This is a genomic window from Maribacter sedimenticola, from assembly GCF_900188415.1.
In the GTDB taxonomy this organism is placed as follows: Bacteria; Bacteroidota; Bacteroidia; order Flavobacteriales; family Flavobacteriaceae; genus Maribacter; species Maribacter sedimenticola.
Genome location: NZ_FZNV01000009.1, coordinates 57672 through 115175, shown reverse-complemented (window position 1 = coordinate 115175; position 57504 = coordinate 57672). Strand labels below are relative to the sequence as shown.

Here is a 57504-nt window from a genome sequence, read left to right as displayed (position 1 = left end):
TGCCATCGGGAAGATTCGCGGCCGCAACTGGTACAATGCCCATATTAAGAACCGGGCTCCATTCTCCTTCAGTTGAGGGTGTTTGGGCAAATGTTTTGTAAAAGTGAAAAAAAACAATGAAAACAAATAATAAAAATTTTTTCCCCATGACTTATATGTTATTATACTGATTTATAATTGTTTGAGGGGAGTTCAAATGTATTTCAATACTTCCATAACTGGCTGATTTTATTATAATATATCGACAAAAACCTTTTTTATTCGATAAAATACATGGGTATATTTTCTCAAACTGTAACAAAGTGTAAATTGTTCCATCATTACATAAACCAATCACTTTTTGAGCCAACAAAGAGAACATATTGATGAGCTATTGCTGTCATGCATGGCCGGTAAACAAAGTGCACAGCTAGAAGTGTACAACAAGTATTACAGGGCCATGTACAACACAGCACTAAGAATTGTTAAGGATACTGCCCAAGCAGAGGATATTATGCAAGAATCGTTTTTAAGCGCATTTACTAAACTGCATACTTTTAAAGGGGAGGTTACTTTTGGATCTTGGTTAAAACGTATTGTGATCAACAATAGCATCTATCAGTATAGAAAGCAGCAAAAAAACAAGGAAGTTGCATTGGATGAAGTAATGTACAAGGTCGAAGATCATGACGGAATTGACCCCACTCATGTGTTTACTGAACTAAAGGCTCAAAAAGTGATGGAAACCATGAAAGATTTAAAGGAAAATTACAGAGTGTCTTTGACCTTACATTTAATTGAAGGGTATGATTATGAAGAAATGAGTGAGATCATGAATATAAGTTATGCCAATTGCAGAACCATGGTCTCAAGGGCAAAAGATAGCTTAAGAAAAAAATTAATAGTAGAAAGCCGATGAAAAATGATAACATAGACGATCTGTTCAAGAAGTTGCAAGGCAATTTGGATACTGAAGAACCTAAAGATGGGCACCAGCTGCGCTTTTTGGAAAAATTGAATGCGGTCAATGGTAATAAGACCATAACGACCAAAAAGAATAGTTCTTGGTTAACCTGGGCCTCCATGGCCGCGGCAATAGCCCTTTTAGTGACCGTAGGAATATTCCAAGTTGGAAACTACAACACCAAAGAGGAACAAGTTGCACAAATTTCACCAGAAGTTTCCAAAACGCAATTTTATTTTGCAAATCTTATAGAGGAGCAAGTAAAAGAATTGAATTCAGAGAAATCTCCTGAAACAGAAAAGATTATAAACGATACCATGTTGCAATTGCAAAAATTACAACAAGATTACACCAAAATGGAACAGGACCTCCTTAATGGTGGTAACAGCAAATTGATCCTAAGTGCCATGATCACCAATTTTCAAACAAGAATTGAACTGTTAAAAGAAGTAATGTCCCAAATAGAAAATATTAAATCAATAAAAAATACACATGATGCAAACTATACTATTTAAATATTCATGCTTATTCTTTTTAGCATGCACCACCATATTATCTGCCCACGATACAGATTTTGACGGTAAGCATACCAAGGAAAAGACCATAAAAAAAGAATTTAACGTAAATGCAGATGCACTGCTGAAAGTTAGCAATTCTTATGGTAATCTAAACATAACCTCCTGGAGCGAAAACCGTGTTGTTATTGAAGTCCATATCAAGACCAATGGCAATAACGAGGAAAAGGTTCAAAAAAAACTTGATGACATTTCCGTTGAGTTTGATGCCAGCAAATCAATGGTGTCCGCAAAAACCATTTTCAACAAAAATAATAGCGGATGGGGATGGAGCTGGGGCAATAACAATAATGTCAACATGCAGATCAACTATACCATTAAAGTACCCATTAAGAACAATGTAGATCTTAGTAACGACTACGGTAATATTATCTTGGACAGAATTGATGGCCATGCCAAAATATCCTGTGATTACGGGCGTATGGAATTGGGGGAATTAAGGGGGCGAAATAATTACTTGAATTTTGATTACACCTCTAAATCTACAATAGGTTATATAAATAGTGGCGAAATAAGGGCAGACTATTCTGGTTTTACCATTGATAAAGCAGGAGATCTAAAAGTAAATGCAGATTATACGAACGCAAGCATCGGTATTATGAAAAACCTGGAATATGTAAGTGATTATGGTAATATGGATGTAGAAGAACTCAATTCCATTGATGGCAATGGCGACTATATTACCGTTAAGTTGGGAATAGTGCATGGTAACGTATCCATTGTTTCGGATTACGGCAGCGTAAGAATAGAAGAGCTAGCCAAGGATGCAGGAAACGTAAGAATACAGTCTGATTATACAGGAATTAAAATAGGATATAATAATCAATATCACTTTGATTTTGACATCACTGCCAGTTATGCCGGTGTAAGCGGTAAAGATGATTTAACGGTCAATGTAAGTACAGAAAAATCCTCCAATAAACATTATGAAGGTTTCTATGGTTCCAGAGGCAGTGGAAACACCATCACAATTAACAGTGATTACGGAGGCATAAGCTTTATTAAAAAATAACTAATCGATTAAAAATGAACATTATGAACAAATTTTTTACTTTAATTTTTATGGGGTTTCTTTCTTTATCCTGTGTTGGACAGTGGGGAAAAACCATTAAGGGTAACGGGAACAATGTTACCATTGAAAGAACTACAGGTGATTATGATGGTGTGGCGGTTTCCGGATGGTTTGACGTTGAGCTGGTATCAGGTAATGAAGGAAAACTTATCCTTAAAGGAGAAGAAAACCTATTGGAATATATCATTACCGAAGTTAAGAACGGTAAGCTTGTTATTAAGACTGAAAAGGGAGTCAACCTTAAGACCAGTAATTGGAAATCTGGTATTTATATTACCGTACCTGTGGAATCCATAAATTCAGTAGCTATGTCCGGCTCAGGTGATATCGTAGGTAAAACCACCCTCAGCGCCGATAATTTCAGTACCGCAATGTCCGGATCGGGAGATATAACATTAGACCTAGACACCAACAGCTTAACGGCAACCATGTCCGGGTCTGGCGACATGTCCTTAAGCGGCAAAACAACAGATTTTGAAGCCACCATATCAGGTAGTGGGGATATTGAAGCCTACAGTCTAGACGCGGACCATGTAAATGCAACAGTATCTGGATCGGCGGATATTCAGGTCACGGCAAAAAAATCCATTAAGGCTAGAGTTTCCGGTTCCGGAGATATAACCTATAGAGGAAATCCTGAAAAAATAGATACCAAAACTTCGGGTTCCGGGGATATCTCAAAAGGTTAACAGCATAATCAAAATAGCGGACAATCACGATCAAAAGGCCTCCTTAAAGAGGCCTTTTCACTTCTTTAACCCTAACCAATAAAAACATCCCCACTAAGAAAAAGACGCCCAAAAATATAATAGAGCTTCTCATACTGCCAGTCCTTTGGGCAATTGCTCCATATATAAATGTGCCTATTATAATTCCTATTTTTTCCGCCACATCATAAAAACTAAAGAAAGATGTAGTATCCGTAGTGCTAGGTAAAAATTTGGAATAGGTAGATCTAGATAATGCCTGTATGCCCCCCATGACCAAGCCAACACACCCGGCCGCTATATAAAAATCCGTAGGCGTTATCACAAAATAGGCATAGATACAAATACAGACCCAGAGGGCATTTATAACGATCAGGGTCCTAATATTTCCATATTGTTCCGAAGCTTTTGCCGTAAGTGTTGCTCCCACTATGGCCACTAGCTGTATTACCAAAATACTAATGATCAATCCGGTAGTTCGTTCCGTGTCCGTACCCCAAGCAATTTCTTCTTCCCCAAAATAAGTAGCTATGAGCATAACGGTCTGCACCGCCATACTATAGACAAAAAATGCGCCTAGATATCTCTTTAGCCTAACCTGCTCCCCAAGTTCTTTCCAAACCTGCTTTAGCTCCTTAAAACCATTTAACACCACATTGGTTCTTTCACCTTCCTTCTTATATCCTTGAGGCAGAAAATAAAAACTATATTGAGCGAACAACACCCACCAAATACCTACGGTAACAAAGGAATATTTCATTGCCTTTATTTCCGCAGCTCCGGATTCATCTGTTGTAATACCGAACAAATCCGGGCGCATTACCATGGCCAAATTGAACATTAACAATAGTACGCTACCAATATATCCTAAAGTAAACCCTTTAGCACTTATGGCATCTTGTTGTTTTGGAAAAGCCACATCGGGCAGGTAAGAATTATTAATGGCAAAACTTACCCAAAAGCCCACCAAACCAAAAAAATAACACAACAGGCCAAAATAAATATGTTCCAAAGAAAACCAATAAAGGCCAACGCAAGAGAGGCCGCCCAAATAGCAGAAAAATTTCATGAACACCTTTTTATTTCCTAAATAATCCGCTATACCGGAGACCAAAGGTGTTATAATGGCAATACAAACAAAGGCCAAGGAGGTTGTATAACTTATTAATGGCGCCCTGGCAATCTCTCCGCCAAATACTGTTACTTTTTCAATACCGGCAACTCTAAACAACGCCCCGTAAAATATGGGGAATACCGCCGAGGATATCACCAAACTATATACAGAATTTGCCCAGTCATAAAAGGCCCATGCGTTCAACAATTTTTTACTTCCCTTTAAAACCAGCGTCTTTGTCATATATAAAAATAAAGCCGTTCATTGCTGAACGGCTTCAATATACAATAATCAGTTAAGTTTTTTTTACCTAAATGTAGTCACTCCAAATTTTGCTGCTTCTTCCTTGGCCAATGGTGCCCAAGCGGTAAGGTTATTAATCCTTGTATCGTTAGATGGGTGTGTACTCATAAATTCCGGTGGAGCTTGACCACCGCTATTTGCCTTCATACGCTTCCAAAGTTCTGCAGCTTCATAAGGGTCATAACCTGCAATGGCCATAATCTGTAAGCCGATCCTATCGGCCTCTGTTTCATGACTTCTGCTAAAAGGCAACATTACTCCTACCTGGGAACCAATACCATAGGCCTGATTAAATAAATTTCTTTTTTGCTCATCCTGTATGGCTATATTTCCGGCAACCGCACCTACCTGCTGCAAGGTTCCCGCACTCATGCGTTGTGCACCGTGGTCTGCCAAGGCATGGGCTACTTCATGGCCCATAACCACTGCAACACCCGTCTCTGTCTGGGTTATAGGTAAAATACCGGTATAGAACACAATCTTACCTCCAGGCATACACCACGCATTTACCGTTTCGTCGTTTACCAAATTATATTCCCACTTATAATCCTTTAAATATCCAGGATACCCATTTGCAGTCAACCAACGCTCTGCAGCAGCGGAAATTCTTTGTCCAACCTTGGTTATCATTTGTGCCTCGGTAGTACCTGTTACCACTTTATTCTCAGTAAGAAATTGATCATATTGCGCAAATGCAGATGGGAAAATCTGACTATTGGGGTAAAAATTTAACGTCTTTTGGCCGGTAAACGGATTTACCTTACATGCCGAAACCCCTAGAAATACGGCAAGTATTAATACTATTTTTTTCATTTTCAAAATTTATGGTTAATGTTATCAAAATACAAAGTTATATATTTCCTGTAATGTGCAATAGGGTAAAGTTTTTGTCTATTCGTAAAACATGGTCATTTTCCAATAATAAATTTTCCAGCACTATTTCCTCATTATCTACCATTACAGTTTTTATCTTGAAAGGCAAACCATAAAAATTTAGCCTAATGGTCTGATAGTCCGTTTCAAAATCGCCGTCTTTAAAGAGTTGCACCGTTAAGGAATTTTCTTTTCCCGTTAACTTAAAATTGCTCAACGCATACCTACCCTTTTTGTAATCATAACCGTTGGCGGCATCTTCATAAACTTCTGAAGTTTCCGTTCCTTCTTTATAATAAACATCCAACAACAACTCATCTATCTTCTTTTCCCCTACATATTGTTGAATGGGATATTTTGGTATGATGGCACCTGCCTTTACAAAAACCGGTATTTTATCCAACTCTGCAATTACCCACTTTTCCTTACCGCCCTCTACACGTTCTTGGGTCCAAAAATCATACCAAATTCCTCTTGGTATATACAGTCTTCGGCCCTGTGCATTAGGTTCTTGTATTGGACAGACCAATATTTTTTCGCCAAATATAAATTCATCCGTTCTAAAATGGGTCTGGCTATCCTCTTGATCAAAGAACACCAAAGATTGTATCATTGGTAAATTTTCCTTTGAATATTTATAGAACATGGTATACAAATAAGGTAAAAGCTGGTACCGTATTTCAATAAATTTCCTTACTACATCCGTGATCTCAGTCCCAAAGGACCATGGTTCCTGATCGCCGTGATCTCCACTGGAATGTACCCTGCAAAATGGATGAAAAATTCCCAATTGTATCCATCTAGCAAAAAGTTCACCATCTGGCTGTTCAGCAAAACCACCAATATCCGAACCAACAAAGGAATAACCACTTAAACACATGCGTTGTATTTGCACATTGGCTATCCATAAATGCTCCCAAGTGGCCACATTATCACCGGTCCAAGTAGATGAATAGCGCTGTGTACCGGCAAATGCAGCCCTGGTTATCACAAACGGCCGTAAAGGATACACATATTTTTTGACCCCTTCATATGTGGCCCTTACCATTTGCATTCCATATACGTTGTGGGCCTTTCTATGGGTACATGGATAGCCATCATAATTGTGTCTGGTATCCAAAGGGGCCGTTTTGGACGGTACTTCCATAACGGCGGGTTCGTTCATATCGTTCCAAACGGCATGTACCCCTAGCTCCGTCATGAATTCCTTGTACAGTTCTGCCCACCACTCCCTTACTTCAGGATTGGTGAAATCAGGAAAATTACATTCTCCCGGCCACACCTTACCGTGCATTAACGGTCCATCTCCACGTTTGCAGAAATAATCATTTTCCAAGGCTTCATTATAAACCCAATAATCACGATCTACCTTTATACCGGGATCGATCATGACCACCGTCTTAAATCCATCTTCCTCTAGCTCTGCGATTATTCGTTTTGGGTCCGGAAAATGATTTTTATCCCAGGTAAAACATTTGAACCCTTCCATATAATCAATATCCAGGTAAATGGCGTCACATGGTATTCGCAGTTGCCTGAACTGTTCCGCTATTTCCTTTACATTGCTTTCCGGATAATAGCTCCATTTAGATTGGTGAAACCCTAGGGCCCACAAGGGCGGTAGCTCTGGCGTACCGGTAAGACTAGAGTATGAACTGACCACTTTGGACATTTCAGGACCAAAAATAAAGTAGTAATTCATTTCGCCACCATCAGCCCAAAAACTTGTTACATTTCTGCGCTCGTGAGAAAAATCAAAACTTGTCTTAAAACTGTTGTCAAAAAATATTCCGTATGCGTTACCTTTTGTAAGACCAATAAAAAAGGGTATGGCCTTATAAAGCGGATCTTGCTCCTTTGCATAGGCAAACTGATCCGTAACCCAATTTTCTACTTTTTTACCCTTTAGGTTGCTATGCATGGCCTTATCTCCCATTCCATAAAAGCTTTCTCCAGTTTGGGTAATCTTGCTCATTTTTACGGTATTGCCCCCGTATTCATAGTTTTCCTCCCAATGAAAACCTAATTCATCTTCATTAATAATGGTGCCGTTTAGGTCAGATATCTGTACCCTAAGGGTCATCTTATCGACCAACACGCTCAGCCTAGCGGTGGTGATGATATATTCCGTATTGTTCTCTACCACCTCTAACTTACTGTAACCCATAGTGCCTTCTGGGTCTATGGCATAGGAAAAATCAGGTTCAAAAATATGGTTTACCGCATATCTAAACCTAAATACACTACCTCTAAGAATGGTAATTTGTAGCACTACACCGTTAGCCGTAGTAAAATATAGTTTATCAGTGTCCTGGGTAAACTCGACTATATGATTGGGATAAAGGTTGCCTTTATATTCAAGCTCGGTATTTGTTATCATGAAATGGTATTAAAAAATATCAAAAACAGTAATCATATACTACTTATGAAAAACTATTTAGCTCCTATATTATTTTATAATCACTATGCCCAATGGCGGTATAGTGATTTCAATGGATTTGCTATGGCCATGTGCGGATTTATTAACGGTTTTAATGGCTTTATTAACGTTACCACCACCACCGTATTGTACTGCATCGCTATTTAAAACTTCCTTCAATTTTCCTTTTTTTGGTATACCAATCCTATATTTTTCACGTGGAATAGGGGTAAAATTACAGGCTATGATCAAATCATTTTCTTGATCATGTCCTTTACGTACATAAGTTAAAATGGAGTTTTCATGGTCACTATAGTCTATCCATTGAAAACCCTCTGGACTAAATTGTTTTTCGTACAGTGCCGGTGAATTTTTGTAAAAATGGTTTAATTCCTTTACAAAACGCTGTATGCCCAAATGTCCATCATATTGTAATAAGTGCCAATCTAGGCTTTGTTCAAAATTCCATTCTGCGGTCTGCCCAAATTCTCCGCCCATAAACGTTAACTTGGTGCCCGGGTGGGTAAACATATAACCAAAGAGCAACCTGAGATTGGCAAATCTTTGCCATTCATCTCCCGGCATTCTATATACAAGTGATTGTTTGCCATATACGACCTCATCATGTGAAAATGGTAACATAAAATTTTCAGTGAACGCATAGGTCATACTAAAGGTAATATCATTTTGGTGATGCCTTCTGTATATGGGTTCTTTCTTAAAAAATTGTAGCGTATCGTGCATCCATCCCATCATCCATTTCATGCCAAATCCTAAACCACCATGTTCTACGGGTCTGGATACTCCTGAAAATGCAGTAGATTCTTCCGCAATGGTCTGCACGCCCTCATAGTTACTATAAACGGCCTCGTTCAGTTCCTTTATGAAGGAAATGGCTTCCAAATTTTCGTTGCCACCGTAGATATTCGGTTCCCATTCCCCATCTTCCCTAGAATAATCCAAATATAACATAGATGCCACCGCATCTACCCGTAAGCCATCTACATGAAACTGGTCCAACCAAAAAAGTGCGTTACTGATCAAAAAGGCACGAACCTCATTTCTACCATAATTAAAGATCAAACTTTTCCAATCATTATGGTACCCTTTTCTTCTGTCCGGATGTTCATATAAATGAGACCCATCAAAATAACCAAGGCCATGGGCATCCTCAGGAAAATGTGAAGGCACCCAATCCAATATTACGCCAATATCATTTTGATGAAAGGTATCTACCAGCAATTTGAACTCCTCTGGCGTACCAAATCTGGAGGTAGGAGCAAAATAACCGGTTAGCTGATATCCCCAAGACGGGTCATAAGGATATTCCATGACCGGCATGAACTCTACATGGGTGTACCCCATATCCTTTACATACGATACCAAATCCTGGGCCAATTCCCTATAGGATAGAAATTTATGTTCCTTATTTTTTTTCCACGAACCTAAATGTACTTCATACACGGAATATGGGCGATCAAGACCGTTTTTATCCTTCCTATAACCCATCCATTCCTTATCTTTCCATTGATGATCGGATGTCCAAATAATCGATGCCGTTTTTGGCGGATGCTCACTATATCTTGCAAACGGGTCCGCCTTCTCTGTCCAGACATCGTTAATGGTTGATTGAATCTTATATTTATAGATTTCTCCCTTGCCTATATTCGGGATAAATCCTTCCCAAATACCACTGGCATCCCACCTTACGTTTAAGCGGTGTTCATCTGCATTCCAGCCATTAAAATTACCTATGACAGAAACAGATTTTGCACTGGGGGCCCAAACCGCAAAATATGTACCCTCCACGCCATCTAGCGTTAAAAGATGTGATCCCAATTTTTCATATAGCCGATAGTGTTTACCGCTTTTAAATAGATTGATATCAAAATCGGTAAATAATGAGTGAACTAGCACGTGAGCCATATTATCGCTTTATTTTTTTTGTAAAGCTAATCAACTTATAAAGATTGCCGACAAGCTTTGATAATTGTTAAAATTATAAATGTTAATATCCGATTTATATATTACATTACCAAAATTGGAACGCTTTTTGAAACAGAACATCAAAATAATTACTTTAACATATTAACACAGATAATTATGAAAAAACTGAATTTATTTTTAGGAGCTCTAGTTACCCTATTTTTTATATCATGTGAAGGTCCGCAGGGTCCTCCTGGTTTAGATGGGTTTGATGGAGCGAACGGTGAGGACGGAATTAACATTCTAGGAAAAGTAGTGGATATAGAAGGATCATTTACCCTTGAAAACGATTATTCCATATTTTATGAATTTCCAAATAGTGTAGAGGTCTTTGAAACCGATGTCGTTCTTGTCTATATTCTGTGGGATCAAACAGAGGATAACAATGGTGACCCTGTAGATATTTGGAGATTATTACCACAAACTAGAATTTTGGACCAAGGCTTACTGCAATATAACTATGATTATACTTTTTTTGATGTCAGTATATTCCTAGAATCAGACTTTGACCTAGGTACTTTGCAATCTGGTGATACGGACAATCAAGTATTTAGAATTGCCATATTACCTGCAGAATCGACAACAGGTAAATTAGATACCTCTAACATTGCTTCCGTAATGGCACATTTGGGGGTTAATGAAGATGATGTACAAAAAATACAAATAGATTAATTACAACAACCTTCACAATAAATAAATAAATGCCTCTGGAAATAACTCAGAGGCATTATTTTTACTTCAATATTTCTTTAAAACCTTTGCATAAAAAACCCGTAGGTATATTATACTGAAAGGTGTATGGATTTTAACGACTAAAACAAAAAAGACTGCAGCATGAAATTACATTTTATATTGGCATTAACCGTTCTACTTACCAGCTGTAACGGCAATTCACAAGTCAAAAAACAAGCTACCTCCAAGGAAAACGGACAGGAAAAAGAGTTTAAAATTCAAAAAACAAAGGCGGAATGGAAAAAAGAATTGACCGATGCTCAATATTACGTGCTTCGTGAAGCTGCAACCGAAAACCCATTTACCAGCGAATTATTGGACAATAAAGAAAAAGGAACATATGTATGTGCGGCATGCTTTACCCCCTTGTTCAAAAGTGAAACCAAATTTAAGTCAGGTACAGGATGGCCAAGTTTTTATCAAGAAATAGAAGGTAACGTTGGCTATGATGTGGATTACAAAATTGGTTACAAAAGAACGGAAGAACATTGTGCCACTTGTGGCGGACACTTAGGTCATGTTTTTGAGGATGGTCCTGCACCTACAGGATTAAGGCACTGCATAAACGGAGTGGCATTAAAATTTGTTCCCGAACAATAAGGCTTCGCGCGCGCCCTACCAATAGACAACTATAAAATATAGCTGATTTTTATTTAAAATATTAGTCTACAGTTACATACCTACAACAATTGGGGTATTAAAGTCATATTTTTAAAACGTTTTACAAAATCCCGTTTTGGTTTTGTACTTTTGCCCTTCAATTTCAAACATCAAAAAAATCAAAATATGAGCACTTTCGACATTATTGTTTTAGGTAGTGGTCCAGGAGGATATGTTACTGCAATTAGAGCTTCACAATTAGGGTTTAAGACCGCCATTATTGAAAAAGAAAGTCTAGGCGGTGTTTGCTTAAATTGGGGCTGTATTCCTACTAAAGCACTACTGAAGTCCGCACAGGTATTTGAGTACCTAAAGCATGCAGATGATTATGGGATAAAGGTAGATAATGTGGATAAGGATTTTGATGCCGTGGTAAAAAGAAGCCGTGGCGTTGCAGATGGCATGAGCAAGGGTGTTCAGTTTTTGATGAAAAAGAATAAAATTGAGGTCATAAAAGGCTATGGAACCCTTAAACCGGGCAAAAAAATCTCCGTAAAAGCGGAAGATGGTTCTGTGACCGAATACAGTGCCAACAATATTATTATTGCCACCGGGGCACGTAGCCGAGAACTTCCCAGTCTACCGCAGGACGGCAAGAAAATTATTGGTTACAGGGAAGCCATGACCTTAGATAAGCAGCCTAAGAAAATGATCGTTGTAGGAAGTGGCGCTATAGGAATAGAATTTGCTTATTTCTATAACTCCATGGGTACGGAGGTTACCGTTGTAGAATATTTACCGAACATAGTACCTGTTGAGGATGAGGATGTTTCCAAACAATTGGAACGAAGCTTTAAAAAAGCTGGTGTAAAGATTATGACCTCTGCAGAAGTTACTTCTGTTGATACCTCTGGTGATGGTGTAAAAGCCACCGTAAAAACGGCCAAGGGAGAGCAAATTCTAGAGGCTGACATTGTACTTTCCGCAGTGGGCATCAAAACAAATATTGAGAACATTGGTTTGGAAGATGTGGGTATTGCCACAGACCGTGATAAGATTTTAGTGAACGATTTTTACCAGACCAATATCCCAGGTTATTATGCCATTGGTGATGTTACTCCTGGTCAGGCATTGGCCCACGTAGCCTCTGCCGAAGGTATTATCTGTGTAGAGAAATTAGCGGATATGCATGTAGAACCATTGGATTATGGCAACATACCTGGTTGTACGTATTGCTCTCCTGAAATTGCTTCGGTTGGACTAACGGAAAAACAGGCCAAGGAAAAAGGTCTGGATATCAAAGTTGGTAAATTTCCTTTTTCTGCAAGTGGCAAGGCAAAAGCTTCCGGTGCTTCAGATGGTTTCGTAAAAGTAATTTTCGATGCTAAATACGGCGAATGGTTAGGATGCCATATGATCGGCGCCGGTGTTACCGATATGATAGCTGAAGCTGTATTGGGACGTAAACTGGAAACTACGGGCCATGAGGTCCTTAAGGCGGTACACCCACACCCAACAATGAGTGAGGCGGTAATGGAAGCGGTAGCTGCAGCTTACGATGAAGTAATACATCTATAACCCAAAAAAATAAGTAAGGCATGTTAAAACTATTTCGAGCAACGGCAATTTTAGAAGGTATCTCCTATTTGGCGTTGTTCGGAATTAGTATGCCCTTAAAATATTGGGCCGAAATTCCTGGACCAAATAAAATTATAGGCAACATACATGGTATTTTGTTTATTGCCTATATTATTTTGACCGTAGTTGTAGGGCTCAAATATAAATGGAGCATTAAGAAACTACTTATTTTTGGTATTGCCTCCTTATTACCTTTCGCTACTTTTTATGTAGAAGAGAAATATCTAAGGAAACAAAATGCCATTCAGCATTAATCTGCCAAAGTGAACTTATATATCTTTCCATCAAAACTACAGAGATAAAGTTCTTTATCTGCATCTATCCCAAATGAGGATATACTAAGACCGGATTCCGTTATCAATTGGTTGTTACCGGATTTATCCAATGCCCATATCCTACCGGAAATAAAATCCCCATATACATAGTACCCATTTAATTCCGGTACATTATTCCCCCTATATACGTAACCTCCGGTTACAGACTTATCATTGTTTTCGTGGCCATATTCATATAGTGGAAGTATTGTACCATCAACAGCACAATCAGCCTCTTTATAACATGATGTGCCTTCTAACAAATTCCACCCATAATTTCCTCCTTTTTCTATTAGGTTGATCTCTTCCTTCTGATCTTGCCCTACATCACCGGTCCAAATTGTATTATCCTGTAAGTCAATGCTAAACCTCCAAGGATTTCTTAACCCATAGGCAAAGATTTCGGCCCGTGCATCTTCCGTATCAACAAAAGGATTATCAGCAGGTATGGCGTACTCCAGACCAGCATCTTCATTATCGACGTCTATTCTTAAAATTTTGCCTAAAAGATTCTCCAAATTCTGTGCGTTGCCATCCGGATCACCTGATCCACCACCATCACCTGAAGCAATATATAGGTAACCGTCCGTACCAAAGGCCAATTGCCCTCCATTATGATTGGTATACGGTTGCGGTATGCGTAACAATATTGTTTCACTTGTTGAGTCTACTTGGTTAACGTCACCTTCAGAAACCTTGAACCTAGAGACAACCGCCTCCGAAGTATTTGGGGTATAGTATACAAATAGAAAACCGTTTCCACTATAATCCGGATGAAAGGCAAAACCTAACAATCCCAATTCATTTTCCGTAGCAATTTGTCCGGAAAGATTCAAAAACGTTGAAGTCTCCGATACGCTTTCCTCATTTTGAAAAACTTTTATCAAACCGCCCTTTTCAGCTACAAAAAGACGATCGGTGCCATCATTAGGGTTTTGAAGGTCTAAAGGACTTGTAAAATTTAAATTTGAAAATGCGTTTGTAAGTGTTATGGTGTTCTGTGGAAGTGGAGTAAGAGCCAACTCATTTTCATCACTACACGATAAACCCAATACGGTTATAGCGCTTATAAGAAATATACCTAATTTTTTCATAGTAGTCTTTAATTTACTACTATGTACGAATTACCGGATTTGATCGGATGTTAAAGAAAACTAATAATTAATCTTTGATAAAACTTTGTATGGCCAGGTCATAACTTTTAAGGCCAAACCCTAATATTACACCTTTTGCAGCTGCAGAAATATATGAAACATGCCTAAATTCCTCCCGTTGATGGGTATTGGAAATATGGACTTCGACTACAGGTGTTTCTACGGCCTTGACCGCATCTCCTATGCCCACAGAGGTATGGGTATATGCCGCTGCATTGAGCACGATACCGTCATAGGAAAACCCAGTTTCTTGAATCTTTGATATAATTTCTCCTTCAATATTGGACTGAAAATATTCTAGTTCAACATCCTTGAATTTAAATTGAAGTTTTGTAAAATATTCCTCAAATGTCTGTGCTCCGTAAACTTCCGGTTCCCTTTTTCCCAATAAATTTAAATTGGGGCCATTGATAATGATAATCTTCATGCCATAAAAGTAACAAATGTTGCCCTAACAATCATCTGTTATTTACATAAGTACAGGTAAAGTAATCATCGGAGCATTAACGACGTGTTCTATACTTAGGTTCAAAATTATATACCAAGCCTAAGGTAATGGTAGTCCATTTTGCCTGATCTAAATTTATATTGGTATAAGATAGATTAACTTCTGAACTTGAACTTGTCAGATAAGCGATCGTAGGTCTGTAATATACTCCACCATCATTGCCATCGTTTATTCCCATGGCCCAACCAACATTACCACCAAAAGAAAAAGAATTGGATGTCCAGAAACGAACACCCGCGGATAATGGTAAAAATTGAACAGGCTCCAAATCAGAAAGGGGTATGGTAGATTGGTACTTTTCCGCAAATCCGTGAATATACCCAACAGCAGGGCCAATATCCACTACTTCCCCCAAAGGATACATATAGGAGGCATCCGCTCCTAAAACCACGCTTACCGCATCATTGAATTCGTTTAGCGGCAAACCTGCCTGTATTCCCAATTTAAACCCTTCCTGTGCACTTAGACGTAAACCCAATAGAACAACAAAGATTAAGATGCCTACTTTTTTCATACTTTAAATATTGATTTTGCTAAGTGTTGAACGTTTTCACATCTGTATTATTATATCTTGGCCATAATAGGTCTTGCCAATATTTAAAATTACCAAGATGATTATCTTTAGGCCATGAACTGGAACCAAGCCCTTAAAGACTATATGATATATCTAAAATTGGAAAGAGGACTTTCAGACAATTCCATCCAAAGCTATACACGGGATATAGAAAAATTAATGGCATTTTTGGCATCCCAAACTATAACTACAGGGCCTTTGGAAATAGATAAGACCACGGTTCAACAATTTGTCTACGAAATTGCCAAAGTTGTAAATCCTAGGTCACAGGCTAGAATTATATCTGGACTTAAAAGTTTTTTTACCTATCTAATATTTGAAGAATATAGAAATGACAACCCATTGGATTTGATTGAATCACCCAAAATTGGAAGAAAATTACCAGATACGCTTTCCGAAAAGGAAATAGACAATTTAATAGGTGCCATAGACCTGGGCACACCAGAAGGTGAACGCAATCGCGCCATATTGGAAACATTGTATGGTTGTGGTTTGCGTGTTTCAGAGCTAATTAATCTTAAAATATCCGATTTATTTTTTGACGAGGGATTTATAAAAGTAACAGGTAAAGGTAATAAGCAACGTTTTGTTCCTATTAGCCTCGTCAATATGAAATATATTTCTATCTATAGAAATGAAATAAGGGTACACCTAAATATTAAAGAAGGATTTCAAGATATTTTGTTCTTGAACAGAAGAGGAAGGCAACTTACCAGAGCAATGATCTTTACGATTATTAAAAACTTGGCCACAACTATTGGGTTACAGAAAAATATTAGCCCACATACCTTTAGGCATTCATTTGCGACCCATTTATTGGAAAATGGAGCAGACCTGCGTTCTATACAACAAATGCTAGGTCATGAGAGTATTACCACCACAGAAATATATATGCATGTGGACCGCTCCCATCTGGCCGATGTAATGAATACGTATCACCCCAGGAAGGAATATTAGAATCTCCACTTGCCCCCAATGGTATGAACTGCCGGCATTTCTATCAATTTTTCCCCAAATGCACCTATGGCATCCTTGTTTAATTGCACATTGCTTTTCATCTCGACCATGAAGTTATCACTTATATCATAACCTGTACCAGCCACAAAACCAAGACGATAAGGCGCCTCCATTAATTCTTGACTTTCCGTAGCTACTTCAACTTCCAAACCTGATAGTAAATATAATTTTTCCGTTAGATAGACCTTTCCTAAAAGATTAGTCCTAAATCTTTCCGTTTGCAAATAGGTATCATAAAACCCATGGAGCTCCATTTGCAAACCATTAGAGATACCATAGCCTACTAAAAAAGATTTATGAACATCGCCAATAGCCGTAACAGGATAGGCATTTCCAGAAATTGACAACTTAGATAATGGTAATGCATTGGTTGAAACCGGATCCTCTGTGGTTTGACCAAACATTGTACTTACGGAAATAAACAAATAAGTTGATACAAGTATTTTAAAACTACTGGTTTTCATTTCCGGTTGATTTTACCTTGAAGATATTTAAATTACAACTGGGAAAGAAATATTTTACAAAACTTTAACTGTCAAGCACTTAACGCGCCTAGCATCTGAACAATAATTGTGATACGGGGTATATTAATCATGTATAGATTAATCCTTAAACTGGCTATAATCTCTTTTGTAAGGACGGATAATAAGTCTTGCCTCCCTATCAAATCTAATATAATTATACACCCAATTAATAAAAACGACCATTCTATTTCTAAAGCCTATCAGAAAAAATAAGTGTACGAACATCCAGACAAACCATGCAAAAATACCTTGAAAACGGTAGCCCTTAATATCACATACGGCTTTGTTTCTACCTATGGTTGCCATACTGCCCTTGTCATTATATACAAAAGGTTTCATAGGTTTATGTTCCAATAATTTGACCATGTTCTCCCCTAACAGCCTTCCTTGCTGAATGGCCGGTTGGGCAACCATAGGGTGTCCACGTGGGTTATCTTCCGTAGCCATACATGCAATATCACCAATTGCAAAAATTTCCGGATAACCAATTACTTGGTTAAACTCGTTAACCTTAAGCCTATTTCCTCCAGCCAAAACATCGGCAGCGTCCAAACCTTTGATACTTGCCCCTTTTACCCCAGCAGCCCAAATTACCGCTGCGGACTGAAAAACCAAATCTGTTTTGGTGGTAACCGTTTTGCCGTCATACCCGGTTACGCGTACGCCTTTCCATACCTGTACGCCCAATTCTTCTAAAAAGTCCTCGGCTTTTTTGGAGGCTTGGCTACTGAAACCTGGTAACAGGCAATCTCCCCCTTGTACTATATTTATTTGTGCCCTTCTAGTATCCAGATCCGGATAATCCTTAGGTAATATCCCTTTTTTAATTTCCGCCAATGCTCCTGCCAGTTCAACTCCCGTTGGCCCGCCACCAACGATGACAAAATTCATTAAAGCATCACGTTCATGATAATCATCCGTTAAAAGGGCCTGTTCAAAATTTTCCAAAATCAAACTTCTTAAATTAAGCGATTGTGGAATAGATTTCATGGACATGGCATGATGCTCTATTTCTGTATTACCAAAGAAATTTGTCTCTGACCCTGTTGCGACTACTAAATAGTCATAGGATAGATCACCGATATCCGTTTTTATCTTTTTATGTCCTGGGTCTACCTCGGTAACTTCTGCCAAACGAAAGTAGAAATTGTCATATCCAATAAGCACTTTACGCAATGGATACGCTATGGAGTCTGGCTCCAATCCACCTGTTGATACCTGATATAAAAGGGGCTGAAAGGTATGGTAGTTGTTTTTGTCCAACAATACTACCTGTACTTCTTTTTTGCTTAATTTCTTTGCTAGGGAAACTCCCCCAAAACCACCACCTATGATTACGATTCTAGGATAGCTTGAAAGTGGTATGTTCATAGTTTTTAACTTGACGGCAAAATTAATCAAATGGACTACTACTTTAAAATAATATTCTCTTTTTAGTATCTTTAAGGCCTAACTCAAATAACTGACATCATGCGAAAAACCCTTATTTTATCGATATTACTCGGCGCCACCTTCCTATCTGTGAGCGCGCAGAAAAGTGAAAAGGAAGTACTTCAAAAATTAGAGCAAAAAAGTAAGGAATACGGAATTATAGCTCAAAATATTTGGGATTTCGCAGAAATGGGCTACCAGGAAGAAAAAAGTGCGGGTCTATTGCAAGAGACCTTGGAAAATGCCGGCTTTACCATAACCAAGGGTGTTGCCGGTATCCCGACCGCCTTTATTGCGGAATATGGCAGTGGAAGCCCTGTAATAGCTATTTTAGGAGAATATGATGCTCTACCGGGACTTTCCCAAAAAGCGGTTGCCGAAAAAGAATCTGCGGAAAAAGCTGCAGGCCATGCCTGTGGACACCATTTATTCGGTACCGCGTCTACCGCAGCGGCCATCTCTACCAAAGAATGGTTGGCAGCCAACAAAATGCAAGGTACCATACGTTTTTACGGCACACCTGCGGAAGAAGGTGGATCAGGAAAGGTATATATGGTCCGTGAAGGACTTTTTAACGATGTAGACATTGCCCTGCACTGGCATCCGGGAGCGCAAAATGCCGCAAGCGCAGGTGCTGCGTTGGCAAACAAATCAGCAAAATTTAGATTTCATGGTATTTCCGCTCATGCCGCAGGTTCCCCAGATAAAGGAAGATCCGCCCTTGATGGCGTAGAGGCAATGAATATTATGGTCAACATGATGAGGGAACATATACCGCAAGAGGCTAGAATTCACTATGTCATAACTTCCGGAGGTAAAGCGCCCAATGTGGTACCAGATTTTGCAGAAGTTTACTATTATGCCCGTCATAATTCCCGTAATGTTGTCATTGATATTTTTGACAGAATGGTTAAAGCGGCAGAAGGCGCAGCACTGGGTACAGGTACTACAATGGATTATGAAATGATCGGTGGCACCCATGAACTCTTACCCAACCTAACCTTACAAAAACTTGTTCATGATAACTTAACGGAAGTTGGTGGTATAGCATACACAGCAGAGGAAAAAGTATTTGCCGATAAAATTGCCAAAACATTGGGAATGGAAAAGGCAGATCTTAATGTTGCCAAAAATATACAGCCATATAAAACCGAAGCAAGGGCCTATGGTTCTACAGATGTGGGCGATGTTAGCTTTACGGTTCCTACCGTTGGTTTTGGCACGGCCACTTGGGTTCCCGGAACTCCCGCCCATAGCTGGCAAGCGGTTGCGGCCGGCGGTACATCTATTGGCAATAAAGGTATGATGGTTGCGGCAAAAACTTTGACCAAAACCGCTATGGACCTATTTAAGGACAAAAAATTGGTGGAGCAGGCAAAAACAGAATTTTTGGAAAACAGAGGGGCTGATTTTAAATATATCCCACTTTTGGGCGATAGGGCTCCAGCATTGAATTATAGAAACTAAAATTCATTCAACTTTTTAAAAATGTCCAAGGTAATCCTTGGACATTTTTAATTTTCGTAAAATTGATGTAACAAAAAAAACTTTTGTTAGACTAATTACGTAATAACCACCAACCACTAGTGAACAAAGAACTGGAACACAAATTTGTGACGGAGCTGCAAGACAATCAAAATATTGTCCATAAGGTGTGTACACTATATACCAATGACCGCGATTCTCACAACGATCTGTTCCAGGAAATTACCATTCAACTGTGGAAAGCCTATCCCAAATTTAGGGGAGATGCAAAGTTTAGTACATGGATGTATAGGGTTGCCTTGAATACGGCAATAACCCTCTATCGTAAAAACAAAAAGAGAATTGATACGGCGGATTACGAATCCGTAATTTTTAAGATAAAGGCAGATGAATATGACGAAACAGAGGAACTTCAGTTAAAATTGATGTATAAGGCCGTAAAACAGTTGGGCGATGTCGATAAAGCGCTAGTGTTCCTATACCTGGAAGATAAAAATTATACGGAAATATCAGATACATTGGGTATTTCAGAAGTAAATGCGCGTGTTAAAATGAACCGTATCAAAAACAAATTAAGAACCATTTTGAATCCATAATATATGACGGATGAACTGGAATTATTGAAGAAAGATTGGCAAAACAAGGAGTTTAACGTTCCTAAGCTAAGCTATGAAGATATTCATAAGATGATTTGGAAAAAATCCTCATCTATCGTAAAATGGATATTGATCATTAGTATTTTGGAATTTTCCGTGCCCCATCTTCTTTACTTATTCCCTTCCATGAGAGAGGGCATGGAGGTTTATGAAAAAATTGGTGTTTCCCAATATCTATTTGGACTATCTGTATTTATTTATACCGTTGCCCTATATTTTATCTTTCAATTCTATAAACGATTTAAGGAAATTTCCGTTCTGGACAATTCTAAAAACCTGATGAGGAAGATTATAAAGACCAGAAAAACGGTGAAACATTATGTTATCTTTTCCTTGTCCATGATCATGGTCACGATCATAATCATGATTATAGGTGTTTACCTCAACGATAATATTGCACTGGCATTCCCTGAATTCAAAGAAGGATTGGCCAATGTATCTCAAGAAAAGCTCAAAATTACCATTATGCTAGCCATTGGTATTTTTGGAGTAGTACTCACATTATTTATGGGAGGGGTTTATTTCCTTCTATATGGCCTACTCCTAAGAAAGCTAAAAAAGAACTATACGGAACTAAGACAATTGGAAATTTAAGGTGTTTTCCACTTTCGCTGCTTGTTCTCTTCTTCATATGCCAAAAGGTCCGCTTTTGAGATTACCTTTAAGAAGGACGGATGTTGTTCTATGGCATATTCCAATTTTTCTATAATGGACTCTGAAGTTTCATTGTCATAATCTATCTGTAAAGGTTCTTTGATGACCATGGATTGCAGTATACCTTTTTTCTTGATACGCAGCCCTTTCTTATCAAACGATCGTCTAAAACCATCAATTACAACAGGAACCACTACCGGTTTATATTTTTTGATGATATGAGCGGTGCCCTTTCGTAGCGGTTTCCAAGGTGTTGTCGTACCTTGGGGAAAAGTAATGACCCAACCATCGTTCAAGGCCTTGCCTATATTAGAGATATCGCTCATTTTAACCTGGCGCTTTACATCCTTGCCCTCTGACCGCCATGTTCTCTCCACACTGACGGAACCCGCATAGGCCATGATCTTTGTCAACAGACTTTTTCTCATTGTCTCCGCGGCCGCAACATAATACATATTCAGTTTTGGTTGCCATATGTAGCCTAAATTCTTAATGGAATCTTCCCTACCGCTTAAACTTGCATTGAACACATGAAACATTGCCACAACATCCGCAAAATAAGTTTGATGGTTACTTACGAATAGCACATTCCTATCCGGTAAATTCCTAATAATTTCAGAACCTTCAATCTCCAGCGTATTAAAACGTTTATATCGCTGATGCGAAAGCACCGCCAAAATACGGATAAGCCATTTCTTTAAAAATAAATTATGCCCAAAAGGGTTTGTTTTAAATAATCCCATAGATGCTAAAATAAATAATTAAGCTTACATCACTTGCTTTAATAACTCTTTAATCTCGCTCAACATCATTGCTGTTGCCCCCCAAACAATATAACCATTTAATTTAAAGGCAGGTACTTCAATATTGGAGGCATAAGACGTGGTCAACTTTTTTGTTACGATTTTTTTTTCATCCATAAAATCGAGCAAGGGCACCTCTAAAATTGTTTCTACTTCCTTATCCTGCTTACGAAAAGGTTTTGGTTCTTTGTAAAGTCCCATATAGGGTTGTACCATAAAATTGCTGGGCGGTATAAAAATAGTGGACAATTCTTTCACCACCGTTACATCTTTTGGCTCTACCCCTACTTCCTCATGTGTTTCGCGCAATGCGGTGTTTAAAAGTCCATTATCAATTCTTTCCGCCTTTCCGCCTGGAAAGCCAACTTGATTGGAGTGTACGCCTTTGTATGTTTTACGCAGAATAAGCAAAAGGTTCGTTTTTTTTTCTTCGGATGGATAAAACAAAGCCATTACCGCTGCTTTCCTAGGATTTTTTTGTGTCAGGTTTATTTGTTTTAAGTCCGCTACACGACCTTGTGGAGCCATTTTATATTGCGAAGCCTCACCTGGTAGCGGTAAATCTTTTATTTTTGAGACCTGATGTTCAAATAAATTAAAATCCATGACCCTAGCTAAATCCTATTTATATATTATTGTGGCCGCCCTGTTAACAATAAGTTGCAAAGATACCGCTAAGAAACCTGAAAGTCCAATTATTAACACGGAGACACGCATAGATTCCACAAAAATTAAAAGCGACTCCCTTGCCAAACAAGAGGAAGAAAGTTTTGAACTTACAGAGGACAACGCCATTGATTTTTTCTATGAATACCAGCAAGATTTAAAGGCCAATAAAGTAAAGATTACCACCAGTTTGGGCAGTTTTACGGTTGAACTTTACGAAAATGTGCCCTACCACCGTGCCAATTTTATTTATTTGACCCGCAAAGGTTATTTTGACTATACCCAATTTCATAGAGTGGTCAAAAACTTTATAATTCAAGGAGGAAATTCTGATGACCGCAAAACAGGTAAGAAACGTAATGAAATTGGAAGATATTTACTACCACCGGACACCCGTAAGGGACATAAACACCATAGGGGCACCATATCTATGCCCAGCAGTGAAATGGACAATCCGCATATGCTAGCTTCCCCTTATGAGTTCTTTATCGTTGTTACCGATCCAGGCTCTTACCACCTAGATAGTGAATACACTCCTTTCGGCAGGGTCATTGAAGGTATGGATGTAGTAGATAAAATAAACAATCAACCTGTTGATGAGGGTGACTGGCCCATGCAGAACATTTACATTACCAAAGCGGAGGTCATTGAATAAGAGATATAGAAAAATCTACGATAACTTACATACTCTACGTCAAGTGTGGAATGACGAGGCTATACATGGTCTTTCATGTTTTACATAAAAATGTAAAACATCTTATCAATTATATTTCCCGATAAATATTGGGCAATGAAATTTTGAATTTAACGGCCAATATACGCATGACAATAATGGTCAATATAGCCAATGAATGGGCTATGGTATTACTTATAACTGGAAATTGTATAAGTAAAAAATATACCAATCCACCTAGAATACATACGGTAGCATAAATTTCTTTTCTAAATATAACTGGTATTTCATTGCAAAGGATATCACGGATCACACCACCAAAACATGCTGTTATAGTACCTAACGCTATACACATTACCGGTGATAGATCTGCCGCAATCCCTTTTTCTACACCGGCCATGGTATACAGACCTATACCAATGGTATCAAACAAAAAAAGAGATTTTCTGACATATTTTAGCTGCTTTACAAATAGTATGGCCAAAATAACGGTAAGCACAATGACCAAAATATGTATAGGCGCATTTAACCACCCTACGGGTCTAATACCAATTAACAGATCCCTTAAAGTTCCACCCCCAACTGCAGTTACGAAAGCGATAATCAACACTCCAAAAACATCGAGTTTTTTTTCCATGGCCACCAATACCCCAGAAATTGCGAACGCAATGGTTCCTAATATATCTATAATATAATAGAACATAGGCTATAGTTGTTGAGTAAAGTAATTATAGTCTTTTAAAACGGTTTCCAAATATGGTTTATCATATAATTCTGAATTGGTCAATAAAATACTATCCACTTTATCCCTCAACATTTTTAATGTCTTATAATCATTACTCTTTTTGGCTATACGAAACGTTTCCTTGATCAGCCGTACATCTTTGTCCGTCAGCATGGTAACATTTGTAAATACGGGCACATAAGTATCTTCTACCTCTTCCAAAATGGTATGCGATACTTTTGTCTTTTGTTTTGTACTAATGACCACCGTTCCTGCAGCGGCATCTCCCAAACGTTGTTTCCTGTCAGAAAATAAAATGGTCAATATACCTATTGCACCCAAGAACAACCAAATATCTACCAATCTTAACATCCATCGTGTAAGATAATTGCTCCAATGTACAGGTGAGCCATCTATTTTCACCACCCGCATTTTCATCAACATTTTACCAACAGTTCTTCCATTAAATATGATATGCATTAACAAACTATAGAACATGGCAGGCAGAAAAATAAGTGCTACCAATCCACGTTGTGTCCATCGGTCATCATACACATATCCTATGGCATCTCCTATCAGATTTACCAATATGGAATACAAATAAAGAATAAAAGCATCTATTAAAAATGCTAAAATTCGTTCACCAATACTGACTATGGTATAATTAAGATTAACATTTTGCGTTGTATTGATTTGGAGGTTATTCATTAAGTCTTAAATTTAACAAGGTAAATACTATATATGCGCGAAGCTGCTTTTGTAAGGCAAAATAAGGAAAAATGGATCGCTTTTGAAAAGGCTATCGCCCTTGGCCGCAATACAAACCCCGATGAGCTAGCCAATGGTTACATTCAATTAACCAATGATTTGGCATACGCGCAAACCTATTACGCAGAAAGTAAGACTTTATTGTATTTGAACGAACTTGCTGCACAGGCCCATCAAAAAATATATAAAAACAAAAAAGAAAACCGCAATCGGATTGTTGATTTTTGGCGAACGGAATTTCCGTTGTTCTTCAGACAATATCATAAAACAATGGGTATTGCATTTTTGTTTTTTATTGTGGCATCTGCAATTGGTGCACTTTCTGCCCTGAACGACCCTACGTTTGTCCGATTGATTTTGGGCGATGCATATGTTAACGAAACCTTGAACAATATTGCAAACGGGGACCCGGCCGCAATCTATAAGGGCGGAAGTGAAATTGGAAGTTTTCTTGGAATAACCATAAACAATATAAGGGTCGCATTCCTAGCCTTTAGTTTTGGAGTTATTACCAGTATAGGTACCGCATATATACTTTTTAGCAATGGGGTAATGTTAGGGGCCTTTATTACCTTCTTTTACACAAAAGGTGTTTTTTTTGAAGCCAATAAACAAATTTGGCTACATGGTACTATTGAAATCTCGGTAATTATTATTGCCGGATGTGCTGGTTTAATTATGGGCAACAGTATTCTTTTTCCAAAAACATACTCAAGACGTATTTCTTTTATGAAAGGTGCCAAAGACGGATTAAAGGTTGTTGTGAGCACCATTCCTTTCTTTATCCTTGCAGGCTTCATAGAAGGTTTTATAACTAGATATACCAATATGCCTAATTGGTTGGCAATATTTATTATAGCGGCCTCGTTGTTTTTAATTGTATTCTATTATTTGGCATACCCTATTATTCTTAACAAAAAATATGAAAGACAACTACATACCACTGCGGGTAAACCGTGATTTTGGAGAAATTATTTCCGTTTATTTTGATTTTTTTAAACAGAACATTAAAAATTTCACCAATGTATTTATAAGCTATAATGGTCTATTTATGATCGGCCTTTTGATCGCAAGTTATCTATTGGTATCTGGAGTTATAGGATTAATTGCTTTTGAGACCAATAATAATTCTTTCTCGGACTCTATGGGTTTTGAAGATAACTATTACATCTACCTTGTTATTGGCAGTGGACTTTTTTTCATCATCTTTATTTTGGTGGCCATTCTTAACTATTCGTTATCCACGAGCTACATGATCAAATATGAGGAAAAGAAGAACAATACGTTCAACAAAAAGGAAGTTTGGGCATTTGCAAAAAGCCAGTTGGGAAATATTGTCCTATTTATTTTACTACTGATCCCTATTTACCTGGCATTTATGATAGTAGCCATTATGATGGCCATAATACCCATTCTTGGCATGTTTGCCCAATATATTGTTCAATTCTTTGTTGCCGCTTGGATCGGGGTTTCTTTTTTTGATATGCTGAACAAACAAAAAGGGGCAATAGATGCTTTTGGTGAAGGGTGGCGATTAGTGACCAAAAACTTTTGGAAATCCGTAGGGGTAAATTTTATCTTGGGCTTATTACTTGGCCTTTTGCTAATGCTTACCCTAATGATACCGGGTATAATTTTAGGCATTTACACCTTTCATGTTGTAGAAAATGATGTTGATTTTGCCAACTCAATTGTAACTACCGTAGTATACACTATAGGTACCTGTTGCATCTTGATAACGGCAGTCTACGGGCAATGCCTTTCTCAATTTGTAAATGGCATCCTATATTATGCATTACATGAAAAAACGTACAACGAACATACCAGGGCCACTATTGAACAAATAGGACTAAACGATTAATTTGAAGTATAGATTATTGCTAATATTATGGGTACTGCATTCCTATTGCGCTTTTGGGCAATTAGGTAATACAGCGGACATTCCTATAGATTCCACTTCCACTATTACACCAAAGGAGTGGACAGAGGATTTGTCCCAAAAATATATAGGAGAAGAATTCAATTACCAAATCAAAACCGGAGAATCCCAAAATTTACTTGCGCGCTTTATTACGTGGATAGGTCAAGGATTGCAACGTGTATTCGGCATAGAAATATCACCTCAGGTGCTTCAGGTTATTGAACACATCATCTATTTACTTATGGCAATACTGGCCATTTATTTATTGGTCAAAGTTCTTACCAACGAAAGCTTCAATTCCATTTTTACCAGAAAGGCCAAAAATTTGGGTACGGTAAATCTTACTGAAGAACATATAGAAACTATAGACTTGCACAAACTGCTTCAAGAGGCATTGCAAGTCCAAAATTATAGACTAGCAATTAGATATCAATTTCTTTTAACGTTACAAAATCTTTCGAAAAAAGAAATTATTAGCTGGCATTTTGAAAAAACAAATTCCGATTACTTATCCGAAATCAAGGATAAAAACCTTAAGCAAGGATTTAAAAAGGTTAGCTACTTATATGATCATATATGGTATGGAGAGCAAGAGATTGACATTTACAGGTACGACCAGTATACAGTGGAATTCAATTCTATAAACCAATTAACAACAGTATAGATTTGGGTAAACGTTCAAAAATAATACTAGGTCTTTTAATAGCGGTACTAATAGGTATCATAGCTACAGAGATCGTACGTCCCAAACCTATTAACTGGAGGCCTTCATTCACCTCTAGTTCTAAAATACCTTTTGGGTGCTACGTACTTTATCAGGAATTGCCCACACTTTTTCCAGATAGTAAAATAGAAACGGTAGAGGAAAGTATTTATAATGTTTTGACCACCCGTGATTCCAGTAAGATTTCCACTTATATAGCAATTAACAATATGCTTTCTTTTGACACTCAAGAGAGCAAGCAATTATTGAATTATGTAGCTAAGGGAAACCAAGTCTTTATTGCTGCCAACAATCTTTATGGGATGTTGGCAGATACCTTGAACATTGAGATGGAAAGATATTATGATTTCAAGGAAGATACGGCCAGTGTTAGTTTGACCAATACACGTTTTAAAACTGCACAGTTTAGGTTTGAACGAGGTGCGGACCCTGTTTATTTCACTAGTGTGGACACTTTAAATACTGAGATACTTGGCCATATCAGTTTTACCGAAAAATCATTTCTACCAACGGAAATGGATACCTTAAAAAGTAAACCTAACTTTATTAAAACAGCTTTTGGTAACGGCCATTTTTATATCAACACGTTGCCGGCAGGGTTCAGCAACTATTATTTATTGAACCGCTCCAGCAATTATAGTGCGCAAAGCCTGTCTTATTTGACCAACGATTATCTGTATTGGGACGATTATAAAAAATCCGGGAGAAAGATCATAACTTCTCCCATGCGGTTTGTTTTGAACCAACCCGCATTAAAATGGGCTTATTATCTTACAATCTTTGCGTTGCTGTTATTTGTGATTTTTAAGGCAAAAAGAGAGCAGCGTATCATACCTATTGTTTCTCCCTTGGAAAATTCCTCGGTAGAATTTGCAAGGACCGTTGGGACGCTTTATCATCAAAACAAGGATTACACCAATCTAAACCATCAAAAAATCAATTATTTTCTATCCTTTATTAGAAATAGATATTTTGTTAATACCGCTATATTGGATGATGCATTTATAAGGACCTTGGCCAATAAATCCGGTAATAGTATCAACGACACCAAAACATTGGTCACCCTTATATTAAACTTAAAAAACAAACCTATACATACAGAACAGGATACGGTTACCTTATCTAAAAAAATTAATGCATTTAAAAAATCTTATGGAAGATAATTTACAAGAAAACACTCCACAGGAGTTTAATTCACGAATAGATTTATCCCAACTTCAAGAGGCCGTCGCCAAAGTAAAAACCGAATTGGGCAAAGTGATTATTGGACAACAAGAGATGATAGAATTATTGATCATTTCTATCCTTGCCAATGGGCATTCCTTAATTGAAGGTGTACCCGGTGTAGCCAAAACAGTTACCGCAAAACTTTTGGCAAAGACAATGAACGTAGAGTTTAGCCGTATACAGTTTACGCCAGATTTAATGCCCAGTGATATTTTAGGCACCTCTATATTCAATGTCAAGACTTCTGAGTTCGAATTTAAGAAAGGACCAATTTTTTCCAACATTATTCTTATTGACGAAATAAATCGTGCACCGGCAAAAACCCAGGCAGCCTTATTTGAAGCCATGGCCGAGCGCCAAATTACCATTGATGGACACGAATACCCTATGCAACCTCCATTTTTGGTTTTCGCAACGCAAAATCCTGTAGAACAAGAAGGCACATACAGATTACCGGAAGCTCAATTAGATCGCTTTTTATTTAAAATCAATGTACGGTATCCATCCTTGGAAGAAGAGGTGCGTATCTTAGAGACCAAACATCAACAAAAGAACAATGATATTGAACTCATGGTCCAATCCGTATTGTCCGCCAAGCAAATTGCGGAATATCAAAACACCATCAAGGATATCATCGTTGAAGACAACCTTTTAAAATATATTGCGGCAATTGTCAATAATACAAGAACAAATGCCAATCTATATTTAGGAGCATCTCCAAGGGCCTCCATTGCCATATTAGATGCCTCCAAAGCTGTTGCCGCAATCAACGGCCGTGATTTTATCACCCCAGATGACATTAAAAAAGTAGTGTCCCCTATTCTATGCCACCGTATAATCCTAACTCCTGAAAGGGAAATGGAAGGACTTACTGCTGAAAAAATGATTCAAGATTTAGTGCAGACCATTGAAATCCCAAGATAAAGGATTGTGAAGAAAATTTTTAAAAATATATACTTACAACCACGCTTTTTTCTGCTTTTGGCGGGCATTGTTACCTGTTTTCTATTGGCCTATATTTTTGAAAATATCTTGGTCGTTGCCAAATCATTGTTTTATGCGTTTATTGCTTTTTGCAGTGTGGACATCCTCCTTTTGTTTATTTCAAAAGGTAATGTAAAGGCCCAACGCATTCTGGCAGACAAGCTATCCAATGGAGACGAAAACGGTATTGATATTATAATAAACAACTATTATTTTTTTAAAATAGATATCACCATTATAGATGAGCTGCCTTTTCAATTTCAAAAGCGTGATTTTAAAATTATAAGTTCAATAAAAAGTGGCGGAAAAGAAACATATTCCTATTCCTTAAGACCTGTGGAAAGAGGTGTCTATGCGTTTGGGAACTTGAACATTTTTACCAGTTCTCCCATTGGGCTATTGACCCGTAAATACACTTATGACCAAGGGCAGGAAGTGCCAGTATATCCTTCTTTTCTACAGCTAAGAAAGTATGACCTATTAGCTTTTAGCAATAAACTATTTGAGCATGGCCTTAAAAAAATTAGGAGAATTGGCCATACAATGGAATTTGAACAAATTAAAGATTATATACAAGGTGACGATATTAGAAATATCAACTGGAAAGCTACTGCCAAGAAAAATCAGTTAATGGTCAACCAGTTTCAAGATGAAAAGTCACAACCAGTCTATTCCATTATAGATAAAGGCCGTGTTATGAAAATGCCGTTTAATGCATTAAGTCTTTTGGATTATGCTATAAACGCTACATTGGTCATTAGCAATATTGCCCTTAAAAAAAATGACAAAGCTGGTATGTTTTCCTTTAGCAATAAGGTTGAGAACAGAGTGGTTGCAGAACGCAGAAGTGCCCAAATGAACTTGATTTTGGAAACACTTTACAACCTTACCACCAATTTTGTGGAAAGTGATTTTAGCAGGTTGTATATTGATATCAAAAGAAATATACCGCAACGGAGCTTATTACTATTATATACTAATTTTGAAACCCTAGATGCCTTGCATAGGCAGCTTCCTTATTTACAAGCAATTGCAAAACAACATTTATTGGTTGTCATCTTTTTCAAGAATACAGAATTACTTTCGTTTGCCGGCCAAAAGGCTATTAGTAGCAAAGATATATTTGAGCAAACCATTGCTGAAAAATTTATATACGAAAAAGAGCTCGTGGTCAACGAACTGCGTAAATATGGTATCCAAACAATTTTGACCAAACCGGAAGAACTTACACTCAATACGATCAATAAATATTTAGAGATCAAGGCCAAAGGCCTCCTATAATCCTACCTTAATAAATAGGCGGCCTGTAGCACAGCCGTAATATCACGTGAACCCGCTTCAGGATTTGATGGTAAATTAAGGTCCGGTATTTCACTATTTTCTACGACCAAGCAGCCACAATATTTGCCTCCCCCGGTCCTTCTTATAGTATTGCTGGTCAGTACGTCCAACGCCAAACCAGATACTATTCCGCCCAGGGTCGTAAACAGGACATCCCTTCCTTCAAATGAAGCTCCCCTGGGTTGATCGTACAAGGTTTCCTTTGCAATTGCCGCACCAAAACTACTGCCCACGGCACCCACCCAGGTCCAACCCCTTTTTCCGTCAAAAATCTTATGAGCGGCATAGCCCCCAACACCTCCTATGACAATTCCCGCTCCAAAATGCTTGACCGCATCATCACTACCTTGGGCCTTTAATTGAAAAAACATAAGCAATAAAAGCGTACTTAACATAACGTGTTTCATTGTGGGAACTTTATTTTATTTGTCATTAAAATTTAAAAAATAGACTGCAAATTTATACTATTAATAAACAATTTCAATAGGTATAACCCTACCTTTATTCATTAAAAAAATAGCCCTTTACAAAATAGACCAAGTAATTTTTTACTACCATATACGACCAATATCATACATAAATAAAGCATATGAAAACTATATATCACGAAGCAAAAACTAGAGGCCATGCAGACCATGGATGGTTAAAATCTTATCATAGTTTTAGTTTTGCAAACTACCATAATCCGGAACGTATGCACTTTGGGGCCCTAAGGGTCCTTAATGATGATGTAGTGGCTGCCGGCCGTGGATTTGGCACACATCCCCATCGTAACATGGAAATTATTTCAATACCATTGCAGGGAGACCTTAAACATATGGATGATATGGGTAATTCAACGGTTATTAAACAAGGTGACATACAAGTTATGAGTGCCGGAAGTGGTGTATCGCATAGCGAATTCAATAAAAACAACGACCAAGAAGTAAAGTTTCTGCAAATTTGGATATTCCCCAATCAGTCTGAAGTAACCCCACGCTACGATCAAATTTCTATTTTTGATAAAGAGGTCGCCAATGGTTTAACGCAAATAGTATCTCCCAATACCGACGACGACGGAGTGTGGATTCATCAAGATGCATGGTTTTATCTGGGCAGTTTTAATATGGAAAAATCAGGAAATTACAAACTTAAAAACAACCATAACGGCGTATATGTGTTTGTATTGGATGGCGAATTAGAAATTAATGGGCAGTTACTTCAAGCAAGGGACGGTTATGGCATTTGGGAAACGGATTCATTTTCTTACCACATAAAGTCCAAAGCTAAAGTTTTATTCATGGAAGTTCCTATGCAATTCTAATCTTATCCAAGGTTTAAATAGTTACCATATCCTTAAAAGAAATTAGAGATTAAATATGCATTGTTTTCTTATTAAAAATGCATTTTACTGTGTATTTGTATACAACTTTCTTATATTTAAAAGTGTAAAGCATACAGGTAAAAAGTTAAACAAAAGATATGCTTAAAAATGTGAATTTATTTGTTCTGTTGAGGATTATTTAAAAAATCCTTAACCATAAGCAAAATACATTTTTTAAATCAAGTTGAAATAATAGTTTATACTTTTTGTGATAAAAAACGTAAATCATAACGCCCCGGACCAAAATACCAATGAAAATAGTTTATTAGACCATATAGGTTTGATCACCCTACTTTCTGCGCTATTTACTTTTTTCATGTTCCTATATACTATGTTCAATAACACAAGGCTTTTACAAATAATAGCCTTCGTAATTTTTCTAGGTTTTGCTATAGGTTTTATCATGAACATCCTAAAATTGGAAAAGGCCACACGGCTATACATGTCGCTATTTCCCCCTACCATGTTTATGATCATCATTGTCTTGATCGGAGGTTTTTTTGGTCAAGCATTGGCCTTTGCCACAATGGCATTTTTAGCGTTCATTGCCTATCGTAATAAACCTAAAATTAGACTAGCCATTATTATCTATGATATTATGGCATTTATAGTTCCAACGCTTTACATAACTTTTTATGGTCCTATTTTGGGCGTCATAAATTTACCTTATGATGAAATTTTAGTTTACATAGCATGTCTAACCTGGCTTTCGCAGACCTTTAGAGTGTATGATGAAACAAAGACCAGAAAATATACCAATGCGCTGGAAAAAAACAATACTATGCTAAAGGTCAACGAAAAGGCATTACAAACAGCACAGAGCAATCTTGAAAAGCAAAATCAAAAGCTTTACGACCTTAACCAGGATTTGAATAAAAAAAATAAACAAATTGAGGAATTCACTTTTATCGTGACCCATGATCTTAAAAGTCCGTTAAACAATATCAATATCATTTCTCAACATCTACTGGACCAACCGAACTCTACTACCTTTAAAGAATTCAAAGAACATTTTGAACATTTGGAGGGCAGTTCCACAAGAATGACCAATTTGGTACTTGGCCTTTTAGAGTATGCCGAAACAGGCAATAGTGATAAAATGAAATTTATAGATTGCCAAGAAATTGTGCAACAGATTATTACGGACCACTCCCAATTGATCAAGAACAATAGGGCAACCGTGCTAATTAACGACTTACCCAACATTGTTGGCCGTGAAAGGGATATACGCATGCTCTTTCAGAACCTATTACATAATGCCCTCAAATTCTCTTCAGTAAGAAATGCTCCTAAAATTGTAATCTCCTCAGAGGAAAAAGACAATTTTTATCAGTTTAAAATGAGCGATAATGGTATTGGCATCTCCAAAGACCAACAACAGAATATATTCAAGGCATTTAATAAATTGCATCACCAATCTGAATTTGAAGGCTCGGGAATTGGTCTATATGGTTGCAAACGAGTAGTAGATATCCATGAAGGCGATATTTGGGTAGAATCCATAGAAGACCAAGGAAGTACTTTTTACTTTACTATTAGCAAAAATTTGCAAATTCAGGAATATTCACAACCCGAACACTAAATCCTGAACATGAAAAAGTGCCTTATCTTACTTTTGTTAATAACGATAAAAGCCGTTGGTCTAGCTCAGGAGAAACCCATTCGTTTAGGAGTAGCCGGTCTCACCCATGGCCACGTAGGATGGATTTTGGGCCGTGAAAACCAAACGGATATGGTTATGGTAGGAATTGCAGAACCCAATAAGATACTTGCCAATAAATTATCCAAGGAATTTGGGTTTCCTATGACGATGGTTTTTGATTCTATGGAGGAAATGATCGCAAAAACTAAACCGGAGGCCGTTGCTGCATTTGGAAATATTAAAGATCATTTAAAAGTAGTGCAGGAGTGTGCTCCTAAAGGGATACACGTAATGGTAGAAAAACCTTTGGCCACAACATTTGATGATGCCGTTAAAATTGCCAATTTGGCAAAAACATATAAAGTTCATGTCCTTACCAATTATGAAACATCATGGTATGAAACCAATGTCAAAGCATTGGATGAACTAAAGAACGGTACCATTGGTGAGCTAAGAAAGGTAATAATTAGAGATGGTCATAAAGGGCCAAAAAATATTGGGGTTTCACAAGAGTTTTTGGAATGGCTTACAGACCCGGTTTTAAATGGTGGCGGAGCTATAACGGATTTTGGGTGTTATGGGGCAAACCTAATGACTTGGATTATGAACGGGACAAAACCGCTATCAGTCACCGCTGTTACACAACAACTACAAGCAGATAACAATCCAAATGTAGATGATGACGCAACCATAATTTTAACCTACCCCAACCAAATGGCTATATTGGAGCCTTCTTGGAATTGGCCAATTGGCAGAAAGGATATGGAACTTTACGGCACCAAAGGAGCCATTTATGCGGATAACCCTACACAGTTGAGGATAAGAATATCAAAGGGCTACAGTCAATTTACGGAAGAGACTTTTTTACTGCCCCAACGCAAAAAACCGTTCAACGACCCTTTTTCCGTATTTACGGCAGTGATAAAAGAAGAGTTGAAATTACCACCTTTTAACGTATATTCATTAGAAAACAACATGGTTGTAATAGAAATTCTTCAAGCGGCCATTGAGAGTGCCAAATCAGGTAAGACCATACACTTAACAAAATAGCACATGAATACTACTTATAAGAAAATTTTTGGAGGTGATCGAATAAAGGCCAACAGGGTTGAACTTACCTTACGGGACGGCAATATTATTCCAATTTGTAAGGATGAGGGAGAATCTGCAAGATTAGCAGGTTTTAGCTCATCGTTACCACAGTTTATAGAAATTTATGTTCATGAAGACGAGGAAGTAAAAGCGCTATCCCTAATATCCAATTTAGAGTGGGACAATTAAAAATAGCATAAAACTTACTGTAATGGGCAAAATGTTAACTAAAAAAGTCTCCTTAAAGGAGACTTTTTTAGTTAGGTTAATCAACTATCATCCCTTGCTTAGCGGAGTTATTTCCAAGGTCTTGAACTCAACAGGGCCATGATCACCTTGTATCATAATCGGACCTGCCTCGTCCTCTTTATTGTCCAATGCGCCCCCCGTCATCCCATCAATATTCTGATTGGATATAATAGTCTTACCATTAGCAACTATAGTGACCCTTCTACCAATTAATGTAATTTCATAGGTTTGCCACTCCCCTGCTTTTTTTGCCATGTTCATATTTGGCGATATAAGGCCATAAATACCCCCAAAATAAATAGAGGAAGCCTCCAAACCAATATTATCCGCAATTTGCACTTCATAACGCCCTCTTAGATATAGACCACTATTGCTACCTTCTGGATATCTAAATTCTGCCTTTAATTTAAAATCCTTGAACTTTTGTTCAGAGATTAAATTAACCCCGGATTGTGAACTTGTTAAAATTCCATTGACCACCTTCCATTGATTACCTTCTATCACTTTCCATCCATCTAAATTCTTACCATTAAAAAGCTTAACCGCTTTGCCTTCCTGGACATTATCATAAAAAGGCAAATTTGGCGCTTTAACAGCGCTCCATTCATACTTTTTTCCATCTACATACACCATAGTACCTTTTAAGGTTTCGTCATCCAATTTTCCTTCAAATACCATATTAGATGCCCCTGGCTCCCACTGAGGCGGAATTTCAAAAGAAAATATTTCCCCATATTTTTTTATTTCCGCAATGGGCCTTGCGCTACCAAAAGCATAGGTAAACCTACCTATTAATCTACTGTTGCCAGAATGTCTAATTTCAAGCCATGATGGCAATTCCTTACCTTCTTGATTAATGGTCAAATTCCATTTTCCTTCCAAGGGATGCCCTTCTTGTGCCTTTGCTACCGTAGCATTTAACATTACAATCATGAGAAGAAGCAAGGTTGTTTTAATCGTATTCATTGTTTTGAGTTTTTTTGAGTAGTTTCAAATATAATTCAACTTTTAAACACTGTTTCCAAACAGCGCACTAAATAATGATAAATTAAAAAAATATACACCATTGTAATATGATGTTATTAATTTAACCTAACGCAAATTTCATTATTGATTATCTGCATAATTTGTTACATTTAAAGTTCATATCAACGAAACATCATAATGACATTTTTCAAAAAATTCCTTTTAGGAATACTTCCCCTATTTTTAATTGCCCTATCATCTTGTGAACCTAAAAAACCAAAGGAAATTCCTTTGGTCATTCAAAAAGACAGCACGGCGTTGTTAGAGGCCGTTGAATTGGCAAGGAAAAGTATATCGGCAACTGTTGCAGATGGCTTAAACCTTAGTTTATGGGCTTCCGATTCCTTGGCACCGGACCCTATTGCGATGGACATTGACAATGAAGGAAAAGTATATTTAACAAGATCGAATAGAAATAAAAACTCTGAATTTGATATCCGTGGGCATAGGGACTGGATGACAGAGTCCATTTCATTTGAAACCGTGGAGGACAGAAGAGCTTTTCTTCATAGAAAATTTGCACCTGAACTCAGTATGGAAAACCAGTGGTTCCCAGATTTGAACAATGACAGTATCCATGATTGGAGAGATCTTGCCGTAGAAAAAGATGAAGTTTGGATGCTAGAAGATACGGACAATGATGGCATTGCGGACATATCTACCCAAATCCTAAATGATTTCAATGATGAAATCAATGACCAAGCAGGGGCGTTATTGGTTAGGGACGAAGATATATTTGTAGGTATTGGTCCGGGAATGTACCGCCTTAGGGACACCAACGGCGATAAAATACTGGATGAAAAAACCAGCATTGCAGAAGGTTTTGCAGTTCATATAGGATTTGGTGGACACGGTATGTCCGGTGCCATTGAAGGTCCTGATGGAAAAATTTACTGGGGCATTGGCGATATAGGTGCTAATATTACCACTGTTGATGGCGAAAACCATAAATACCCAAATGAAGGTGTCATAGTAAGAAGTAATCCGGATGGTACCGATTTTGAAGTATTTGCACACGGATTGCGCAATACCCATGAATTTGTTTTTGATGCCTATGGCAATATAATCTCTTCTGACAACGACGGTGACCATAAAGGCGAAAGCGAGCGCTTGGTCCATATTGTTGAGGGATCGGATGCCGGTTGGAGGGCAAATTGGCAATATGGTAAATATACAGACCCCAAGAATAATGGTTATAATGTTTGGATGGATGAAAAATTGTTTACGCCACGTTGGGAAGGACAGGCCGCATACATAATACCACCCATACAGAATTTTCACAATGGCCCAACCGGTATGAGGTATAATCCCGGTACGGCTTTGGGCAAAAAATGGTTAAATAGATTCTTTTTGGTGGAATTTGTGGGTGACCCTACACGTTCCCATATATGGTCCTTTGACCTAAAACCAAAAGGTGCATCGTTTGAACTTAACACGGATGAGTCTATCCTAAACGGAATATTACCTACAGGTATTGACTTTGGTCCAGACGGGGCCTTATATCTTGCAGATTGGATTAATGGCTGGGGAAGTAAGGATTTTGGACGCGTATGGAAACTTGACGTTACGGAAGATAGCAATGACCTGGAACAGGAACGCTTAGAGACCCAACGCTTAATGACCCATAATTACAAGGACGATGATGCTGATAATTTGGTGCAATTATTGGCGTATCCGGATATGAGAATTCGTCAAAAAGCACAATTTGAGTTGGCCAGGAGAACATTTTGGGGCTACCGCGCATTAAAAAAGGTTATTACGGAAAACGATAATCAGTTTGCACGAATACATGCTATTTGGGGCATTGGCCAAATTGCAGCAAACGATAAGGATGACGCAAAACCGTTACTAGCATTACTGAACGACGGAGACCCGGAAATCATAGCCCAGACCGCTAAGGTTCTAGGCGATATTCGTTATGAAAATGCAGCGGATAGTTTAATTAACCTTACAAAGCATGAAAACGATAGGGTTAAATTCTATGCGGCCCAAGCTTTGGGACGCTTAAAGTATGAGAATGCCGTAGAGCCGTTATTGGAAATGATCGTCCAAAACAACGATAAGGATATTTACTTACGCCATGCGGCCGTTCTGGCATTATCAAGAATTGGCAAGGCAGAACCACTTTTAGCTCTTGCGAATAACGAAAACAGAAGCTTACGGATTGCCGCAGTTCTGGTACTGAGAAAATTACAGGACCCAAATATAGCGGTTTTCCTATCTGATAAAGATGAGTACATTGTTACGGAAACAGCTAGGGCCATCAATGACGACCTCTCTATTGAAGAGGCGCTACCAGCATTGGCAGGAATTCTTGAAAACAAAAAATATACATCTGAACCATTGGTAAGAAGGGCCATTAATGCCGCATTACGAGTTGGTGGCGAAAAGGAGTTGGAACTCTTGGTCAATTTTGCAAAAAGAAAAGATGTATCCAATATTTTACGTGGAGAGGCCCTATCAGCTCTTGGCACATGGAACAAGCCTTCCGTTTTGGACCGTGTTGATGGAAGATACCGGGGTGAAATTGTTAGGGAAGGCAATCAGTTGCAACAAAAAATAGAAAAGGATATTCCTTTTTTCCTTAAAGACAGTAATCCTGAAATCTTGATAGGCATTTCCAAAACCATTAGTGAACTAGGCATACAATCCTACAACACTGACTTGTATAGGATTTTCAGATATAACCGGTCTCCAGAAGTTAGGGCTACGGTACTTAACACATTAGGTAATCTTGGGTATGAAAATATGGAGAACATTATGGAAACGGGAATGCAGGATGCCAATGAACAAGTTAGAACGGCAGCGGTTGGTCTATTGGCAAAATTAAACCTACCAAAGGAAAAATTGCCTGCTATAGTAGGTCCTATTTTTAGAAAAGGTTCCGTTTCTGAACAACAACGTATGCTAGATGTATTGGGAGATCTTCCTGTAGAAAACAGCAACGCTATTTTGGCAAGCCTTATCGACAAGGCTAGTAAAGACCAATTAAAACAAGGGATTATGCTAGATTTAATGGAATCTGTCAAAGCCACTGAAAATCCTAAGTTGATTGCTCAATTAGACAAACTTAAACAAGCAGGATATTCAGCAGATTCTTTTCAAGAAACCTTGCACGGTGGTAATTGGTGGGCCGGCAGAAATGTATTTAACGGTAACCCAACCGCTCAATGTGTACGTTGCCATGCTGTAAACGGTTCAGGTGGTGAAGTTGGACCCGCATTGGACAATATAGCCAATGTATTGACAAGGGAACAACTTTTGGAAGCCTTAATAGAACCCAGTGCACGCCTTGCCCCAGGGTATGGTTCGGTGACATTGACCTTAACGGATGGCCAAAAAGTACAAGGTGTTTTAATAGAGGAACGCAAACATGATCTTTTACTAAAAACTTCTGAGGCCGAGCCTTTGGAAATACCATTACAGCGCATCAAAAAAAGAGAAAACTCCATGTCCGCAATGCCAGCTATGGGGCGCATGATCTCTAGACGGGAACTGCGTGATCTTATGGAGTATCTGGGAAGTTTAAAAAATGAGAAAGCAGCGGAAGTAGCAGAAGGAGTCTAGGTTACAAACCGGATATTGCTTTTTTTCTTGCATGAAACTCGTTCATGATCTCATCAATAATTTGGGCAGCTGGTTTTATGTCATGTATCAATGCAGATACCTGACCTATTTCCAGCTCTCCATCATCTAAATCACCCAAAAACATTCCTTTTTTAGCCCTACCCCTACCAAGAAGGTTTTTTAGTTCAACTACAGAAGCTCCTTTGGCATATGCACTTTGGACTTCATGATAAAACTTATTCTTTATCAATCTAACCGGAGCCAATTCCTTTAAGGTCAAATGGGTATCGCCTTCCTTAGCATTTACTACCGCTTCCTTAAAATTTATATGGTTGGATGCTTCACTGCTTGCAACAAACCTACTTCCTATCTGTACGCCATCTGCACCTAGCACCATGGCGGCCAACATTGCACTGCCCGTTGCAATTCCGCCTGCGGCAATTAAAGGCACTGAAATTTTTTCTCGTAAAGCAGGTATCAAAACCATTGTGGTCGTTTCATCACGACCATTATGCCCCCCAGCCTCAAAGCCTTCCGCAACGATTGCGTCTACACCGGCATCTTGAGCCTTAAGTGCAAATTTTAGACTACTGACCACATGTACCACCTTAATGCCCCTTTCCTGTAAAAAACCGGTCCATGTTTTTGGATTTCCTGCAGATGTAAAAACGATTTTTACATCTTCCTCCACAACAATATCCATTAGCTGGCCAATATCCGGATACAGCATGGGTATATTAACACCAAACGGCTTATCCGTTGCACTTTTACACTTTTGAATATGTTCCCGTAGAACTTCCGGGTACATACTGCCCGCACCTATGACTCCTAAACCACCATGGGTAGATACCGCACTGGCCAATCTCCAACCACTGGTCCATACCATACCACCTTGCACTATAGGATACGCTATTTTGAAAAGTTGGGTTATTTTATTTTGTATCATAACAATATATGGATGCAAGCAAAGGAACAATATATCCTAAAATTATTAAGAGATCACTCCAGAACCAATAAGGTCATCTTCTAGATACCAAGCTACAAATTGACCTTCAGTAATTGCGGATTGCTGCTCTTTAAAATCTACATACATACCGCCATTTACTTTATAAAGTCTTGCATCCTGTAATTCCTGACGATAGCGAATTCGTGCTTTTACAGGTAGACTTTCATCGATCTGCAATGCCAAATCTGGCCGTACCCAATGAATTTCCGCATCTTTAACAAATAAGGTCCTCCTATACAATCCAGGATGCGATTTTCCCTGACCCGTATAAATAATATTGTCCTTAACATCGGTATCTATTACAAATAAAGGTTCCTTGGTGCCACCAACCTGCAATCCTTTACGCTGCCCCTTGGTGAAATAATGCGCACCTTGGTGTTCCCCTACAATCTTACCATCCGTAATTTTATACACATGTTTTTCAGCATAAAATTTCAACTCTGATTGAACATCGGTAAAAACGGGTACATCCTGTGCATAATTATCCCATTGAGCAGGAACTTCAACTATTTTGCCTTTTCTAGGTTTCAATTGTTGCTGTAAAAATTCCGGTAGTCTTACTTTTCCAATAAAACATAGACCTTGGGAATCTTTTTTATCTGCAGTGATCAAGTCCATTTTCGCCGCAATTTCGCGTACTTCTGGTTTCGTCAATTCACCAATGGGGAATAAGGTCCTGGACAATTGCTCTTGAGACAATTGACACAAAAAATAAGACTGATCTTTATTTCCATCCTTGCCTGCCAATAATTGATAGGTCTTGCTTCCATCTGCGTTTAACAAAGTTCCTTTTCTGCAATAGTGACCGGTTGCCACGTAATCAGCTCCTAATTGTAGGGCTATCTTTAAAAAAACATCGAATTTTATTTCCCTATTACATAATACATCAGGATTTGGGGTCCTGCCCATCTCGTATTCCCTGAACATATAATCTACTATACGCTCCTTATACTCAGCGCTCAAATCAACGGTCTGAAAAGGAATTCCCAATTTTTCCGCAACGATCAACGCATCGTTACTATCTTCTAACCACGGACATTCCTCTGATATTGTTACAGAGTCATCGTGCCAATTCTTCATGAACAGGCCAATAACATCATACCCATGCTCCTTTAAAAGGTATGCCGCCACACTGGAATCCACTCCGCCAGAAAGTCCTATAACTACTTTTTTCATCTCATCTTCTTGGTCGTAACAAAATTACAAAATTTCATTTCAACACATTTTTTTTTCAACCGTATGAATTTGTCGCTATATGAACGGTTCAGGATTACAATTGCTTTTCTTTTGTCAATTACAAAACATTTTTCATTAAAATTATTTTGTTAAACTTTTATAAAATATAATTAAACAAAATAATTGTATTGTACATTTAAACCATCAACAATAATAATATTTATAATAATGATTTAGATATTATGTTTATTTATTCAACTTATTAATTAAACAATTTAAAACACCGCTATGAAAAAAATGTTACGATTTAAGTATTTTATGTTATTCGCCGCGTTGTCCGTAATGATATGGTCATGTGATAATGACGATAATGATGAGGACCCAATGGTAGAAACCAAAACCATTGTTGAAACCGCTCAGGCCGAAGAAGCACTTACTTCTTTAGTTACCGCGTTGACAACGGCCGATAATTCTGAAGGGACGGACTTAGTTGGCACTTTAAGTTCTACTGGCCCGTTTACTGTTTTTGCTCCTACGAACGATGCATTTACCGCGTTATTGAACCAATTGGATGGTTTTGATTCCTTATCAGATTTTGACACGGACGAAGAAAGAGAACTCTTAACTACCATATTAACTTACCACGTCGTTGCAGGGGTTGCTGCAAAATCTGGAGATTTAACGGACGGCATGACCGTAACTACCGTTCAAGGAGAGGATATTACCATAGATTTGGAAGGTGGCGTATTTTTGGATGATGCAACCGAGGTTAATGCAAAAGTAGTTATTGCCGATGTGGAAGCGAGTAACGGTGTTGTACATGTCATTGACAAAGTTATTTTACCAAAAGCAATTATTGATGCGCTGAACGAAGGTTCCATGACCAATGAAAATGGAACTTTGACGGATATAGTAGTAGCAACGGAGCCATTATCACTTTTAGAGGCAGCGGTTATCAAAGCAGATTTAGCAGCAACGCTAAGTACAGAAGGTCCGTTTACCGTATTTGCACCTACTGATGTTGCTTTTGTTGCATTATTGGAAGCATTGGGAGACGACTATAATAGTCTTGACGATTTTGATACCGAAGAAGAAATTGCGTTATTGAAGAATATTCTTCTATACCATGTAATCCCGGTAAAGGTACTATCTACCGACTTATCAGAAGGTGCCGTGGCTACCGCTTATACAGATAACAGCATTGAAGTAATTGCTTCGGGCGATACTTTTGTTATTGGTGATGCCTCTGACACCAATGCCAATATTACAGGTGTTGATATTATGGCTTCCAATGGTGTTGCCCATACTATAGATAAAGTATTGTTGCCACAAGCGGCAATTGATTTTGTAGTGTCCTTACAATTAAAAACCATTGTGGATACCGCCGTGGCTACAGATGACTTAAGTCTTTTGGTCGATGCCTTGGTACAGGCAGATGCCGGACTAGTCGAAACCCTAAATGGCGAAGGACCTTATACGGTTTTTGCACCTACCAATGCAGCTTTTGTAGCGTTATTGGACCTTTTAGGAGAAGATTTCAATAGCCTAGCCGATTTTGATACCGATGAAGAAAAAGCATTATTGACCAAAGTACTGACCTATCATGTAGTAGCCGGTGCCGCAGCTTTCTCAACCGGATTGAGCAACGGACAATCTATTGAAACCGTACAGGGTGAGAATGTAACCATATCCCTCATGGAAGGAGCCGTACAAATTATGGATGCTACTGAAACAAATGCTACAGTAGCCCTTGCAGACGTTGAAGCGAGCAACGGTGTGGTTCATGTAATCGACAAAGTTTTATTACCACAGGAAGTTTTGGACATGCTAGCGGCCATGAGTCTAAAGACTATTGTTGAAATAGCAGTAGAAACAGATGACTTAAGTTTATTGGTGGATGCTTTAGTACAAGCCGATGCCAATTTAGTGGAAACATTAAACGGTACAGGGCCATTTACCGTTTTTGCACCAACTAATGATGCATTTATAGCATTATTAGAGACATTGGGAGATGATTATAACAGCCTTTCGGATTTTGATACCGATGAAGAAAAAGAATTATTGGTTACTATATTGACCTATCATGTAGTTGCCGGTGCAGCTGCATTCTCTACAGGTCTAAGCAATGGACAAATGATAGAAACCTTTCAAGGTGAAAATATTGGTATTGTTTTAGAAAATGGAGGTGTTAGTATTATGGATGCAACAGAAATGAACGCCAATGTAGCTATAGCGGATGTTACCGCCAGCAATGGTGTGGTACATGTAATAAATAAGGTTTTGTTACCGCAAGCAGCTTTGGACGCCCTTGCCCCATCAGTACCAAATATTGTGGAGACCGCACAAAGTGTGGATGACTTGAGCTCGTTGGTAGCCGCATTGATCCAAGCCGATGCCGGATTAGTGGAAACTTTGAGCAGTGATGGGCCTTTTACGGTTTTTGCACCAACAAACGAAGCTTTTGCCACGTTTTTGAATGATTTAGGAGCTAGCTATAATAGTTTAGAAGATTTTGATACAGATGAGGAAAAAGCCTTGTTGGCTCAACTTCTTACTTATCATGTTGTAGCAGGCGCTGCTGTGGCCTCTACCGACCTTACCGACCATCAGGAAATTGTAAGTGTACAAGGAGAATCACTATTTGCAATTTTAGGCAATGGTGTACAAATACAGGATAAAACACAGGTCAACGGTAATGTAGTTACGGCAGATGTAATGACAAGCAATGGTATAGTACATATTGTGGATAAAGTATTGTTGCCACAGGAAATTATTGATGCATTGCATTAATCTCCCCCGAAATGCAATTAGTAAGATTAGGCCCCCTTTTTATAGGGGGCTTTTTTAGACCAATTTTGTAAACATCATCAACCACTCCTTTAGCATACAATAAACCCTCCTTGACAACTAAGTTTTGAAACCCCTAAATAATAACCGCATCTTTAACATCCCAAATCTTACCAAACCAATCCTTAATCAATGGCAAAAGCCCTTTCAAAATTGAAAGGGCTTTTTATTTTAATACATCTGTTAGCCAACGCTTATTTACTTCTTTTTTTGAGCTTCTGCCTGCTCCATCATCTCTCGCATTTTCTTCTGAAACTTATTCTCCTTTTTGGGTTTCTTCTTGTTTTCTTGAATTTGTGCGTGTATTTTATCATTATCTATGATAAAGTTCTTAATGACCAACATTATACCAATGGTTATCATATTGGAAACAAAATAGTACAAACTAAGTCCACTTGCATAATTGTTAAAGAAGAACAACATCATGAACGGCATTAGGTACATGATAAATTTCATATTGGGCATACCAGGTTGCGTTGGCATGTTCTGCCCAGTGGTCATCATCATATAAAAGAATATGGCTATAGAAGCCAATATTGGAAACAGGCTTACATGGTCACCATAAAAAGGTATTGAAAATCCTTCTGGAAATTGATAAATAGTATCAAATGAGGAAAGGTCATCTGCCCATAAGAACGATTTTTGACGCAGCGCGAACGAAGTCGGGAAGAACATGAACAATGCGTAGAAAATGGGCATTTGTATAACCGCCGGGATACAACCGCTCATAGGACTCACCCCTGCCTTACCGTACAGCTTCATGGTTTCTTGCTGCTTTTTCATCGCATTATCCTTGTACTTTTCGCCAAGCTCTGTAATTTCAGGTTTTAACACCTTCATTTTTGCTTGGGACAAGTACGATTTATAGGTTACGGGAGACATTGCCAAACGGACTAAAATGGTCATGATAACAATAGCTATACCATAAGGAAAATAGGTACTTATCAACGAATAAAACGGAGTAAATACATAACGGTTGATCCAACCAAAAATACCCCAACCAAACGGTATGGAATCCTCCAAGCCCAAATCCTCATACTTGGAAAGTACCTCAACATCCGTAGGACCAAAATACCAATGCAAATCCTTGGCTATTTCACCACCTTCCAATTCTATAGGAAGTTTTGAGGAATACGCCTTGGTAAAACCAAATGTTCTACTTTCCTCCTCTACCAAATTGACCGAAGCAAGTTCACCGGATTTAAATGGCTCGTCCGCAGCTAAAATACTGCTGAAAAAGTGTTGTCTATAAGATATCCATTTAATATCCTCCTCTGTTTCCTCGTCATCACTCCCCTCGGACAACTTACTGATTTTATCATCCTCATGATTGTAGGTCAACCGGGTATATCTATTTTCATATTCTATGCTCTTGGAGTGGCGAATACCTTTTAACGCCCAGTCCAATTCAATTGGCTTATTGGAACTGATCACATTGTCCAAACCTTTTGTCTTGATCTGAAAATCTACCAAATACTCATTTGGTTTCATTTCATACCTATATTCAAGGTACTGATTGTTGGCCGTTTTAGCTTTTAACGATAATATTTGGTTACCGCTGGCCTTGCTCAAAGTAGGCTCAAAATAAAGATCCTTGGTATTCAATACCCTGTTATCTGTTGTGGAAAAATCAAGACCAAACGAGGCGTTACCATCCTTGACCAAATACACAGGAACAGAATCATAGGTTACGAAATTTTTCATTTTCGCCTCTACAATCTGTCCACCCTTATTGCTTATTTTCAATAACAGCACTTCATTTTCCAATGTGGTTATATCATTGGACGGTTTGGTAAAACCAAACGCCCCAAGTTTTCCTTGGTACGTAGCTACGGCGGTAGAATCCTGTAAATCTAATTGTTGAACTTCAGTACTAACGGTCTCCGTAGTGTTTTCCGCTGCTTTGGCGGCTTCTACCTGTTCCTGTTTAGCTTTTTCCGCCGCCAACTCCTCTGGGGTAGGTTGGTTTTGGTAAAACATAAAGATGAGTATTCCAAAAATCAGCACAAAGCCAATAATGGAGTTAACATCAAATTTCTTTTCTTCCATGAGGTAATTCTAAATTAATTGGGAATATTACAAATTCAAGACAGCAAATATATGCCCAAAAATAATGTTTATGCCAATGTGGCATTAGTTTGTGATTTTTTATATGCCAGGGCCGCTTTAACAAATCCCACAAAAAGCGGATGTGGATTGGCCACGGTACTCTTATATTCCGGGTGATATTGAACACCAATAAACCAAGGATGGTCCTTAGCCTCTACAATCTCCACCAAGTTGGTTTTTTTATTGAACCCGGTAGCGATCAAGCCGGCATGTTCCAATTTATCCAAGTACGCATTGTTAAATTCATACCTATGACGATGACGCTCTGATATTTGCGCAGCGCCACCATACACTTCCCGTACCAAACTACCTTCTTTTAGATCACAATCCCACGCACCCAAACGCATGGTACCTCCTTTATCGGTAATTGTTTTTTGCTCTTCCATGATACTAATGACCGGGTCTGGTGTATTTTCATCCATTTCGGTAGAATTTGCATTGGCCAATTGCAATACATTTCTGGAAAATTCAATAACCGCCATCTGCATTCCCAAACAAATTCCAAAAAATGGAATTTTCATGGTTCTGGCAAATTCCACGGCCTTTACCTTCCCTTCTATACCACGCTCCCCAAATCCTGGAGCAACCAAAATGCCGTCCAGTCCTTTGAGTTTGGTTTTATAATTGGAAACCGTAAGATATTCAGAATGTACAGATTTTACATTGACCCTTACCTCATTAGATGCTCCTGCATGTATAAATGCCTCTAAAATAGATTTATAGGAATCTTGCAATTCAACATATTTACCCACCAACCCAATGGTTACTTCATTTTTTGGGTTTTTATGGCGTTGCAAAAATTCGTTCCAACGGTCCAAATCAGGCTCAACGGTATTTGGTAATGCCAATTTTTGAAGGGTCACGGTGTCCAAACCTTCTTCCTGCATCAATAATGGTACATCATATATGGTAGATGCATCTATACTTTGAATGACCGCTTCACGCTTTACGTTACAAAAAAGTGCCAATTTATCCTTTATCTCATCAGAAATTTGATGTTCTGTACGGCAGACTAAAATATCTGCCTTGATACCACTCTCCATTAAGGTCTTGACCGAGTGCTGTGTAGGCTTTGTTTTCAATTCGCCCGCAGCGGAAAGATAAGGCACCAATGTCAGGTGAATTACAATGGCATTATTATCTCCAAGCTCCCACAGTAATTGCCTAACCGCCTCTATATATGGTAAGGATTCAATATCACCAACAGTTCCCCCTATCTCAGTAATAACAATATCATACTCGCCACTTTTGCCCAAAACCTGAACGCGCTCCTTGATTTCATTGGTAATATGAGGAACTACTTGTACCGTTTTCCCTAGAAATTCACCTCTACGCTCTTTTTGGATTACACTTTGGTATATTCTACCCGTAGTAACATTATTGGCCTGTGAGGTACGAACGTTTAAAAATCGTTCATAATGCCCCAAATCCAAATCTGTTTCCGCTCCGTCATCGGTCACATAACATTCGCCATGCTCATAAGGGTTTAACGTTCCTGGATCTACGTTGATATAGGGATCTAATTTTTGAATGGTAGTTTTGTAGCCGCGAGACTGCAGTAATTTCGCCAAAGAGGCTGCAATAATGCCTTTTCCTAATGATGAAGTAACGCCTCCCGTAACGAAGATGTATTTGGTTTGTGCCATGTATCGAATTCTATGTTACGGGACACAAAGTTACAAATTGAGGACAGAACTTGACGGATTTACCTAGGAAAATGTTTTTGTATTTTTCGAATTATGGATTCTAGCCCATTTATTCTTATTTCTAACGTAGATTTCAATAAATCTCCCAATTTTCCATCAGGAAATCCTTTTTGCTGAAACCAAATTAAATAAGGTTCCGGCAAATCTATTAAACACCGGCCTTTATATTTACCAAAAGGCATTCTATAATGGGCCAATTCTATAAGTTTTTGCTTATCTGGATTAATTTCCATTTTTAAATCTAAAAAAATTATCTTTAAGGAATCATCAACTTAAACAACATGAAAAGAAGAAATTTTATTGGAACATCAGCAGCTGCCTCTGTTGGATTCTTAACAACCTCAGCAGCAATGGCCAACAATGAAAATAAAAATCTATCCCCTAAATTAAAATACAATATTAATCATAGCGTATGTTATTGGTGCTATGATTCCATTCCTTTTGAAGATTTTCTTAAACATTTGGTAGCAATGGACATTAGATCCATTGACCTGGTAGGTCCAGACGAGTTTCCTTTATTAAAAAAATACAATATTCATGCCTCCATGTGTTGGGGCGCTGGAAAAGGTATTGTAGAAGGCTGGAACGACCCAAAACTTCATGATGAACTTATTGCAGATTATGAGCGCGTAATCCCATTGGTTGCCGAGGCCGGATATACCAATCTTATTTGTTTTAGCGGAAATAGAAATGGTATGGACGATATGGTAGGCTTACGTAACTGTGCAAAGGGACTAAAACAATTGATGCCATTGGCCGAAAAACACGGTGTAGTTTTGCAAATGGAACTTTTAAACAGTAAGATCAACCATAAGGATTATATGTGCGACACCTCTGAATGGGGCGTTTCTCTTTGTGAAACCATAGGTTCTGAAAATTTTAAATTATTATATGATATCTACCACATGCAAATTATGGAAGGTGATATTATTAGGAATATCCAAGACTACCACCAATATTATGGTCACTATCATACGGGAGGCAACCCTGGTCGTCATGAAATTGATGAGACCCAGGAAATATTTTATCCTGCCGTAATGAAAGCTATTGTTGAAACCGGTTACACAGGTCATGTGGCACAAGAATTTGTGCCCAGCTGGGAAGACAAACTAGCCGCCTTAAAACAGGGGGTTACCATTTGTGATGTATAAATATTTTCCTAAGAGTTATCAAAAAAGGCACCTTTCTAAAGGTGCCTTTTTTACTTATAAAAATTATTGTTTTAAAGCAGCTTCAATCTCGCCCACCCATCTTTCCTGAACGGTTAAATTCCTGGAATAATTGGTCTCTGCATCATATTTGTTCTGAAAATCATTTAACTGACGTAAAGTAGCCTTATATATTTTGCGCACTTCCTCCTTTATATTCTTTCCAAAACTTGCATTTTGCAGACGCGCTCTGAGCTTTCGAGCATAAAGTTCTGTAATATTAAAATGCAGTTGTTCGTGCAATAAGGTATTGTCATTACAAACTTTTGGCCTATACCAAGAACGTGTAGGATAAAAATAAGCATGCACATTAAAATTCACCTTCATATCCCCGCCTTCATGATAAGTAGAAAAATCATAGCTAATACCACTTGCGGTAGTGGCAGCCGCATTTGCCCCATTAGGCACATCTCCTTTAAAATTAGCCCAATTTAGTCTGAAATCCGGACTCCAAGGTATTTGCTCTTGGCCATAGACCCATACAACCTGAGCCAACAGAAATAGCACTCCGAGCTTAATTTGATTTATAGATCCCAATGATAGGTTATTACTTTCTCTGTATCAGGATGAAGGCTGTATAGCACGGGACAGGTATTGGCCGTATGTTCCAATATTTTCCTGTCTTTACCCGAAACTTGAGCCGGTAAATGTAGCTCTACTTCAATTTTTGAAATTCTTCTTGGCGAAGGGGACATATGTTTGGTTACATCCGCTGTAGAACCCTCTAATGCAACTTCCAGACCTTTTGCCTTAATGCCCATCATAGTAAGCATGCAGCTTGCCAAACCCGTGGCTACGGTATCGGTAGGCGAAAATGCTTGCCCTAGACCATTATTGTCAACAGGGGCGTCCGTTACAAAGGAACTACCGGATTTAACATGTATACATTCCGTTCTTAAATTGCCGTTATAGGTTACTTTTGCCATCATGTTATTTCAATTCCTTTATTCTTAAATCATCCATCATCATGATATAGGAAGCTTGGTTATAATAACCGGAAATTCCCTTACGTTCATAATCGAACTTATTGCCGTTATATTCCGTTTCTCCAATAAACCTTGATACATCTATCAAATCATTTTTATAGGCTAGTTTCAACAACAAATCATAGGTCAGGTCAAAGCCTCTTACCGCATAACGGTCCGGATCGTCACCAAAACGTTTTCTGTAACGTTCCACAAATGAATTATTGCCCACCACACGATTTACCGATGGATAGGTGAAATTTAAATTGGAAAGATGAGTGTTGGATATAACATCGTTTTCAAATGCAGAATTCATATCTGTTGTAAACATGCGCACCTTAACCTTATCCTTATCCGACAGGGGGTCAAAAGCTGTATTGTTGAAGGAATTTAAAATGGATACCACACTGGCAACCAATCTATAATTTTCCGATTCTACAAAAACCCAGTTTGGAACCTTATTTGAAAGTAAGGTCTGTAACTTATCCCTATTAATACCTATATTTTTTTCCTCTTCCTTGACTACAACAACCTTGGCAGTAGGGAAATGGTCCAAAATTGCCTTTTGCCTATTCCTGCTTTTTTCATCGGCAATGACCAAAATGGTTTCATTGGTATGTGTTCCTTCCACATAATCCAACATATGATCTACCAGCACATCTTCATTGGTATAGGAGAAAAATACGTTGTCCAGACTTATATCGCTCTTTGCGGGAACAGGCGCTACTACAGGAATATTGTATTTGGAGGCCTGCACCGCAGTTTCTTTTAAAGAAGCAATATCCAATGGTCCAAAAATGGCATTGTAACTTCCTAAATTTTCTGCCTGAAGTATTTTTTTGGTATGCATTAGGTCCAACTGATTGTCCAAAGTTTTCACATGGACAGAAACGCCCAAGGACTGCAAGGAATCTATTGCCACCAATGCCCCGGAATAAAGCCCAAGACTATATTTTAAGCTATTTCTGGAATCAATTACTTTTTCCGTCCCTTCTTTATCCGCCAAATTCAACTTATCTAAACGAAACGGCAATAGGAACAAAACTTTAGGTGTAATGGCTACATTGATGCTATCCAATAAATTAACCTTGTCCAAAACCAACGAATTACGCACTTCATAATCCCCCACATTGTCCTTTGGCAATTTCAAGATCATCCCAGCCTTTAGACCATCCTTTAAATCTGGGTTCAGTTGGGTAAGTTCTGCCCATGTCATTCCAAATTTTCTGGTCAACCTGAATTCATTCTGTTTTGGCTTTACCTCATAGAAGATGTAATTATCGGTATTGATGACACCGGGATCAACCTTTTTTTCCGGAATTCTAATAACCATACCCTCCTTAAGTCCACCACGTTCGGTTATTTCCGGATTTAAACGAACTATTTCATCGGACTTTACACCAAATTCCTGTTCCAGTCTATAAAAATTCATTTTAGCAGGTACGGTGTAAGAAATAAAAAGCTCCGTTACCTGATTAGAAACTGTACTGCCCGCAATTTTTGGCATTAACAGCTCATACCCTTCGGACAAATAATTGTTTGTCTTGGACAAGCCAGGGTTAAGCACCAACATACTGTCAATGGTTATTCCATATTTATGGGCAATACTCCATCTTGTCTCCTTTGGTGCAACGATATACTTTTCATAATCATCAGAATTCAAAGGATTTTCTACCACAGCAGGTGCCTTAAATTTTGGAATGCGCAGTTCCATCTTTTTCTGAAGCGGAGAAGCATACAGTACCTTATTATATTTTTTGAGCTCATCTTCCGTAATCTTATACTGCTGGGTAATTCCAAATATAGTTTCCTTTTTTCTTACCCTGTGCGTAGTAAACCCGATAGGCTCCCTAACAGTGACGGAATCCTGCATTATATTCTTATTGAGTACCGATACGGCATCTGTGGTCCGGGAAGCGACTTTTGCCCCCGGAACGACCAATATTGTATTTGGCCTTAAAGCTTGACCAGCTTTAATCTCTTTATTGTACTGTAAAATATTAGCAGGGGAAACACCATACATCTTGGAAATACTCTCCAAGGTCTCTCCGGATTTTACTTCATGTGTATTGAACTTTTGGCCCAATGCGGTACACGAAACCAAAAAGCAAAAAGCACAAATTAGATAAAGCTGATTTACTATATATTTCATATTATTCCCATTCTATTGTTGCTGGCGGTTTTGAACTTATATCATATACGACACGATTGACGCCAGGGACTTTATTGATGATATCATTTGAGGTTTTTTGCAAAAACTCATATGGAAGATTAACCCAATCTGCAGTCATACCGTCCGTACTTTCTACAGCTCTAAGTGCAACACATTTTTCGTACGTACGCTCATCTCCCATTACCCCCACACTATTTACCGGCAACAACATGGCTCCTGCCTGCCACACTTTATCATATAACCCCCATTCCTTAAGTCCATTGATAAAAATGGCATCTACTTCTTGTAAGATCGCCACTTTTTCCGGGGTGATATCCCCAAGGATACGAATTGCCAACCCTGGCCCAGGAAACGGATGCCTGCCTAACAACGACTTATCTATTCCCAAACTTGCACCTACCCTACGAACCTCATCCTTGAACAACATTTTTAAGGGCTCTACCACTTTTAACTTCATAAAATCTGGCAAACCACCTACATTATGGTGGCTTTTAATAGTTTGCGAAGGGCCACCGGTTGCGGACACTGACTCAATGACATCTGGGTAAATGGTACCTTGTGCCAACCAAGTTGCATTTTCCACTAAATGCGATTCATCATCGAACACCTCAATAAATACACGTCCTATAGTTTTCCTTTTGGTTTCCGGATCGCTCTCCCCAGCCAAATCATCCAAAAAGCGTGCCGAAGCATCCACACCCTTTACATTTAGACCCATGCCCTCATATTGCTTCAATACATCTGTAAATTCATTTTTACGCAAGAGGCCATTATTAACGAAAATACAATGAAGGTTCTTGCCAATAGCCTTATGCAGCAATACGGCCGCCACGGAAGAATCAACCCCTCCGGACAATCCTAAAATAACTTTTTCGTTTCCAATTTTTTGTTTCAACTCCGCAACGGTCTTGTCCACAAATGCATCTGGGGTCCACGTCTGTTCCATTCCGGCAATTTTCACCAAAAAGTTTTCCAGAACCTGTTTTCCATCCGTAGAATGGTATACCTCTGGGTGAAACTGGATAGCATAGGTTTCCTCTCCTTCAAATTTAAACGCTGCATTTTCAACATCATGCGTACTTGCCAAAAGGGTTGTATTTTCCGGTAGATGCTTGATAGTATCCGCATGGCTCATCCATACTTGGCTACCTGCGTCTACCTTATCAAAAAACGGTTCATTACCCTTAACAAAGCTAAGGTTTGCCCTACCATATTCCCTAGTATTGGATTTTTCTACACTACCCCCATTAAAATGGGCCAAATACTGAGCGCCGTAGCAAACTCCCAACAACGGCTTTTTACCCCTAATGGCAGATAGGTCCGGGTGAGCAGCATCATCTCCCCTAACGGATAAAGGAGATCCAGACAAGATTACCGCCTTATAACCGGAAAGGTCCTCTGGCAATTTATTATATGGCTTGATTTCAGAAAAAATGTTGAGCTCACGAACGCGTCTACCGATCAATTGGGTATACTGTGAACCAAAATCTAATATTAGGACTTTATTTTGCATGGGCAAAAATAGCAAATTGACGGTTCTTGAAAAGTATCTTTTGGTTATATTTAAACTTCATTTCAATTTTTTTTATGAAAAATGTAAGTGCTATAATTTTTGGAGCGGCAATAATCATTGCAGCCTTTTTCCTAGGAAATGCTTATGTGCGTAGGGCCAACCCTCCACAGATTATTTCGGTAACCGGGCTGGGGAACGAAAATTTTACCTCTGACCTTATTGTATGGGAGGGACAATTTTCATCTAATAGCACAGTATTGAAAACCGCATTTGACCAATTGAACAATGATAAGGAAATCGTAAGGCAATATCTGACTTCTAAAGGTATTCCTGCAGAAAATATCATTTTCAACAGTGTACAGACTACAGAAATGCGTGACAATCAATATGACAACGGAAATTATGTAGGCAGTATCTTTAGGGGTTATCAACTGACCCAAACCTTAAAAATAGAATCTGAAGACGTGGCATTAATTGAAGGGGTATCCCGTGAAATTACAGAACTGCTCAATAAAGGGGTACAATTTAACTCATACCCTCCAAGATATTATTATACCAAATTAGCCGACCTTAAGATTGAAATGATTTCCAAAGCCACGGAAGACGCGCGAATACGTGCAGAAAAGATAGCTGAAAATGCGGGTAGTGGTTTAGGAGACCTTGTATCTGCAAATATGGGTGTATTTCAAATTACCGGTCAAAATTCTGGAGAAGATTATAGTTGGGGCGGAGCTTACAATACGTCCTCCAAAAACAAAACCGCATCAATAACCATGAGATTGGAATACAAGGTAAAGTAATTCCTTAACTTTAATTAATCGTTTGCAAGGATCTGGATCAAAACCAACTACAGTTTCCTTATGCCTAATTTCCATAAAACAAAAGCCCGGTAATCAACCGGGCTTTCTAATCAACCAACCATTAATTTGAATACAATAAAAAGAATAATCTTTTTCATAACAATCTGTATTCAACCCTTTTGTCGTATTATTTTTTAATTCCTTACATGACTTTAAACAAAAAGCCCAGGAACCACCCTGAGCTTTTCAACTAAATCTAAACCAACTTCAAACCAAAAAAAATCAAAATTTAATTTTCATAGCCATTTTCTATATAACAACTACATAAAGCTTTACCCTACCCTACTTGGCTTTTATTTTTAACTTTAACAAAAAAATACAATGTCCGATGTCTTTTTTGAGGAAATGCGCAATGAAATATTCAATGGAGTCAATGAGCATGGACATCCATTTAGAACCATTTCCCTAGCAACCGTTGGTCATAATGCCATACCCAGATTATGTACCGTTGTCTTGCGTGAGGTCACCAATGATTTAAAACTGACCTTTTATACCGATAGCAGGTCCCAAAAAATAAGTAATTTAATGTTGAACGATCAAATTGGTCTACTTATGTACCATCCTGATAAATTATTGCAGATAAAGGTTGAAGGACAAGCACATATTGTAAAGGATGTTGAACGATTAAAGGATACATGGAACAACATACAGCCTAATAGTCGGCGGGATTATATAACCCAACATAGTCCTAGTAGTAAAATAACCAATCCTAGTACTATTGAATACTTAAACGATGGTCATTATTTTACCATGATCGATGTTGTGCCACAAAAAATGGAATTCCTAAAACTTAAAAGACCTCATCATATACGAATAGCCTTTGAAAAGAAACAGGATACCTGGAGCAGCACATTTTTAGTTCCCTAAAGCGGAATAAAAATAAATATTCTGCTTTTCCTTCCCAAAATCAAGAATGCTGTCCATAACTACATACTGCCCATTAGCGGGTTTGTTAAATGACACTTGAAGTTTAGGTTCTCCGGTATGCTTATCCTCATACGAATAATCATCTTGGGCTATGATAGTACGTCCCGGTTGTAATAAACGTATATTTCCTGCATAGGTAACATTAGGCAACGTCCATTGATCATTAGGATACTTATTCTCCAACATTTTTGCGACAGGATGAAATCCATATTGAACAGAAGACTTAATCTGCAGCAATTGCTCCAAAGGTGTTCTGACCACTTGGGCAAATAGTACACTATAAAATAACCAATATCCTATTTTAACGACCTTCATTCCATTTTTTAATTCAATGGACTCCATCAATAAAATGGTAAAGGGTATGAACAGTGGCAAAAGCCACCTAGTCTCTACTTTCTGGGTCTGAAATATTACGAAAAACAACAGCAATACAAGAAACTGGATTATTGCCATTTTTAAAAACCAACTGTTGACAGGCTTTTTAAAGGTTAAAACTTTAAAAAAGAAGCCTAAAGCCAAAACGATCAGCATTATGTATACCAAAGCCAATATTCCCTTGAGAAAAGTAAGTACCGGTAGTAATGAAAATGTGGGCTTTATGGTATTGCCCATAACCTTTTCCTGAATACTTTCCGATAGGAAAACTTGATATCCTGAGGAGCCCAATAACCAAGATATATGTGGATAGATTATGGCCAAGGCGATTATTATGGAAATTAATACACGGATATTCCAAATTGCCGAAAAAAGTTTTTTATCCCAAATGGAAACCACCAATAATGTGATTAAAAAAAACACAAAATTATATTTGGACAAGATTCCAACACCTACCAAAAGACCCAGCAAAACGTAGTACGGATATGTTTTATATTTTATTAATTGATGTACGCAAAAATAGGTGCCAATTATAGCTATGCACAACAAACTGGTATGTGACAACCTTCTAAACATAAAATCTATACATA

53 protein-coding genes (1 of these 53 cut by a window edge) are annotated in these 57504 nt (G+C 38.2%); 28 read left to right on the top strand and 25 right to left on the bottom strand.

What is annotated here, in order from left to right; genetic code table 11:
- The first annotated feature begins 340 nt into the window (after positions 1-340).
- The 4 genes from CHB68_RS17155 to CHB68_RS17140 are packed head-to-tail and all read left to right on the top strand — an operon-like array spanning position 341 to position 3279.
- Positions 341-898: an RNA polymerase sigma factor gene (locus tag CHB68_RS17155; protein WP_089262930.1), complete on the top strand. Its 558-nt coding sequence runs from the start codon at positions 341-343 to the stop codon at positions 896-898.
- A complete protein-coding gene (locus CHB68_RS17150) occupies positions 895-1458 on the top strand; it encodes a hypothetical protein (RefSeq protein WP_089262928.1) in 564 nt (187 codons plus the stop codon). The genes CHB68_RS17155 and CHB68_RS17150 overlap by 4 nt, the downstream gene beginning before the upstream one ends.
- Entirely contained in the window at positions 1439-2530 is a 1092-nt protein-coding gene (locus CHB68_RS17145) for a hypothetical protein (protein ID WP_089262944.1), read from the top strand. Before CHB68_RS17150 ends, CHB68_RS17145 begins: the two co-directional genes overlap by 20 nt.
- A gap of 23 nt (positions 2531-2553) precedes the next feature.
- A complete protein-coding gene (locus CHB68_RS17140; RefSeq protein WP_089262942.1) occupies positions 2554-3279 on the top strand; it encodes a head GIN domain-containing protein in 726 nt (241 codons plus the stop codon).
- A gap of 43 nt (positions 3280-3322) precedes the next feature.
- Here the strand turns inward: CHB68_RS17140 and CHB68_RS17135 are convergent, their stop codons facing one another.
- From CHB68_RS17135 to glgB, 4 genes are all read right to left on the bottom strand, one after another.
- Positions 3323-4654 carry an MFS transporter gene (locus CHB68_RS17135; RefSeq protein ID WP_089262926.1) on the bottom strand — a complete coding sequence of 444 codons (1332 nt, stop codon included), beginning with the start codon at positions 4652-4654 and terminating at the stop codon, positions 3323-3325.
- Between the two features lie 63 nt (positions 4655-4717).
- On the bottom strand, positions 4718-5527 hold the full coding sequence (locus CHB68_RS17130; RefSeq protein WP_089262924.1) for a M48 family metallopeptidase: 810 nt from the start codon (positions 5525-5527) through the stop codon (positions 4718-4720).
- A gap of 37 nt (positions 5528-5564) precedes the next feature.
- Positions 5565-7967 (bottom strand): glycoside hydrolase family 31 protein, encoded by a 2403-nt coding sequence (locus CHB68_RS17125; RefSeq protein WP_089262922.1) that lies wholly within the window; start codon positions 7965-7967, stop codon positions 5565-5567.
- A 69-nt stretch (positions 7968-8036) separates the two neighbouring features.
- Positions 8037-9932, bottom strand: a complete 1896-nt coding sequence (gene glgB / locus CHB68_RS17120) for a 1,4-alpha-glucan branching protein GlgB (protein WP_089262920.1) — start codon at positions 9930-9932, stop codon at positions 8037-8039.
- Positions 9933-10109: 177 nt separating this feature from the next.
- On the opposite strand from glgB, the gene CHB68_RS17115 reads away from it, so the two are divergent.
- The 4 genes from CHB68_RS17115 to CHB68_RS17100 all read left to right on the top strand — a co-directional run bounded on the left by CHB68_RS17115 (position 10110) and on the right by CHB68_RS17100 (position 13216).
- A complete protein-coding gene (locus CHB68_RS17115) occupies positions 10110-10664 on the top strand; it encodes a hypothetical protein (protein ID WP_089262940.1) in 555 nt (184 codons plus the stop codon).
- Between the two features lie 162 nt (positions 10665-10826).
- A complete protein-coding gene (gene msrB / locus CHB68_RS17110; RefSeq protein ID WP_089262918.1) occupies positions 10827-11324 on the top strand; it encodes a peptide-methionine (R)-S-oxide reductase MsrB in 498 nt (165 codons plus the stop codon).
- Between the two features lie 186 nt (positions 11325-11510).
- On the top strand, positions 11511-12902 hold the full coding sequence (gene lpdA, locus CHB68_RS17105) for a dihydrolipoyl dehydrogenase (protein ID WP_089262916.1): 1392 nt from the start codon (positions 11511-11513) through the stop codon (positions 12900-12902).
- A gap of 20 nt (positions 12903-12922) precedes the next feature.
- Positions 12923-13216: a DUF3817 domain-containing protein gene (locus CHB68_RS17100; RefSeq protein ID WP_089262914.1), complete on the top strand. Its 294-nt coding sequence runs from the start codon at positions 12923-12925 to the stop codon at positions 13214-13216.
- Here CHB68_RS17100 and CHB68_RS17095 read toward each other — a convergent pair.
- The 3 genes from CHB68_RS17095 to CHB68_RS17085 all read right to left on the bottom strand — a co-directional run bounded on the left by CHB68_RS17095 (position 13213) and on the right by CHB68_RS17085 (position 15452).
- A complete protein-coding gene (locus tag CHB68_RS17095; RefSeq protein WP_089262912.1) occupies positions 13213-14370 on the bottom strand; it encodes a PQQ-dependent sugar dehydrogenase in 1158 nt (385 codons plus the stop codon). The genes CHB68_RS17100 and CHB68_RS17095 overlap by 4 nt on opposite strands.
- Before the next feature lie 67 nt (positions 14371-14437).
- Positions 14438-14857, bottom strand: a complete 420-nt coding sequence (gene aroQ / locus CHB68_RS17090) for a type II 3-dehydroquinate dehydratase (protein ID WP_089262910.1) — start codon at positions 14855-14857, stop codon at positions 14438-14440.
- A 76-nt stretch (positions 14858-14933) separates the two neighbouring features.
- A complete protein-coding gene (locus CHB68_RS17085; RefSeq protein ID WP_089262908.1) occupies positions 14934-15452 on the bottom strand; it encodes an outer membrane beta-barrel protein in 519 nt (172 codons plus the stop codon).
- Between the two features lie 114 nt (positions 15453-15566).
- On the opposite strand from CHB68_RS17085, the gene xerD reads away from it, so the two are divergent.
- Complete coding sequence (xerD, locus tag CHB68_RS17080; RefSeq protein ID WP_089262906.1) at positions 15567-16469, top strand: site-specific tyrosine recombinase XerD; 903 nt, start codon at positions 15567-15569, stop codon at positions 16467-16469.
- On the opposite strand, the gene CHB68_RS17075 is transcribed toward xerD, so the two are convergent.
- Positions 16466-16993, bottom strand: coding sequence for a hypothetical protein (locus tag CHB68_RS17075; protein WP_089262904.1), 528 nt, complete (start codon positions 16991-16993; stop codon positions 16466-16468). The genes xerD and CHB68_RS17075 overlap by 4 nt on opposite strands.
- 138 nt (positions 16994-17131) lie before the next feature.
- Complete coding sequence (locus CHB68_RS17070) at positions 17132-18424, bottom strand: NAD(P)/FAD-dependent oxidoreductase (protein ID WP_089262902.1); 1293 nt, start codon at positions 18422-18424, stop codon at positions 17132-17134.
- A gap of 99 nt (positions 18425-18523) precedes the next feature.
- Between CHB68_RS17070 and CHB68_RS17065 the strand changes: the two genes are divergently transcribed.
- The 3 genes from CHB68_RS17065 to CHB68_RS17055 all read left to right on the top strand — a co-directional run bounded on the left by CHB68_RS17065 (position 18524) and on the right by CHB68_RS17055 (position 21219).
- Complete coding sequence (locus CHB68_RS17065) at positions 18524-19951, top strand: amidohydrolase (protein WP_089262900.1); 1428 nt, start codon at positions 18524-18526, stop codon at positions 19949-19951.
- 119 nt (positions 19952-20070) lie between these two features.
- Complete coding sequence (locus CHB68_RS17060; protein ID WP_089262898.1) at positions 20071-20565, top strand: RNA polymerase sigma factor; 495 nt, start codon at positions 20071-20073, stop codon at positions 20563-20565.
- A 3-nt stretch (positions 20566-20568) separates the two neighbouring features.
- On the top strand, positions 20569-21219 hold the full coding sequence (locus CHB68_RS17055) for a hypothetical protein (protein WP_089262896.1): 651 nt from the start codon (positions 20569-20571) through the stop codon (positions 21217-21219).
- Here the strand turns inward: CHB68_RS17055 and CHB68_RS17050 are convergent.
- The gene (locus CHB68_RS17050) at positions 21216-22022 is read right to left on the bottom strand and encodes a lysophospholipid acyltransferase family protein (protein ID WP_089262894.1); all 807 of its coding nucleotides are present in this window, start codon (positions 22020-22022) and stop codon (positions 21216-21218) included. The genes CHB68_RS17055 and CHB68_RS17050 overlap by 4 nt on opposite strands.
- Before the next feature lie 24 nt (positions 22023-22046).
- Positions 22047-22688, bottom strand: a complete 642-nt coding sequence (locus tag CHB68_RS17045) for an NUDIX hydrolase (protein WP_089262892.1) — start codon at positions 22686-22688, stop codon at positions 22047-22049.
- Here CHB68_RS17045 and CHB68_RS17040 point away from each other — a divergent pair.
- On the top strand, positions 22687-23403 hold the full coding sequence (locus tag CHB68_RS17040; RefSeq protein WP_089262890.1) for a peptidylprolyl isomerase: 717 nt from the start codon (positions 22687-22689) through the stop codon (positions 23401-23403). The two genes, CHB68_RS17045 and CHB68_RS17040, sit on opposite strands and share 2 nt — an antisense overlap.
- Positions 23404-23512: 109 nt before the next feature.
- On the opposite strand, the gene CHB68_RS17035 is transcribed toward CHB68_RS17040, so the two are convergent.
- Both CHB68_RS17035 and CHB68_RS17030 read right to left on the bottom strand, forming a co-directional pair.
- Positions 23513-24124 (bottom strand): trimeric intracellular cation channel family protein, encoded by a 612-nt coding sequence (locus tag CHB68_RS17035; protein ID WP_089262888.1) that lies wholly within the window; start codon positions 24122-24124, stop codon positions 23513-23515.
- A 3-nt stretch (positions 24125-24127) separates the two neighbouring features.
- The gene (locus tag CHB68_RS17030; RefSeq protein ID WP_089262886.1) at positions 24128-24853 is read right to left on the bottom strand and encodes an RDD family protein; all 726 of its coding nucleotides are present in this window, start codon (positions 24851-24853) and stop codon (positions 24128-24130) included.
- 33 nt (positions 24854-24886) lie between these two features.
- On the opposite strand from CHB68_RS17030, the gene CHB68_RS17025 reads away from it, so the two are divergent.
- Genes CHB68_RS17025 through CHB68_RS17000 form a run of 6 tightly spaced genes read left to right on the top strand, consistent with a single transcriptional unit; the run spans position 24887 to position 31050 of the window.
- The gene (locus CHB68_RS17025) at positions 24887-25873 is read left to right on the top strand and encodes a stage II sporulation protein M (protein WP_089262884.1); all 987 of its coding nucleotides are present in this window, start codon (positions 24887-24889) and stop codon (positions 25871-25873) included.
- Positions 25836-26774, top strand: a complete 939-nt coding sequence (locus CHB68_RS17020; protein ID WP_089262882.1) for a hypothetical protein — start codon at positions 25836-25838, stop codon at positions 26772-26774. The genes CHB68_RS17025 and CHB68_RS17020 overlap by 38 nt, the downstream gene beginning before the upstream one ends.
- 1 nt (position 26775) lies before the next feature.
- Positions 26776-27498 (top strand): hypothetical protein, encoded by a 723-nt coding sequence (locus CHB68_RS17015; protein ID WP_089262880.1) that lies wholly within the window; start codon positions 26776-26778, stop codon positions 27496-27498.
- 2 nt (positions 27499-27500) lie between these two features.
- A complete protein-coding gene (locus CHB68_RS17010; protein ID WP_179213226.1) occupies positions 27501-28721 on the top strand; it encodes a DUF4350 domain-containing protein in 1221 nt (406 codons plus the stop codon).
- Positions 28711-29709, top strand: a complete 999-nt coding sequence (locus CHB68_RS17005) for an AAA family ATPase (protein ID WP_245838979.1) — start codon at positions 28711-28713, stop codon at positions 29707-29709. Before CHB68_RS17010 ends, CHB68_RS17005 begins: the two co-directional genes overlap by 11 nt.
- Before the next feature lie 6 nt (positions 29710-29715).
- The gene (locus CHB68_RS17000; protein WP_089262874.1) at positions 29716-31050 is read left to right on the top strand and encodes a DUF58 domain-containing protein; all 1335 of its coding nucleotides are present in this window, start codon (positions 29716-29718) and stop codon (positions 31048-31050) included.
- Positions 31051-31052: 2 nt separating this feature from the next.
- Here the strand turns inward: CHB68_RS17000 and CHB68_RS16995 are convergent, their stop codons facing one another.
- Positions 31053-31517, bottom strand: a complete 465-nt coding sequence (locus CHB68_RS16995) for a hypothetical protein (protein ID WP_089262872.1) — start codon at positions 31515-31517, stop codon at positions 31053-31055.
- Between the two features lie 182 nt (positions 31518-31699).
- On the opposite strand from CHB68_RS16995, the gene CHB68_RS16990 reads away from it, so the two are divergent.
- The 4 genes from CHB68_RS16990 to CHB68_RS16975 all read left to right on the top strand — a co-directional run bounded on the left by CHB68_RS16990 (position 31700) and on the right by CHB68_RS16975 (position 35396).
- Positions 31700-32413, top strand: coding sequence for a pirin family protein (locus CHB68_RS16990; RefSeq protein WP_089262870.1), 714 nt, complete (start codon positions 31700-31702; stop codon positions 32411-32413).
- Positions 32414-32681: 268 nt separating this feature from the next.
- Positions 32682-34055, top strand: coding sequence for a sensor histidine kinase (locus CHB68_RS16985; protein WP_089262868.1), 1374 nt, complete (start codon positions 32682-32684; stop codon positions 34053-34055).
- 9 nt (positions 34056-34064) lie between these two features.
- Entirely contained in the window at positions 34065-35165 is a 1101-nt protein-coding gene (locus CHB68_RS16980; protein ID WP_089262866.1) for a Gfo/Idh/MocA family protein, read from the top strand.
- 3 nt (positions 35166-35168) lie between these two features.
- A complete protein-coding gene (locus CHB68_RS16975) occupies positions 35169-35396 on the top strand; it encodes a putative signal transducing protein (RefSeq protein WP_089262864.1) in 228 nt (75 codons plus the stop codon).
- An 87-nt stretch (positions 35397-35483) separates the two neighbouring features.
- Here the strand turns inward: CHB68_RS16975 and CHB68_RS16970 are convergent, their stop codons facing one another.
- On the bottom strand, positions 35484-36422 hold the full coding sequence (locus CHB68_RS16970) for a 3-keto-disaccharide hydrolase (RefSeq protein ID WP_089262862.1): 939 nt from the start codon (positions 36420-36422) through the stop codon (positions 35484-35486).
- A 198-nt stretch (positions 36423-36620) separates the two neighbouring features.
- On the opposite strand from CHB68_RS16970, the gene CHB68_RS16965 reads away from it, so the two are divergent.
- The gene (locus tag CHB68_RS16965; RefSeq protein WP_089262860.1) at positions 36621-40049 is read left to right on the top strand and encodes a HEAT repeat domain-containing protein; all 3429 of its coding nucleotides are present in this window, start codon (positions 36621-36623) and stop codon (positions 40047-40049) included.
- Position 40050: 1 nt separating this feature from the next.
- On the opposite strand, the gene CHB68_RS16960 is transcribed toward CHB68_RS16965, so the two are convergent.
- The gene (locus CHB68_RS16960) at positions 40051-40992 is read right to left on the bottom strand and encodes an NAD(P)H-dependent flavin oxidoreductase (protein ID WP_089262938.1); all 942 of its coding nucleotides are present in this window, start codon (positions 40990-40992) and stop codon (positions 40051-40053) included.
- A gap of 48 nt (positions 40993-41040) precedes the next feature.
- Complete coding sequence (gene mnmA, locus CHB68_RS16955; protein WP_089262858.1) at positions 41041-42231, bottom strand: tRNA 2-thiouridine(34) synthase MnmA; 1191 nt, start codon at positions 42229-42231, stop codon at positions 41041-41043.
- A gap of 288 nt (positions 42232-42519) precedes the next feature.
- Here mnmA and CHB68_RS16950 point away from each other — a divergent pair, with 288 nt between their 5' ends.
- Entirely contained in the window at positions 42520-45021 is a 2502-nt protein-coding gene (locus CHB68_RS16950) for a fasciclin domain-containing protein (RefSeq protein WP_245838978.1), read from the top strand.
- 255 nt (positions 45022-45276) lie between these two features.
- Here CHB68_RS16950 and yidC read toward each other — a convergent pair whose 3' ends face one another.
- The 3 genes from yidC to CHB68_RS16935 all read right to left on the bottom strand — a co-directional run bounded on the left by yidC (position 45277) and on the right by CHB68_RS16935 (position 49126).
- Positions 45277-47127, bottom strand: a complete 1851-nt coding sequence (yidC, locus tag CHB68_RS16945; RefSeq protein WP_089262856.1) for a membrane protein insertase YidC — start codon at positions 47125-47127, stop codon at positions 45277-45279.
- Positions 47128-47195: 68 nt separating this feature from the next.
- Positions 47196-48833: a CTP synthase gene (locus CHB68_RS16940; protein WP_089262854.1), complete on the bottom strand. Its 1638-nt coding sequence runs from the start codon at positions 48831-48833 to the stop codon at positions 47196-47198.
- 59 nt (positions 48834-48892) lie between these two features.
- Positions 48893-49126 carry a DUF3820 family protein gene (locus CHB68_RS16935; RefSeq protein ID WP_089262852.1) on the bottom strand — a complete coding sequence of 78 codons (234 nt, stop codon included), beginning with the start codon at positions 49124-49126 and terminating at the stop codon, positions 48893-48895.
- A gap of 48 nt (positions 49127-49174) precedes the next feature.
- Here CHB68_RS16935 and CHB68_RS16930 point away from each other — a divergent pair, with 48 nt between their 5' ends.
- Positions 49175-50044: a hydroxypyruvate isomerase family protein gene (locus CHB68_RS16930; RefSeq protein WP_089262850.1), complete on the top strand. Its 870-nt coding sequence runs from the start codon at positions 49175-49177 to the stop codon at positions 50042-50044.
- A 63-nt stretch (positions 50045-50107) separates the two neighbouring features.
- On the opposite strand, the gene CHB68_RS16925 is transcribed toward CHB68_RS16930, so the two are convergent.
- From CHB68_RS16925 to guaA, 4 genes are read right to left on the bottom strand one after another with little or no spacing between them, the layout of a single operon-like run.
- Positions 50108-50638 carry a DUF922 domain-containing protein gene (locus CHB68_RS16925; RefSeq protein ID WP_089262848.1) on the bottom strand — a complete coding sequence of 177 codons (531 nt, stop codon included), beginning with the start codon at positions 50636-50638 and terminating at the stop codon, positions 50108-50110.
- Positions 50626-51030 (bottom strand): OsmC family protein, encoded by a 405-nt coding sequence (locus CHB68_RS16920; protein WP_089262846.1) that lies wholly within the window; start codon positions 51028-51030, stop codon positions 50626-50628. Before CHB68_RS16920 ends, CHB68_RS16925 begins: the two co-directional genes overlap by 13 nt.
- A 1-nt stretch (position 51031) precedes the next feature.
- A complete protein-coding gene (locus CHB68_RS16915; RefSeq protein WP_089262844.1) occupies positions 51032-53218 on the bottom strand; it encodes a LysM peptidoglycan-binding domain-containing protein in 2187 nt (728 codons plus the stop codon).
- Between the two features lies 1 nt (position 53219).
- Positions 53220-54752: a glutamine-hydrolyzing GMP synthase gene (guaA, locus tag CHB68_RS16910; protein WP_089262842.1), complete on the bottom strand. Its 1533-nt coding sequence runs from the start codon at positions 54750-54752 to the stop codon at positions 53220-53222.
- Positions 54753-54826: 74 nt separating this feature from the next.
- Here guaA and CHB68_RS16905 point away from each other — a divergent pair, with 74 nt between their 5' ends.
- Positions 54827-55552 carry an SIMPL domain-containing protein gene (locus CHB68_RS16905; RefSeq protein ID WP_089262840.1) on the top strand — a complete coding sequence of 242 codons (726 nt, stop codon included), beginning with the start codon at positions 54827-54829 and terminating at the stop codon, positions 55550-55552.
- A gap of 381 nt (positions 55553-55933) precedes the next feature.
- On the top strand, positions 55934-56479 hold the full coding sequence (locus CHB68_RS16900) for a pyridoxamine 5'-phosphate oxidase family protein (RefSeq protein ID WP_089262838.1): 546 nt from the start codon (positions 55934-55936) through the stop codon (positions 56477-56479).
- Here the strand turns inward: CHB68_RS16900 and CHB68_RS16895 are convergent.
- A protein-coding gene (locus tag CHB68_RS16895) for an ArnT family glycosyltransferase (RefSeq protein WP_089262836.1) crosses the window boundary here: on the bottom strand, positions 56468-57504 show its 3' portion. It continues 346 nt past the right edge of the window; 1037 of the gene's 1383 nt are visible here — the last part of the coding sequence; its start codon lies beyond the right edge, outside the window; the stop codon is at positions 56468-56470. The genes CHB68_RS16900 and CHB68_RS16895 overlap by 12 nt on opposite strands.

Bases quoted from the DNA above. Each gene is read 5' to 3' on its own strand.
- CHB68_RS17025 (WP_089262884.1), top strand. From the start codon at position 24,887: ATGCGCGAAGCTGCTTTTGTAAGGCAAAATAAGGAAAAATGGATCGCT.
- lpdA (WP_089262916.1), top strand. From the start codon at position 11,511: ATGAGCACTTTCGACATTATTGTTTTAGGTAGTGGTCCAGGAGGATAT.
- CHB68_RS17070 (WP_089262902.1), bottom strand. From the start codon at position 18,424: ATGAACATACCACTTTCAAGCTATCCTAGAATCGTAATCATAGGTGGT.
- CHB68_RS16965 (WP_089262860.1), top strand. From the start codon at position 36,621: ATGACATTTTTCAAAAAATTCCTTTTAGGAATACTTCCCCTATTTTTA.
- CHB68_RS16950 (WP_245838978.1), top strand. From the start codon at position 42,520: ATGAAAAAAATGTTACGATTTAAGTATTTTATGTTATTCGCCGCGTTG.
- msrB (WP_089262918.1), top strand. From the start codon at position 10,827: ATGAAATTACATTTTATATTGGCATTAACCGTTCTACTTACCAGCTGT.
- aroQ (WP_089262910.1), bottom strand. From the start codon at position 14,857: ATGAAGATTATCATTATCAATGGCCCCAATTTAAATTTATTGGGAAAA.
- CHB68_RS16905 (WP_089262840.1), top strand. From the start codon at position 54,827: ATGAAAAATGTAAGTGCTATAATTTTTGGAGCGGCAATAATCATTGCA.
- CHB68_RS17135 (WP_089262926.1), bottom strand. From the start codon at position 4,654: ATGACAAAGACGCTGGTTTTAAAGGGAAGTAAAAAATTGTTGAACGCA.
- CHB68_RS16940 (WP_089262854.1), bottom strand. From the start codon at position 48,833: ATGGCACAAACCAAATACATCTTCGTTACGGGAGGCGTTACTTCATCA.
- CHB68_RS16915 (WP_089262844.1), bottom strand. From the start codon at position 53,218: ATGAAATATATAGTAAATCAGCTTTATCTAATTTGTGCTTTTTGCTTT.
- CHB68_RS17095 (WP_089262912.1), bottom strand. From the start codon at position 14,370: ATGAAAAAATTAGGTATATTTCTTATAAGCGCTATAACCGTATTGGGT.
- guaA (WP_089262842.1), bottom strand. From the start codon at position 54,752: ATGCAAAATAAAGTCCTAATATTAGATTTTGGTTCACAGTATACCCAA.
- CHB68_RS17145 (WP_089262944.1), top strand. From the start codon at position 1,439: ATGCAAACTATACTATTTAAATATTCATGCTTATTCTTTTTAGCATGC.
- CHB68_RS16975 (WP_089262864.1), top strand. From the start codon at position 35,169: ATGAATACTACTTATAAGAAAATTTTTGGAGGTGATCGAATAAAGGCC.
- CHB68_RS17030 (WP_089262886.1), bottom strand. From the start codon at position 24,853: ATGAATAACCTCCAAATCAATACAACGCAAAATGTTAATCTTAATTAT.
- CHB68_RS16930 (WP_089262850.1), top strand. From the start codon at position 49,175: ATGAAAAGAAGAAATTTTATTGGAACATCAGCAGCTGCCTCTGTTGGA.
- CHB68_RS16990 (WP_089262870.1), top strand. From the start codon at position 31,700: ATGAAAACTATATATCACGAAGCAAAAACTAGAGGCCATGCAGACCAT.
- CHB68_RS16900 (WP_089262838.1), top strand. From the start codon at position 55,934: ATGTCCGATGTCTTTTTTGAGGAAATGCGCAATGAAATATTCAATGGA.
- glgB (WP_089262920.1), bottom strand. From the start codon at position 9,932: ATGGCTCACGTGCTAGTTCACTCATTATTTACCGATTTTGATATCAAT.
- CHB68_RS16920 (WP_089262846.1), bottom strand. From the start codon at position 51,030: ATGATGGCAAAAGTAACCTATAACGGCAATTTAAGAACGGAATGTATA.
- CHB68_RS17140 (WP_089262942.1), top strand. From the start codon at position 2,554: ATGAACAAATTTTTTACTTTAATTTTTATGGGGTTTCTTTCTTTATCC.
- CHB68_RS17115 (WP_089262940.1), top strand. From the start codon at position 10,110: ATGAAAAAACTGAATTTATTTTTAGGAGCTCTAGTTACCCTATTTTTT.
- yidC (WP_089262856.1), bottom strand. From the start codon at position 47,127: ATGGAAGAAAAGAAATTTGATGTTAACTCCATTATTGGCTTTGTGCTG.
- CHB68_RS17075 (WP_089262904.1), bottom strand. From the start codon at position 16,993: ATGAAAACCAGTAGTTTTAAAATACTTGTATCAACTTATTTGTTTATT.
- mnmA (WP_089262858.1), bottom strand. From the start codon at position 42,231: ATGAAAAAAGTAGTTATAGGACTTTCTGGCGGAGTGGATTCCAGTGTG.
- CHB68_RS17100 (WP_089262914.1), top strand. From the start codon at position 12,923: ATGTTAAAACTATTTCGAGCAACGGCAATTTTAGAAGGTATCTCCTAT.
- CHB68_RS17020 (WP_089262882.1), top strand. From the start codon at position 25,836: ATGAAAGACAACTACATACCACTGCGGGTAAACCGTGATTTTGGAGAA.
- CHB68_RS17050 (WP_089262894.1), bottom strand. From the start codon at position 22,022: ATGGGATTATTTAAAACAAACCCTTTTGGGCATAATTTATTTTTAAAG.
- CHB68_RS17065 (WP_089262900.1), top strand. From the start codon at position 18,524: ATGCGAAAAACCCTTATTTTATCGATATTACTCGGCGCCACCTTCCTA.
- CHB68_RS16980 (WP_089262866.1), top strand. From the start codon at position 34,065: ATGAAAAAGTGCCTTATCTTACTTTTGTTAATAACGATAAAAGCCGTT.
- CHB68_RS16935 (WP_089262852.1), bottom strand. From the start codon at position 49,126: ATGGAAATTAATCCAGATAAGCAAAAACTTATAGAATTGGCCCATTAT.
- CHB68_RS17005 (WP_245838979.1), top strand. From the start codon at position 28,711: ATGGAAGATAATTTACAAGAAAACACTCCACAGGAGTTTAATTCACGA.
- xerD (WP_089262906.1), top strand. From the start codon at position 15,567: ATGAACTGGAACCAAGCCCTTAAAGACTATATGATATATCTAAAATTG.
- CHB68_RS16970 (WP_089262862.1), bottom strand. From the start codon at position 36,422: ATGAATACGATTAAAACAACCTTGCTTCTTCTCATGATTGTAATGTTA.
- CHB68_RS17035 (WP_089262888.1), bottom strand. From the start codon at position 24,124: ATGTTCTATTATATTATAGATATATTAGGAACCATTGCGTTCGCAATT.
- CHB68_RS16995 (WP_089262872.1), bottom strand. From the start codon at position 31,517: ATGAAACACGTTATGTTAAGTACGCTTTTATTGCTTATGTTTTTTCAA.
- CHB68_RS17130 (WP_089262924.1), bottom strand. From the start codon at position 5,527: ATGAAAAAAATAGTATTAATACTTGCCGTATTTCTAGGGGTTTCGGCA.
- CHB68_RS17150 (WP_089262928.1), top strand. From the start codon at position 895: ATGAAAAATGATAACATAGACGATCTGTTCAAGAAGTTGCAAGGCAAT.
- CHB68_RS17040 (WP_089262890.1), top strand. From the start codon at position 22,687: ATGACCCTAGCTAAATCCTATTTATATATTATTGTGGCCGCCCTGTTA.
- CHB68_RS17055 (WP_089262896.1), top strand. From the start codon at position 20,569: ATGACGGATGAACTGGAATTATTGAAGAAAGATTGGCAAAACAAGGAG.
- CHB68_RS17045 (WP_089262892.1), bottom strand. From the start codon at position 22,688: ATGGATTTTAATTTATTTGAACATCAGGTCTCAAAAATAAAAGATTTA.
- CHB68_RS17125 (WP_089262922.1), bottom strand. From the start codon at position 7,967: ATGATAACAAATACCGAGCTTGAATATAAAGGCAACCTTTATCCCAAT.
- CHB68_RS17085 (WP_089262908.1), bottom strand. From the start codon at position 15,452: ATGAAAAAAGTAGGCATCTTAATCTTTGTTGTTCTATTGGGTTTACGT.